At 67.3% G+C, this 55548-nt stretch carries 51 protein-coding genes and 7 pseudogenes (2 of these 58 running past the window's edge); 27 read left to right on the top strand and 31 right to left on the bottom strand.

Features of this window, described 5'->3' with window-relative positions:
* Nucleotides 1-1350: the 3' portion of a sodium:alanine symporter family protein gene (locus PARN5_RS0115070; protein ID WP_232419408.1), read on the top strand. 87 nt of this gene lie to the left of the window's left edge; the window shows 1350 of its 1437 coding nt (coding positions 88-1437); the start codon falls outside the window, past its left edge; it ends in the stop codon at nucleotides 1348-1350.
* Between the two features lie 195 nt (nucleotides 1351-1545).
* Here the strand turns inward: PARN5_RS0115070 and PARN5_RS24600 are convergent, their stop codons facing one another.
* The 7 genes from PARN5_RS24600 to PARN5_RS0115035 form a co-directional block, all read right to left on the bottom strand.
* Nucleotides 1546-1959 carry a hypothetical protein gene (locus PARN5_RS24600; protein WP_018000608.1) on the bottom strand — a complete coding sequence of 138 codons (414 nt, stop codon included), beginning with the start codon at nucleotides 1957-1959 and terminating at the stop codon, nucleotides 1546-1548.
* Between the two features lie 11 nt (nucleotides 1960-1970).
* The gene (locus PARN5_RS0115060; RefSeq protein ID WP_018000607.1) at nucleotides 1971-3254 is read right to left on the bottom strand and encodes a sulfite oxidase; all 1284 of its coding nucleotides are present in this window, start codon (nucleotides 3252-3254) and stop codon (nucleotides 1971-1973) included.
* A gap of 194 nt (nucleotides 3255-3448) precedes the next feature.
* Complete coding sequence (gene pta, locus PARN5_RS0115055; protein WP_018000606.1) at nucleotides 3449-4426, bottom strand: phosphate acetyltransferase; 978 nt, start codon at nucleotides 4424-4426, stop codon at nucleotides 3449-3451.
* A 3-nt stretch (nucleotides 4427-4429) separates the two neighbouring features.
* Nucleotides 4430-5446, bottom strand: a complete 1017-nt coding sequence (locus PARN5_RS0115050) for a putative sulfate exporter family transporter (RefSeq protein ID WP_017998120.1) — start codon at nucleotides 5444-5446, stop codon at nucleotides 4430-4432.
* Nucleotides 5447-5676: 230 nt separating this feature from the next.
* The gene (gene xsc, locus PARN5_RS0115045; protein ID WP_026155106.1) at nucleotides 5677-7458 is read right to left on the bottom strand and encodes a sulfoacetaldehyde acetyltransferase; all 1782 of its coding nucleotides are present in this window, start codon (nucleotides 7456-7458) and stop codon (nucleotides 5677-5679) included.
* 17 nt (nucleotides 7459-7475) lie between these two features.
* Nucleotides 7476-9128, bottom strand: a complete 1653-nt coding sequence (locus PARN5_RS0115040; RefSeq protein WP_018000605.1) for a GMC family oxidoreductase N-terminal domain-containing protein — start codon at nucleotides 9126-9128, stop codon at nucleotides 7476-7478.
* 73 nt (nucleotides 9129-9201) lie between these two features.
* Complete coding sequence (locus PARN5_RS0115035) at nucleotides 9202-10509, bottom strand: MFS transporter (RefSeq protein WP_018000604.1); 1308 nt, start codon at nucleotides 10507-10509, stop codon at nucleotides 9202-9204.
* Between the two features lie 222 nt (nucleotides 10510-10731).
* Between PARN5_RS0115035 and PARN5_RS0115030 the strand changes: the two genes are divergently transcribed.
* On the top strand, nucleotides 10732-11496 hold the full coding sequence (locus PARN5_RS0115030; protein ID WP_018000603.1) for an IclR family transcriptional regulator: 765 nt from the start codon (nucleotides 10732-10734) through the stop codon (nucleotides 11494-11496).
* Between the two features lie 6 nt (nucleotides 11497-11502).
* Here PARN5_RS0115030 and PARN5_RS22290 read toward each other — a convergent pair whose 3' ends face one another.
* Complete coding sequence (locus tag PARN5_RS22290) at nucleotides 11503-12531, bottom strand: LacI family DNA-binding transcriptional regulator (protein WP_036744971.1); 1029 nt, start codon at nucleotides 12529-12531, stop codon at nucleotides 11503-11505.
* Between the two features lie 205 nt (nucleotides 12532-12736).
* Between PARN5_RS22290 and PARN5_RS0115020 the strand changes: the two genes are divergently transcribed.
* The 3 genes from PARN5_RS0115020 (at nucleotide 12737) to PARN5_RS0115010 (ending at nucleotide 17139) form a co-directional block, all read left to right on the top strand.
* Nucleotides 12737-14146 (top strand): aldehyde dehydrogenase family protein, encoded by a 1410-nt coding sequence (locus PARN5_RS0115020; protein ID WP_018000601.1) that lies wholly within the window; start codon nucleotides 12737-12739, stop codon nucleotides 14144-14146.
* Nucleotides 14143-15669, top strand: coding sequence for an AMP-binding protein (locus PARN5_RS0115015; RefSeq protein ID WP_018000600.1), 1527 nt, complete (start codon nucleotides 14143-14145; stop codon nucleotides 15667-15669). Before PARN5_RS0115020 ends, PARN5_RS0115015 begins: the two co-directional genes overlap by 4 nt.
* A 156-nt stretch (nucleotides 15670-15825) precedes the next feature.
* Nucleotides 15826-17139: an MFS transporter gene (locus PARN5_RS0115010; protein WP_018000599.1), complete on the top strand. Its 1314-nt coding sequence runs from the start codon at nucleotides 15826-15828 to the stop codon at nucleotides 17137-17139.
* 40 nt (nucleotides 17140-17179) lie between these two features.
* Here the strand turns inward: PARN5_RS0115010 and PARN5_RS25215 are convergent, their stop codons facing one another.
* Entirely contained in the window at nucleotides 17180-17386 is a 207-nt protein-coding gene (locus tag PARN5_RS25215) for an oligopeptide/dipeptide ABC transporter ATP-binding protein (RefSeq protein ID WP_346420788.1), read from the bottom strand.
* Nucleotides 17387-17392: 6 nt separating this feature from the next.
* Nucleotides 17393-17695 (bottom strand): hypothetical protein, encoded by a 303-nt coding sequence (locus PARN5_RS24920; RefSeq protein ID WP_232419405.1) that lies wholly within the window; start codon nucleotides 17693-17695, stop codon nucleotides 17393-17395.
* Between the two features lie 44 nt (nucleotides 17696-17739).
* Between PARN5_RS24920 and PARN5_RS22935 the strand changes: the two genes are divergently transcribed.
* The gene (locus PARN5_RS22935) at nucleotides 17740-17937 is read left to right on the top strand and encodes a hypothetical protein (RefSeq protein WP_026155462.1); all 198 of its coding nucleotides are present in this window, start codon (nucleotides 17740-17742) and stop codon (nucleotides 17935-17937) included.
* 207 nt (nucleotides 17938-18144) lie between these two features.
* Here the strand turns inward: PARN5_RS22935 and PARN5_RS22275 are convergent, their stop codons facing one another.
* The 3 genes from PARN5_RS22275 to PARN5_RS0114980 form a co-directional block, all read right to left on the bottom strand.
* A complete protein-coding gene (locus tag PARN5_RS22275; protein ID WP_018000594.1) occupies nucleotides 18145-18399 on the bottom strand; it encodes a transposase in 255 nt (84 codons plus the stop codon).
* A gap of 88 nt (nucleotides 18400-18487) precedes the next feature.
* A complete protein-coding gene (locus PARN5_RS0114985; RefSeq protein ID WP_018000593.1) occupies nucleotides 18488-18817 on the bottom strand; it encodes a type II toxin-antitoxin system VapC family toxin in 330 nt (109 codons plus the stop codon).
* Nucleotides 18814-19008 (bottom strand): type II toxin-antitoxin system VapB family antitoxin, encoded by a 195-nt coding sequence (locus PARN5_RS0114980; RefSeq protein WP_026155461.1) that lies wholly within the window; start codon nucleotides 19006-19008, stop codon nucleotides 18814-18816. Before PARN5_RS0114980 ends, PARN5_RS0114985 begins: the two co-directional genes overlap by 4 nt.
* Nucleotides 19009-19215: 207 nt before the next feature.
* On the opposite strand from PARN5_RS0114980, the pseudogene PARN5_RS0114975 reads away from it, so the two are divergent.
* Nucleotides 19216-19511, top strand: a pseudogene (locus tag PARN5_RS0114975) (conjugal transfer protein TraG); the annotation flags it as partial.
* 361 nt (nucleotides 19512-19872) lie between these two features.
* Here PARN5_RS0114975 and PARN5_RS0114970 read toward each other — a convergent pair.
* Nucleotides 19873-21513, bottom strand: a complete 1641-nt coding sequence (locus PARN5_RS0114970) for a bifunctional 3-(3-hydroxy-phenyl)propionate/3-hydroxycinnamic acid hydroxylase (RefSeq protein ID WP_018000590.1) — start codon at nucleotides 21511-21513, stop codon at nucleotides 19873-19875.
* A gap of 275 nt (nucleotides 21514-21788) precedes the next feature.
* Here PARN5_RS0114970 and PARN5_RS0114965 point away from each other — a divergent pair, with 275 nt between their 5' ends.
* Nucleotides 21789-22427 (top strand): TetR/AcrR family transcriptional regulator, encoded by a 639-nt coding sequence (locus PARN5_RS0114965; RefSeq protein WP_018000589.1) that lies wholly within the window; start codon nucleotides 21789-21791, stop codon nucleotides 22425-22427.
* On the opposite strand, the gene PARN5_RS0114960 is transcribed toward PARN5_RS0114965, so the two are convergent.
* Nucleotides 22424-23182 (bottom strand): IclR family transcriptional regulator C-terminal domain-containing protein, encoded by a 759-nt coding sequence (locus PARN5_RS0114960; protein ID WP_018000588.1) that lies wholly within the window; start codon nucleotides 23180-23182, stop codon nucleotides 22424-22426. The genes PARN5_RS0114965 and PARN5_RS0114960 overlap by 4 nt on opposite strands.
* Nucleotides 23183-23290: 108 nt before the next feature.
* Between PARN5_RS0114960 and PARN5_RS0114955 the strand changes: the two genes are divergently transcribed.
* From PARN5_RS0114955 to pcaF, 3 genes are read left to right on the top strand one after another with little or no spacing between them, the layout of a single operon-like run.
* Nucleotides 23291-24040 (top strand): 3-oxoacid CoA-transferase subunit A, encoded by a 750-nt coding sequence (locus PARN5_RS0114955; protein ID WP_018000587.1) that lies wholly within the window; start codon nucleotides 23291-23293, stop codon nucleotides 24038-24040.
* Nucleotides 24037-24708: a 3-oxoacid CoA-transferase subunit B gene (locus PARN5_RS0114950; protein ID WP_018000586.1), complete on the top strand. Its 672-nt coding sequence runs from the start codon at nucleotides 24037-24039 to the stop codon at nucleotides 24706-24708. Before PARN5_RS0114955 ends, PARN5_RS0114950 begins: the two co-directional genes overlap by 4 nt.
* Nucleotide 24709: 1 nt before the next feature.
* Nucleotides 24710-25909, top strand: coding sequence for a 3-oxoadipyl-CoA thiolase (pcaF, locus tag PARN5_RS0114945; protein ID WP_018000585.1), 1200 nt, complete (start codon nucleotides 24710-24712; stop codon nucleotides 25907-25909).
* Between the two features lie 202 nt (nucleotides 25910-26111).
* On the opposite strand, the gene PARN5_RS0114940 is transcribed toward pcaF, so the two are convergent.
* From PARN5_RS0114940 to PARN5_RS0114925, 4 genes are all read right to left on the bottom strand, one after another.
* The gene (locus PARN5_RS0114940) at nucleotides 26112-27005 is read right to left on the bottom strand and encodes a formylglycine-generating enzyme family protein (protein ID WP_018000584.1); all 894 of its coding nucleotides are present in this window, start codon (nucleotides 27003-27005) and stop codon (nucleotides 26112-26114) included.
* Nucleotides 27006-27066: 61 nt separating this feature from the next.
* Entirely contained in the window at nucleotides 27067-28782 is a 1716-nt protein-coding gene (locus PARN5_RS22270; RefSeq protein WP_018000583.1) for an arylsulfatase, read from the bottom strand.
* A 239-nt stretch (nucleotides 28783-29021) separates the two neighbouring features.
* Entirely contained in the window at nucleotides 29022-30779 is a 1758-nt protein-coding gene (locus tag PARN5_RS0114930) for an FAD-dependent monooxygenase (protein ID WP_018000582.1), read from the bottom strand.
* A 56-nt stretch (nucleotides 30780-30835) separates the two neighbouring features.
* On the bottom strand, nucleotides 30836-31909 hold the full coding sequence (locus PARN5_RS0114925; protein ID WP_018000581.1) for a maleylacetate reductase: 1074 nt from the start codon (nucleotides 31907-31909) through the stop codon (nucleotides 30836-30838).
* Between the two features lie 92 nt (nucleotides 31910-32001).
* Between PARN5_RS0114925 and PARN5_RS0114920 the strand changes: the two genes are divergently transcribed.
* Nucleotides 32002-32952 carry a LysR family transcriptional regulator gene (locus tag PARN5_RS0114920; protein ID WP_018000580.1) on the top strand — a complete coding sequence of 317 codons (951 nt, stop codon included), beginning with the start codon at nucleotides 32002-32004 and terminating at the stop codon, nucleotides 32950-32952.
* 4 nt (nucleotides 32953-32956) lie between these two features.
* On the opposite strand, the gene PARN5_RS0114915 is transcribed toward PARN5_RS0114920, so the two are convergent.
* From PARN5_RS0114915 to PARN5_RS22260, 9 genes are all read right to left on the bottom strand, one after another.
* The gene (locus PARN5_RS0114915) at nucleotides 32957-33289 is read right to left on the bottom strand and encodes a hypothetical protein (RefSeq protein ID WP_018000579.1); all 333 of its coding nucleotides are present in this window, start codon (nucleotides 33287-33289) and stop codon (nucleotides 32957-32959) included.
* A gap of 7 nt (nucleotides 33290-33296) precedes the next feature.
* Nucleotides 33297-34130 carry an intradiol ring-cleavage dioxygenase gene (locus PARN5_RS0114910; RefSeq protein WP_018000578.1) on the bottom strand — a complete coding sequence of 278 codons (834 nt, stop codon included), beginning with the start codon at nucleotides 34128-34130 and terminating at the stop codon, nucleotides 33297-33299.
* 22 nt (nucleotides 34131-34152) lie between these two features.
* Nucleotides 34153-35211 carry a branched-chain amino acid ABC transporter permease gene (locus PARN5_RS0114905; protein ID WP_018000577.1) on the bottom strand — a complete coding sequence of 353 codons (1059 nt, stop codon included), beginning with the start codon at nucleotides 35209-35211 and terminating at the stop codon, nucleotides 34153-34155.
* A 10-nt stretch (nucleotides 35212-35221) separates the two neighbouring features.
* Nucleotides 35222-36085, bottom strand: coding sequence for a branched-chain amino acid ABC transporter permease (locus PARN5_RS0114900; RefSeq protein ID WP_018000576.1), 864 nt, complete (start codon nucleotides 36083-36085; stop codon nucleotides 35222-35224).
* The gene (locus tag PARN5_RS0114895; RefSeq protein ID WP_018000575.1) at nucleotides 36085-36798 is read right to left on the bottom strand and encodes an ABC transporter ATP-binding protein; all 714 of its coding nucleotides are present in this window, start codon (nucleotides 36796-36798) and stop codon (nucleotides 36085-36087) included. The genes PARN5_RS0114900 and PARN5_RS0114895 overlap by 1 nt, the downstream gene beginning before the upstream one ends.
* Nucleotides 36795-37517 (bottom strand): ABC transporter ATP-binding protein, encoded by a 723-nt coding sequence (locus tag PARN5_RS0114890; RefSeq protein WP_018000574.1) that lies wholly within the window; start codon nucleotides 37515-37517, stop codon nucleotides 36795-36797. Before PARN5_RS0114890 ends, PARN5_RS0114895 begins: the two co-directional genes overlap by 4 nt.
* On the bottom strand, nucleotides 37514-38779 hold the full coding sequence (locus PARN5_RS0114885) for an ABC transporter substrate-binding protein (RefSeq protein WP_018000573.1): 1266 nt from the start codon (nucleotides 38777-38779) through the stop codon (nucleotides 37514-37516). Before PARN5_RS0114885 ends, PARN5_RS0114890 begins: the two co-directional genes overlap by 4 nt.
* Before the next feature lie 162 nt (nucleotides 38780-38941).
* A complete protein-coding gene (locus PARN5_RS22930) occupies nucleotides 38942-40018 on the bottom strand; it encodes a GSU2403 family nucleotidyltransferase fold protein (RefSeq protein WP_081615007.1) in 1077 nt (358 codons plus the stop codon).
* 182 nt (nucleotides 40019-40200) lie between these two features.
* Complete coding sequence (locus PARN5_RS22260) at nucleotides 40201-40416, bottom strand: hypothetical protein (RefSeq protein ID WP_018000571.1); 216 nt, start codon at nucleotides 40414-40416, stop codon at nucleotides 40201-40203.
* Between the two features lie 264 nt (nucleotides 40417-40680).
* Here PARN5_RS22260 and PARN5_RS24915 point away from each other — a divergent pair.
* Nucleotides 40681-40953: pseudogene (locus PARN5_RS24915) on the top strand (DNA cytosine methyltransferase); the annotation flags it as partial.
* A gap of 331 nt (nucleotides 40954-41284) precedes the next feature.
* Here the strand turns inward: PARN5_RS24915 and PARN5_RS24910 are convergent.
* Nucleotides 41285-41477: pseudogene (locus tag PARN5_RS24910) on the bottom strand (transposase); the annotation flags it as partial.
* A 22-nt stretch (nucleotides 41478-41499) separates the two neighbouring features.
* On the opposite strand from PARN5_RS24910, the pseudogene PARN5_RS0114865 reads away from it, so the two are divergent.
* From PARN5_RS0114865 to PARN5_RS23585, 9 genes and pseudogenes are all read left to right on the top strand, one after another.
* Nucleotides 41500-41841: pseudogene (locus tag PARN5_RS0114865) on the top strand (aldo/keto reductase); the annotation flags it as partial.
* A gap of 158 nt (nucleotides 41842-41999) precedes the next feature.
* Nucleotides 42000-42232, top strand: a pseudogene (locus tag PARN5_RS23590) (IS3 family transposase); the annotation flags it as partial.
* 213 nt (nucleotides 42233-42445) lie between these two features.
* A complete protein-coding gene (locus tag PARN5_RS25210; RefSeq protein WP_018000568.1) occupies nucleotides 42446-43363 on the top strand; it encodes a helix-turn-helix domain-containing protein in 918 nt (305 codons plus the stop codon).
* 183 nt (nucleotides 43364-43546) lie between these two features.
* Nucleotides 43547-45655, top strand: a complete 2109-nt coding sequence (locus PARN5_RS0114855; protein WP_036744969.1) for a TonB-dependent siderophore receptor — start codon at nucleotides 43547-43549, stop codon at nucleotides 45653-45655.
* 107 nt (nucleotides 45656-45762) lie between these two features.
* Complete coding sequence (locus PARN5_RS0114850; RefSeq protein WP_026155459.1) at nucleotides 45763-46728, top strand: iron-siderophore ABC transporter substrate-binding protein; 966 nt, start codon at nucleotides 45763-45765, stop codon at nucleotides 46726-46728.
* Nucleotides 46725-47744: an iron ABC transporter permease gene (locus PARN5_RS0114845; RefSeq protein ID WP_018000565.1), complete on the top strand. Its 1020-nt coding sequence runs from the start codon at nucleotides 46725-46727 to the stop codon at nucleotides 47742-47744. Before PARN5_RS0114850 ends, PARN5_RS0114845 begins: the two co-directional genes overlap by 4 nt.
* Nucleotides 47745-47747: 3 nt before the next feature.
* Nucleotides 47748-48776, top strand: coding sequence for an iron chelate uptake ABC transporter family permease subunit (locus tag PARN5_RS0114840; RefSeq protein ID WP_018000564.1), 1029 nt, complete (start codon nucleotides 47748-47750; stop codon nucleotides 48774-48776).
* A complete protein-coding gene (locus PARN5_RS0114835; RefSeq protein WP_026155458.1) occupies nucleotides 48773-49594 on the top strand; it encodes an ABC transporter ATP-binding protein in 822 nt (273 codons plus the stop codon). The genes PARN5_RS0114840 and PARN5_RS0114835 overlap by 4 nt, the downstream gene beginning before the upstream one ends.
* Nucleotides 49595-49949: 355 nt before the next feature.
* Nucleotides 49950-50394 (top strand): annotated as a pseudogene (locus PARN5_RS23585) (integrase core domain-containing protein); the annotation flags it as partial.
* Nucleotides 50395-50498: 104 nt separating this feature from the next.
* Here PARN5_RS23585 and PARN5_RS24900 read toward each other — a convergent pair.
* A pseudogene (locus tag PARN5_RS24900) lies at nucleotides 50499-50759 on the bottom strand (ISL3 family transposase); the annotation flags it as partial.
* Nucleotides 50760-50979: 220 nt separating this feature from the next.
* On the opposite strand from PARN5_RS24900, the gene PARN5_RS0114825 reads away from it, so the two are divergent.
* Together PARN5_RS0114825 and PARN5_RS0114820 are read left to right on the top strand one after the other, a co-directional pair.
* Nucleotides 50980-52230 (top strand): phosphotransferase family protein, encoded by a 1251-nt coding sequence (locus tag PARN5_RS0114825; protein ID WP_018000561.1) that lies wholly within the window; start codon nucleotides 50980-50982, stop codon nucleotides 52228-52230.
* Nucleotides 52230-52748 carry a hypothetical protein gene (locus tag PARN5_RS0114820; RefSeq protein WP_018000560.1) on the top strand — a complete coding sequence of 173 codons (519 nt, stop codon included), beginning with the start codon at nucleotides 52230-52232 and terminating at the stop codon, nucleotides 52746-52748. The genes PARN5_RS0114825 and PARN5_RS0114820 overlap by 1 nt, the downstream gene beginning before the upstream one ends.
* A 6-nt stretch (nucleotides 52749-52754) precedes the next feature.
* On the opposite strand, the gene PARN5_RS0114815 is transcribed toward PARN5_RS0114820, so the two are convergent.
* The gene (locus PARN5_RS0114815; RefSeq protein WP_018000559.1) at nucleotides 52755-53381 is read right to left on the bottom strand and encodes a TetR/AcrR family transcriptional regulator; all 627 of its coding nucleotides are present in this window, start codon (nucleotides 53379-53381) and stop codon (nucleotides 52755-52757) included.
* Between the two features lie 168 nt (nucleotides 53382-53549).
* On the opposite strand from PARN5_RS0114815, the gene PARN5_RS0114810 reads away from it, so the two are divergent.
* The 3 genes from PARN5_RS0114810 to PARN5_RS0114800 all read left to right on the top strand — a co-directional run.
* Nucleotides 53550-54590 (top strand): TRAP transporter substrate-binding protein, encoded by a 1041-nt coding sequence (locus PARN5_RS0114810; protein WP_018000558.1) that lies wholly within the window; start codon nucleotides 53550-53552, stop codon nucleotides 54588-54590.
* Nucleotides 54591-54734: 144 nt separating this feature from the next.
* Nucleotides 54735-55205, top strand: a complete 471-nt coding sequence (locus PARN5_RS22255; protein WP_198289610.1) for a TRAP transporter small permease — start codon at nucleotides 54735-54737, stop codon at nucleotides 55203-55205.
* Nucleotides 55202-55548: the beginning of a TRAP transporter large permease gene (locus tag PARN5_RS0114800; protein WP_232419403.1), read on the top strand. The gene runs 973 nt beyond the window's last position; only the first 347 of its 1320 coding nucleotides appear in the window; its start codon is at nucleotides 55202-55204; the stop codon falls past the right edge of the window. The genes PARN5_RS22255 and PARN5_RS0114800 overlap by 4 nt, the downstream gene beginning before the upstream one ends.

The following is a 55548-nucleotide window of genomic DNA, read 5'->3' as shown; positions in this document are numbered from 1 at the left end:
CAGGGCATCCAGCTTGTCCGGCTGGGCGCGGCCCTGCGTCTCGGCCTGCTGAAACGCAAGGATGACGACGCCGAAGGCGACATCTCGCAATTCCAGGCGCTGACCACCGCCATGGCGGCGACCGTCGGCACCGGCAATATCGTCGGCGTGGCGACGGCCATCGCGGCCGGCGGTCCGGGGGCGCTGTTCTGGATGTGGGTCACGGCGATCCTCGGCATGGCGTCGAAATATGCCGAAGCCTTTCTCGGCGTGCGCTTCCGCACCACCGACGAGGTGGGCGAGAAGAACGGCGGCCCGCAATACTACCTGGAGCGCGGCATCCCGAACGGTTTCGGCAGGTTCCTTGCGCTGTGCTTCGCGATATTCGCCGTCTGCGCCTGCTTCGGCATCGGTAACATGACGCAGGGCAATTCGATCGCCTCGAATCTCGAGCGCAGCTTCATGATCCCGACCTGGATCACCGGGGTCGTCCTGGCCGTCCTGACGCTGGTCGTGCTGGTCGGGGGCATCAAGTCCATCGGCCGGGTGACGGCCGGGCTGGTGCCGGTGATGATCCTGTTCTACGTGCTGGGCGCGCTCTATATCCTGCTGGTCAACATCCAGGCGCTGCCCGCCGCCTTGGGCGAGATCTTTTCGCAGGCCTTTACCGGGACGGCGGCGACGGGCGGCTTCCTGGGCTCCACCATCATGATCGCGGTGCAGTTCGGCGTGGCGCGCGGCATCTTCTCGAACGAATCCGGCATGGGCTCGGCCGCGATCGCCGCCGCTTCGGCGCAGACCACGCATCCGGTGCGGCAGGGGCTGGTGTCGATGACCCAGACCTTCATCGACACGATCATCGTCGTGTCCTGCACCGGCCTGGTGATCATCACCACCGGCGTCTGGAACCAGGTCGATCCGCAGACCGGATTGCAGATCTCGCCCTCGATCATGACGGGACAGGCGTTCAGCCATGGCCTGCCGGGGCAGTGGGGGCACTGGATCGTGACCATCGGCCTGGTCCTGTTCGCCTATTCGACCATCCTGGGCTGGGCCTATTACGGCGAGCGCAACCTCGAGCGGCTGGTCGGCCATCGCGGCGTCATGCCCTTCCGCATCCTGTTTTCGCTGGTGGTGCTGCTGGGCTGCACGGTCCAGCTGGGCGTCGTCTGGAACTTTTCGGACGTGATGAACGGCTTGATGGCCATTCCGAACCTGATCGGGCTGCTGATCCTGTCGGGCCTGATCGCGCGCGAGACCCGCTTCTATCTGCGGCACGATCCCCGGCTGGAGGCCAACCGCCAGCAGATCGAGGACTTCATGAAGGGCCAGTCGAGCTGGGCGGAATGGAAGGCCAGCGAGCGATCGTAGCCATCGCTGACCGATCATCGGGACCCCGCCTGCGGGGCCCCGGTTCGGGGAAGGGGCGTCCCGGCCGGTGATTCCGGGGCAGGTCATCCTGCCCGGGGTGGTCCGCATCTCAGGGGCGATGCATGCAGGTCGAATTCCCGCGGACCTCGATCATGTCTGCGGCGATCACGCCGCATCCCCGGCACCCGTCTCCGCCTATCTCTCGGACGAGAAGTTGGTCTTGAGATAGGCCAGGATCAGCGCCTTTGTCTCCTCGTCCGGCTCGGCCATGCCCTGCGCCTCGACCATCCAGCGCCACAGCTCGTCCCAGCGGTGGTCGGTGACGCGCTGCTGCTTGATGATCTCGGTCGAATGGCAGGCGACGCATTGGTAATAGGTTTCCTCGGCGCCCTCGCCGTCGGGCAGGCCGCCGAATTCCTCGTTTCCCGCCCGCGCCTCGCCCGCATCTGCCCTGGCGCGGAGCGCCGTCATGGGATCGAGCGGATGCGAGCCGGCCGGCCGCCCCGCCAGCGCGCCCATGGGATCGAGCCTTGCCTCGGCCGCGACCAGGCCGGTCCCCAGCACCAGCACGGCCAGGGCGGCGGCGAATGTCTTGATGATCCTGAACATCGCGCCACCCCTCAGCCGACCGCGACCAGCGCGATGCGGTGCTGGATGTTGTTGGCATAGCCGCGCGGGTTCCAAACCGGCGACAGCGGCGGCTGGCCGATGCCGTCCTGATCGACCGCCCGCGCCCAGACCTCGTAATAGCCGTGCTGCGGCAGGGTCACGCTTGCCCGCCAGCGCTGCCAGGCGAAGCGGTTCGGCGCCGGCTCCAGCGCGGCCTCCTGCCAGGTCTGGCCGAAATCCAGCGAGACATGCACCGAGGCGAGATCGCCCTTGCCGCACCAGGCATGGCCGCGCACCTCGACCGCCTCGCCCGCCTTCACCTCGGTGCCGGTTTCCGGGAAGGTGACGATGGATTTCACCGGCATCTCGGTCAGCACCACCATGTCCTCCTCGGGCACCTCGGTGCCGGGCGCGACCGGATAGGCGGGAATGCGATAGGAATCGCCGGTCATCTTGGCGCCGTCATGTTCCCTGTCGCGGACCCGGATGCGGTTGAGGTATTTCTGCGAGGCCGAGGCCGGATAGCCCGGCACCACCAGCCGCAGCGGAAAGCCGTGCAGCGGCGACAGCGGTTCGCCGTTCATCGCCCAGGCGATGATCGCGTCCTCTTCCAGCGCCTTTTCGATCGGCACGCCGCGCGAGATCACCTCCTTCTCCTCGTCGCCGCTCAGATGCACGTCATTGCCGTAATGCCCGGTATAGACGGCGCTTTCCTTGACGCCCGCCGCCTTCAGCACCTCGGCCAGCCGCACGCCGGTCCATTCCGGGCAGCCGACCGCGCCGGTGGTCCACTGGTTGCCCGAGGTTCCGGGCTGGAAGAAGGCCCGGCCGTTGCCGCCGCATTCGATCACCAGCCGCCGGGTGACGGTCTCGAAGCGCGACTTCAGATCGTCGATGGTCAGCTCCAGCGGGGTCTCGACCTCGCCGTCCACGGTCAGCACCCAGCCCTCGGCGTCCTGGTCCAGCGCCGTCTGCGGCACGAGGCCGTTCATGCGGACGAACAGCCGCTCATAGGGGGTGACGTCGTCGTCCAGCAGATGCGCCGGAGTCTCGGCGTTCAGCGGCCGGTCGCCCAGCACCACCAGCCCCTGCTTGCCGGCCATCAGGTCCAGGCCGGTGTCCTGGGCCAGCGCGGCGGGCACGAAGCCCGCGGGCAGGTTGCGCCCGAACGGCACGGCCATGCCCAGCACCGTCCCCAGCGCGGACAGACCGGTCGTTTTCAGAAAACCGCGCCGCGCGCCGTCGATCGCATCCGCATCGCGGACGGCTTCGGTGTTTCCAGACTGTTCAGGCATGGTTTCTCCTCCTGTGGCTTGGCACGTCCCAGGGTGGCGGGCGTGGCCTGCTGCTTCTGGTTGCGGGACCGATCATCGATCGGTGGCCCTGGTTGAAACTTTACCCCGCAGGGGGCCGGAAATCATTCGCTCTCGTTGGATCGCATTCCCGAGAGCATCGGCCGCATCGCCGTGGCTTTGCGGGATCTGGGGGGTTAGGCGGGGGCTTTTGTCCTGGCGGCGGCCTGGATTGCGGTTATTGCGGTTGCGTTGACGATGTCCTCGACGGAGCATCCGCGGGAGAGGTCGTTGGCGGGGCGGGCGAGGCCCTGCAGGATCGGGCCGATCGCCGTCAGCCCGCCCAGGCGCTGCGCGATCTTGTAGCCGATGTTGCCCGCCGCCAGGTCCGGGAAGATGAAGACGTTCGGCCGCCCGGTCAGCCGGCTCTGCGGCGCCTTCCTGGCCCGGATCGCCTCGTCGAGCGCGGCGTCGAACTGCAGTTCGCCATCGACCTCGAGATCCGGCTCGGCGGCGCGGATCAGCGCCAGGGCCTCGCGCAGCCGCCCGAGGCTCGGATGCTCGGCCGAGCCCGCGGTCGAGAAGGACAGAAGCGCCACCCGCGGCTTCTCGGCCAGGAGCTGGCGGCAGCTCGCCGCGGCCGCGCGCGCGATGGCGGCAAGCTCGGCCGCGTCGGGCTGGATCACCAGCCCGCAATCGGAAAAGATCATCCCGCCCTGGACCGGCGCCTCGGGCCCGCAAGCGAGCATCAGGAAGAAGCTCGAGACGATCCCGGCATCCGGCGCCTTGCCGATGATCTGCAGCGCCGCCCGCACCGTGTCGGCGGTGGTGGCGACGGCGCCGCCGACCGTGCCGTCGGCCTGGCCCAGCCGCACCCGCATCGCCGCCTGGCGGATGGGGTCGCGCATGTCGTCGAGCGCGCGTTCCGCGGTCATGCCGCGCGCGGCGCGCAGCCGGTGCCAGTGATCGGCAAGTTCCGCCAGGTCCGGCGCCTCGGCCGGGTCCAGGGCGGTGACGCCGGGGATCGCGGGCCCGTTCATCAGCGTGACGCGGGCCAGGCCCTGTTCGGTGATGCGCCGCGCCGCCTCGGCCACGCGCGGATCCGCGCCCTCGGGCAGGATGATGTGGCGGGCGCGGGCGCGGGCTTCGGCATGGATGCGGTCGAGCGGTTTCATCGGCTATCCCAGAAGATGCAGGCCGGCGACCACGAAGACGCCGAGGAACACGGTTTCCGCCACGATCAGCGCGATGGCGCCGGTGCCGACCTCGAGCATGCGCTTGAGCGAGGTCTTGATGCCGACCGCCGCGATGGCGATCAGCAGCGCCCAGCGGGACAGCTGCCCGGCGAGGTCCGAGAGCGCCTGCGGGATCGCGCCGGCGCTGTTCAGCGCCGCCAGCGCCAGGAAGCCCAGCACGAAGCCCGGCAGCAGCGGCGGCGCCGTGCCGCCGTCGCTGTCGGCCAGCCCGCGCGCCCGGATGATCAGCGAGATCGCCAGCACCACCGGCGCCAGCATCGAGACCCGGATCAGCTTGACCAGGGTGGCGGTCTCGCCGGTCTCGGGGCCGACCGAGAAGCCGGCGCCGACCACCTGGGCCACGTCATGGATGGTGCCGCCCAGGAAGACGCCGCTGTCGCGCGCCGTGAAGCCGAAGAGCGCGGCCAGCATCGGGTAGAGCACCATGGCCAGGGTCGAGAGCACGGTGACCGAGAGCACGGTGAAGACCAGGTCGCGCTCGGATTTCTCGTGGCGCGGCAGCACGGCGGCGATGGCCATGGCCGCCGAGGCGCCGCAGATCGCGACCGAGCCGCCAGTGAGCAGCCCGAAGCGCCAGTCCCGGCCGCCGAGCCGGGCGAGCGCGAGGCCGCAGAGGATGGTCAGCACCACCCCGGCGGCCACCAGCCCGATGGCGCGCGGCCCGAGCGCCGCCAGCATGTCGACCGAGATCCGCGCGCCCAAAAGCGCCACCCCGAGCCGCAGCACGCTGCGCGCGGTCAGGGCGACGCCCGGCGCGGTGCGGGTGCCGTCCTCGGCCAGGAAGTTCAGCGCCAGGCCCAGAAGCAGCGCCAGCAGCATGGCCGGGGCACCGTAATGGTCCGACAGGAACTGCGCCGTCGCCGCCACCAGCGCCGAGACGGCGAAGCCCGGGAAGGCCTCCGAGATGAGGCTGCGCGAGGGGATCAGGGTGGTTGTCATCGTCGTCACCGGGATGCGGGGATGGGGCCGGCGCGAGGGGGGTCGCGCCGGGTCGTCGTCGGAAGGGGCGCGCGGCCTCGGGCGGGATCGGCGAGGCCGGGCCCCCGAGGGGGGCGCCGCCCCCCTCGCGCTTGCCTGGCCCCTCGATGGGGCCCGGCAAGCGCACCCCCCGGGGTATTTGCCCAACGGTGAAAGCCGGGGCCGGCCTTTCTGCGTCAGGCCTTCCCGCGTCAGGCCGCGCCCTGCTGCGGGCGCATGTCGGCCGGGTCGATGCCCGCCACCACCACCGGCTTCTTCATCGCGTCGCGGCGGAAGGGCTCGCCCAGCTCCTGGTTCAAGAGCACCTCGATGAAGGTGGTCTCGCGGTTCTGCATCTGCCGCTCGACCGCCTCGTGCAGGGCCGCCGTCAGCTCCTCCTGCGACTTCACCTGCACGCCGAGGAGCCCGCAGGCCCGGGCGATGCCGGCATAGGAGGTGTCGCGGTCGAGCTCGGTGCCGACGAAGTTGTTGGCGTACCACAGCGTCGTGTTGCGCTTTTCCGCGCCCCATTGGTAGTTGCGGAAGATCACCATGGTGATCGCCGGCCAGTCCGCGCGGCCGCAGGCGGTCATCTCGTTCATCGAGATGCCGAAGGCGCCGTCGCCGGCAAAGCCGATCACCGGCACGTCCGGATTGCCGATCTTGGCGCCCAGGATCGCCGGGAAGCCGTAGCCGCAGGGCCCGAACAGGCCCGGCGCCAGGTATTTGCGCCCGGCCTCGAAGCTCGGATAGGCATTGCCGATGGCGCAGTTGTTGCCGATGTCCGAGCTGACGATCGCCTCCTTCGGCACCGCCTGCATGATCGCCCGCCAGGCCTGGCGGGGCGACATCAGCCCGGCGTCGCGCGCCCGCGCCTCGGCGTTCCATTCCGTGCCGGGATCGTCATCCTCGTGGTCGAGGCTCGAAAGCTCCTGCGCCCAGCGGGATTTCGTCTGCGCGATCAGCGCCTTGCGCTCGGCCCGGCCGGCGTCGCCCGCCGTGGGGGCGAGCTGCGCCAGGACGGCGCGCGCCACCTTGGCCGCGTCGCCCTGGATGCCCACGGTGACCTTCTTGGTCAGCCCGATGCGGTCGGCGTTGATGTCGACCTGGATGATCTTCGCCTCCTTCGGCCAGTAGTCGATGCCGTAGCCCGGCAGGGTCGAGAACGGGTTGAGCCGCGTCCCCAGCGCCAGCACCACGTCGGCCTTGGCGATCAGCTCCATCGCCGCCTTCGAGCCGTTGTAGCCCAAGGGCCCCACCGCCAGCGGGTGGCTGCCCGGGAAGCTGTCATTGTGCTGGTAGTTCGAGGCCACCGGCGCATCCAGCCGCTCGGCGAGCTTCGCCAGGTCCGGGATCGCGCCCGACAAGACCACGCCGGCGCCCGACAGGATGACCGGGAACCGCGCCTCGCTGAGCAGCCGCGCCGCCTCGGCCACCGCCGCCTCGCCGCCCGCCGGCCGCTCGAAGCGGACCACCTGCGGCAGTTCGACGTCGATGACCTGGGTCCACATGTCGCGCGGGATGTTCATCTGCGCCGGCGCCGAGTTGCGCCAGGCCTGCATGATCACCCGGTTCAGGACCTCGGGGATGCGCGAGGGATCGCGCACTTCCTCTTGATAACACACGCAATCGGCGAAGAGCCGCATCTGCTCCATCTCCTGGAAGCCGCCCTGGCCGATGGTCCTGTTCGCCGCCTGCGGCGTGACCAGGAGAAGCGGCGTGTGGTTCCAGTAGGCGGTCTTGACCGGCGTCACGAAGCCGGTCACCCCGGGCCCGTTCTGCGCGATCGCCATCGACATCTTGCCCGTCGAGCGCGTGAACCCGTCCGCCATCAGCCCGGCATTCGTCTCATGCGCGCAGTCCCAGAAGGTGATCCCCGCCTTCGGGAACAGATCCGACACCGGCATCATCGCCGAACCGATGATCCCGAACGCATGCTCAATACCATGCAGTTGCAAAACCTTGATAAAGGCTTCCTCAGTGGTCATTCTCATGGCTGTTTCCTCGTCCTTCAGGCAGCTTTGTCGATACCGGCGCGGGGTCCCGCGCCGGCTTCGGCGCGACGGTCGTCAAGGACCATGCGCGCCAGCTTGGCGCCGATCATCATCGCGGGCGCATTGGTGTTGCCCGAGACGATCTCGGGCATGATCGAGCAATCGGCCACCCGCAGGCCGCGGATGCCGCGCACCCGCAGGCGCGGGTCCACCACGGCGCGCGCGTCCGCGCCCATGCGGCAGGTGCCGGTCGGATGGTAGATCGTGGTCGAGTTCATCCGCGCCCAGGCCAGCACCTCGTCATAGCCCTGCACGTCGGCGGTCGGCCGGAACTCCTCGGAGATGGCGGATTTCAGTGGCTCGGTGCGCGCGAACTTGCGGGCGATCTCGATGCCGGCGACCAGCGTGTCGCGGTCGGTCTGGGTGGCCAGGTAGTTCGGCTCGATGAGCGGCGCCTCCAGAGGATCGGCCGAGCGCAGCGTGATGGTGCCGCGGCTTTCCGGCCGCAGCTGGCAGACCGATTGCGTGAAGGCCGAGAAGGGATGCACCCCTTCGCCGGGGCTGTCGGCGGACCAGGGCTGGATGTGGAACTGGATGTCGGGCGTGGCGAGGCCGGGCCGGGTGCGCAGGAAGCCGAAGACCAGGCTGGCGGCCATGGTCATCGGGCCGGTGCGGAACAGCGCGTATTCCAGCCCGATCCTGGCCTTGTTCATCAGGCTGCGCACCTCGTCGTTCAGCGTCGCCTCGCGGCATTTGAACACCAGCCGGGCCTGCAGGTGGTCCTGCAGGTTGCGGCCGACCTCGGGCGCGTCATGGGCGACCGCGATGCCGTGGTCGCGCAGATGCGCTGCATCGCCCACGCCCGACAGCATCAGGATCTGCGGCGAGCCGATGGCGCCGGCGCAGAGGATCACCTCGCGCGCGGCGCGGATCACCTGATGGCTGCCGTCGGGGCGCCGGATCTCGACCCCGGTGGCGCGGCCGTCCTCGATCACCACGCGGCGCACCTGGGCCTTGGTGACCACGTCCAGGTTCTGCCGATGGCGGATCGGCTTCAGGAAGGCGGCGGCCGAAGAGCAGCGCCGGCCCTTGTTCACGGTCAGCTGGAAATGGCCGACGCCGTCCTGCACCGGGCCGTTGTAATCGGGGTTGTAGGGGATGCCGTTGGCCTTGGCGGCCTCGATCCACAATTCGCAGATGCGGCGGCGCAGGCGCGGGTCGGAAACCTGCAGGGGACCATGCCTGCCGCGTCCCTCGCCCTCGCCGCGCTGGAAGGTTTCCAACTCCTGAAACAGCGGGCCGACCTCGCGCCAGGACCAGCCATCGTTGCCCATCTGCGCCCAGCGGTCGTAATCCTCGCGCTGGCCGCGGACATAGAGCAGCCCGTTCAGCGACGAGGACCCGCCCAGCACCTTGCCGCGCGGCCAGTGCAGCGAACGGCCGTTCAGGCCCGGGTCGGGCGCGGTCTCGTAGCACCAGTCGAAGTCCGGGTTGTGCATGGTGCGGAAATAGCCGACCGGGATATGGATCCAGGGGCTCGAGTCGCGGTTGCCGGCTTCCAGCAGGGCGACGCGGATCGCGGGATCGGCGGAAAGATGGTTCGCGACCACGCAGCCGGCCGATCCGGCGCCGACGATGACGTAATCCGCGAGGTCTGATGCTTGGCTCATCTTGGCATCCTTTGCGGGCTCGCGCCCATGGTTCGGGAAGGAAGGCCGGGCGGGGCTGCCGCCCGGCAAGGCTCTAGCCGCGCTCGCGGCGGCCGATCAGCACGGCGCAGACGAAAGACACCAGCGCGGCGAAGACGACATAGGCGCAAAGCCAGAACGGGTCGTTGTCATTCGCGGCCATCAGTGCCGTCGCGATCATCGGCGTGATCCCCGAGGCGAAGATGCCCGAGAACTGATAGACGAAGGACACGCCGGTATAGCGCACGCTGGGGTCGAACAGGTCCGCGAACAGCGCCGCCTCGGGGCCGTAGCACATCGGATAGACGATGCCGAAGGGCAGGGCGATGCCCAGGATCACCAGCAGCGGATCGCCGGTGGACATCAGCGCGAAGGCCGGGAACACGCTCAGCGCCAGCAGAAGCGAGCCGATGGCATAGGTGCGCGGCCGCCCGATCCGGTCCGACAGCCGGCCGAAGAACGGGATGCAGACCACCATGACGATGGCGGCGCCGCAGACCGTCCACAGCGCGAAGGTCCGCTCCAGCCCGACGTATTTCGTCAGGTAGAGGATCGAGAACACCGCAAAGACGTTGAAGAACACACCGTCGATATAGCGCGCGCCCATGCCCAGCACGATATTGGCCGGATAGCGTTTCAGCATGTCCACGAAGGGCAGGCCCTGGTCCTTGGCCCGCGATTCCGCCTTGGCCTTCTTGAACTCGGGGCTTTCGCCGATATTGCTGCGGATCCAGGTGCCCAGCACGACCAGGACGATCGAGGCGACGAAGGCCGCGCGCCAGCCCCAGGCCATGAAGGCCTCGTCCGGCATCATGGTCAACAGCGCCATCACGCCCGAGGCCATGAACAGGCCCAGCGACAGGCCGATCTGCGGGATCGAGGCGTAGAAGCCGCGCTTGTTCTCGGGCGCGAATTCATAGGCCATCAGCACCGCTCCGCCCCATTCGCCGCCGATGCCGATGCCCTGCGCCACGCGCAGCAGCAAAAGCAGGATCGGCGCCAGGATGCCGATCTGGTCGTAGGTGGGCAACAGGCCGATCAGCACGGTCGCGCCGCCCATCAGCAACAGCGTGATGACCAGCATGGTCTTGCGGCCGATGCGGTCGCCGAAATGGCCGAAGATGACGCCGCCCAGCGGCCGGGCCACGAAGCCCACCGCGAAGGTGGCATAGGCCAGCAGCACCGAGATCGTCGGGTCGTCGGCCGGAAAATACAGCTTGTTGAAGACGATACCGGCGACGACGCCGTAAAGAAAGAAATCGTACCATTCGATGGTCGATCCCACGAGGCTTGCGAACACGACCTTCTTGACATCGTGCTCCCGGTCGCCAAACGCGTTGGCGCCAGCGGTCGTTACCGCCATGACATCCTCCCTGATGCTGCGACGTTGTTCGATTGTTCAGCTGTTTCCCGGCAAATCCTCCTTTTGCCGGTGCGCCGACGTTGCCTCAGGCCGCCAAGCCATGTCAAAGCATTTTTGGTAGTCATACTCTCATTTTTGCAATTCCACCCTATGCAGCCGGCGGTTGGAGCGGCGCCGGCAACCATGTAGAGTCGGGCCGAGAAACGACGGAAACAGCCGATCATGACGAGCCTTCAGGACAAGTCCGCCCTGCCGCCAAGCTTCCGAAATCTGCAGATTCTAGAGGTTCTTGCCAGCGAGGGGCGGCCCCTGACCGCGACCGAGATCAACGCCTCGCTGAACCTTCCGGTGCCGACCATCCACCGGCTGGTCGGCAATCTGGAAGCCGAGGGCTTCCTGATCCGCCATATCGACGGGCGCAGCTATCAGCCGGGGCCGAAACTGCGGCAGATGATGCAGGGCGTCATCCGCTTCTGGCACCAGGACCTGCCGCAGCGCGACGTGCTGATTCGGCTGAACCAGCGCCTGGGCGAGACCTGCAACCTGTCGATCCCGGACGGCGATGCGATGCTTTACATCGACCGGGTCGAGACGCATTGGCCGCTGCGCATCCAGCTTCACGTCGGCTCGCGCGTGCCGCTGCACGCCACGGCGGCGGGCAAGCTGGCCCTGTCGCAGATCAACGACGGCAAGCTGGAACGCTATCTGAAACGCACCGAACTTTATGCCTATACGGCGCAGACCATCACCGACCCGGACCGGCTGCGCGACGAACTGCGCCAGATCCGGCAGCAGGGATATTCGACCGATACCGGGGAGTTCGTGCCCGGCATGATCGCCATGGCCGTGCCGGTGCTGGACCGTTCCGGGCAGTTGATCGCCACGGTGTCCTTCCATGCCCCGGTGCAGCGGCTGACCTTGGCCGAAGGGCTGAAATACCTGCCCGACCTGCGCGCGGCAGCCGAGGAACTGGCCGGTCTGATGTGACGGGCATCAGCGCCGGGTCATTTCGGCCGCGATGCCGGTGCTGGCGCGCATGATCAGCTCCAGCTCGACGCGGCTGCGGATCATGAAATCGGCATCCGGGCGCCCGATTGCCGTGACGATGGCCTGTCCGGCCGCGATGCCGACCTGTTGCGCCGGGATCCGCACGGTGGTCAGCGCCGGTTCCATCTGCGCCGAGCCGGCGAAATCGCCGATGCCGATCACCGACAGGCTGGCGGGGATCGCGATCCCCAGCCGCGCCGCCGCATAGATCGCCCCCTGCGCGATCACGTCATTGGCGCAAAGCAGGGCGCTCGGCCGGTCCTCGCCGGCCAGCAGCTCCAGGCAGGCGGCCTTGGCCTGGGCGATGCTATAGGGCACCTCGACCTGCCAGCGGTCCTGCAATTCGATCCCGGCATCGCGGAATACCGCCGTCGCCGCCGTCTTGCGGTCCCGCGCCCGGTCGTTGTCGAAGGTGGCGGGAAAGACCATGCCGATGCGGCGATGCCCCAGCGCCACCAGATGCTCGGCCGCCAGCCGGCCCGCCTCGCGATTGTCGACGCCGATGCAGGGCAGCGCCGAATCCGCCAGGTAGTTCCACAGCGCCAGCAGCGGTACGCGCTGTTCCGCGATCAGCCGGAAGGTGCCGGGGCTGTGGTCCAGCCCGACCACCGCCAGCGCGTCGACGCGATGCTCCAGCAGCTTGCGGACCAGCCGGTATTCGCTGTCCAGGTCGTAACCGTGCGAGGCCAGCAGCAGGGTGAAGCCCTGCGCACTGACCGTGTCGTTGAAGGCCTGCACCACCTCGGCGAAGATGGTGTTGGCGACGGTCGGCACCACCAACCCGATGGTGGCGCTGCGCTTGCCGTGCATGGCCTGGGCGGCGCGGTTGCGGATATAGCCGGATTTCTCGACCGCCAGCTCGACCTTTTTGCGGGTCGCCGGATGCACCAGGTCGGGGTGATTCATCACCCGCGACACCGTGGCCGGTGAAACGCCTGCAAGCTTTGCGACGAAAACAATATCGGGCTTAATCATCGGATTTTCCATAAATATCCAAGCCAATGATTAGGGTTAATGAAAACATTTGCAAGACTGTTTTCATCGCCTAAGGTCGAGATCACGGCAAGAGGAGGCCGTGCCAGACCGACATTGCAGACAGGGTGAGACCCGGTTTCCCGGGCCGCTGATCCATTCACCTTCCCGGCGGGCAACCTGCCGGGAACCGGAGCAAGTGACAGGTATGAACATCTCGAACGATATTCTCTCGGTCGACGCGGCGATGGCGCGGGCGCGCGCCGCGCAGGCCGGATACGAGGCGCGGGGCAGCCAGGGCCGCTATGACCGCGCAGCCCTGGCCGCCGGCTGGGCCATCATGCAGCCCGAGCGCAACCGGCAACTGGCCGAGCTGGCGGTCCGCAGCACCGGGCTTGGCAATGTCGCCGACAAGATCGTCAAGAACCACCGCAAGACCCTGGGCCTCTTGCGCGACATCCGCGGCGTGGCCACCCATGGCATCCTGTCCGACGACCCCGAGACCGGCATCACCGAGATCGCACGGCCCATCGGGGTGATCGGCGCGGTGGTGCCTTCGACCAACCCGGCGGCGACGCCCGCGAACAACATCATCAACGCGCTGAAATGCGGCAATGCCATCCTGCTGTCGCCCTCGCCCAAGGGCGTGGCCTGCTGCGAGATGCTGCTGGGCTTCATCCATGCCGAATTCGACCGCATCGGCGAGGACCGCGACCTGGTGCAGATGCTGCCCGGCCAGGGCAGCAAGGCCAAGACCCAGCGCCTGCTGGAGAGCGCCGACCTGGTGGTGGTGACCGGCAGCCAGGACAACGTGCGCCGCGCCTATGAAAGCGGCTCCCCCGCCATCGGCGTCGGCGCCGGCAATGTCGCGGTGATCGTGGACGAGACCGCCGACCTGGCGGCGGCAGCCGGCAAGATCGCGGCCTCGAAGACCTTCGACAATGCCACCTCCTGCTCGTCGGAAAACGCGCTGATCGTGGTCGATGCGGTCTATGACGCCTTCCTGGCCGCGCTGGCGGCCGAGGGCGGCGCGGTGCTGCCGCCGTCCGAGGCGCCGGGAATCGTCGCCCGGCTCTGGCAGGACGGGCACATGAACCGCGAGATCATCGCCCAGGATGCCGAGGTGATGATCGACAAGCTGGGGCTGGCCGGCAAGGTGCCCCCCGGCACCCGGCTGATCGCGGTCGAGACCGCGGGCATCGGCCCCGACCATCCGCTGTCGGGCGAAAAGCTCAGCCGCATCGCCGCGCTGTATCGCGCCCGCGATTTCGGCCATGCGGCCGAGCTGGCGCGGCGCATCCTGCTGCATCAGGGCGCGGGCCATTCGGTCGGGCTGCATTCGCGCGACACCGGCCGCCCGCTCTGGCTGGGCCGCGAATTGCCGGTCTGCCGGGTCATCGTCAATCAGGCGCATTGCTTCGCCACCGGCGGCGCCTTCGACAACGGGCTGCCCTTCTCGCTGTCGATGGGCTGCGGCAGCTGGGGCGGCAATTCCATCGACGCCAACCTGAACTGGCGGCATTTCATGCAGCGCACCCGCGTCGTGCGCCCGATCCCGCCGCGCGAGCCGGCGCTGGACGAGATCTTCGGCGATTACTGGCAGGAGGTCGGGCAATGAGGCTGGATCCACACCATCCGCCGCAAGGCACCGTCCGCGACTGGCTCGACATCCGTGCCGCCGAGCGGGGCGATGCCACCAGCCACATCTTCCCCGGCGACGGCGGCGCGCTGACCTGGCGCGAGCTGCGGGACGAGGCCGCCCGCATCGCCGGGCACCTGGCCGGGCTGGGCCTGCCCTGCGGCGACAGCGTGGCGCTGATGATGCCCAACGGCCGCAATGCGGTGCTGGGCCTGTTCGGTGCGCTCTACGGCGGCTTTCGCGCCACGATGATCAACCTGGTCGCCGGGGCCGAGGCCGTCGGCTATGCGCTGTCGCATTCCGGCGCCCGGGCGCTGCTGCTGGATCCCGGCCAGCGCGGGTTGCTCGACAGCGCGCTGGCCGCCCATCCCGCCGAACCCATGGTCATCGAGGCCGGGGACGGCTTCCGCTGGCCCGCCGGCTGCGAACCGGCGGCGCCGCATCCGCATGGCGCCGGGCACGACGCGCTGCTGATGTATACCTCGGGCACCACCGGCCGGCCCAAGGGCGTGCTGCACAGCCATGCCAGCCTGCTGGCCGGCGGCTGGACCACCGCGCTGGCGCATGAGCTCTGCCCCGAGGACCGGGCGCTCTGCGTGCTGCCGATCTATCACATCAACGGGCTTTGCGTGACCATCCTGGCGCCGCTGCTGTCGGGCGGCTCGGTGGTGGTCTGCGAGCGCTTCTCGGCGAGCCAGTTCTGGACCAGCTGCGAGCGGCACGGGGCCAGCTGGTTCTCGGTCGTGCCGACCATCATCTCGCATCTGCTGCATGGCGAGGGCGCGCCGTCGCCCGACGCCCGGGCGCGGCTGCGCTTCGGCCGCTCGGCCTCGGCGGCGCTGGCGCCCGAGGTGCAGTCGGGCTTCGAGCGCCGCTTCGGCATTCCCATCGTCGAGACCATGGGCCTGACCGAGACCGCGGCGCAGATCCTGTCGAACCCGCTGCCGCCGGGTCCGCGCAAGATCGGCTCGCCCGGCCGGGCGGTGGGCAACCAGGTCGCGATCCTGTCGCCCGACCTGCGCCCGCTGCCGCCCGGAGCCGAGGGCGAGATCGCCGTGCGCGGGCCCAATGTCATGCGCGGCTATCTGGGCGACCCGGTCGCGAGTGCCGCCGCGCTGACCGCGGACGGCTGGCTGCGCACCGGCGACCTGGGCCGGATGGACGCGGAGGGTTACGTCTTCGTCACCGGCCGCCTGAAGGAGCTGATCATCAAGGGCGGCGAGAACATCGCCCCGCGCGAGATCGACGAGGCGCTCTACACCCATCCCGACGTGATCGAGGCCGCGGCCTTCGCCCGCAAATGCGCCCGCTACGGCGAGCGGGTCGAGGCGGCCGTCACCCTGCGCCCCGGCTCGGTGCTGCAGCCGCCCGAGCTGATCTCGATCTGCCAGCAGCGGCTGGGAGAGTTCAAGTCGCCCGAGGTGATCCACCTGATGGCCGAACTGCCCAAGGGCCCCTCGGGCAAGATCCAGCGCCTGAAGCTGGCGCAGCTGACGCAATAGCGCCCAAGGGGCAGGAAGGAGACTCATTTTCCAGGAATACGGCCCGGCGCCAGAAGCCCGAAGACCCGTCGGAGGAGGGCGGGGCTTCGACAGGGGACCGCGCCACGGGCCGCAAACGGACGTGCCAACACATCCAGCATAATCCAGGGAGGAGACATGCTAAGGCTTACCCGCTTCAGGACGACGGACCGGGTTCTGTTCGTCATCTGCCTGATGTATCTGGTCACCTATATCGACCGGGTCAACATCAGCACCGCCGCCCCCGCCATGCAGGCCGAACTGGGCCTGACGAATTTCGAGCTCGGGCTGGCGTTTTCCGCTTTCGCCTATCCCTATGCGCTGTTCCAGATCCTGGGCGGCCGGCTGGGCGACCGGCTGGGACCGCACAAGACGCTGATCATCTGCGGCACGGTCTGGTCGGCCGCGACGGTGATGATCGGCTTCGTCGAGGGCGCGGTCTCGCTGATCATCGCGCGCGTGCTGCTGGGCATGGGCGAGGGCTCGGCCTTCCCGACCGCCACGCGGGCGCTGTCGAACTGGATGTCGGCCGAGAAGCGCGGCTTCGCGCAGGGCATCACCCATGCCTTCGCCCGCTTCGGCAATGCGCTGACCCCGCCGCTGATCGCCTTTCTGGTCATCGCGCTGTCCTGGCGGCATGCCTTCATCATCGTCGGCCTGATCAGCTTCCTGTGGGTGGCGCTGTGGTGGTGGTATTTCCGCGACGATCCGCGCAGCCACAAGGGCATCACCCCCGAAGAGCTGGAGACCCTGCCCGACCAGAGGATCGTGGGCGAGCGCAAGACCCTGCCCTGGGGCCGGCTTCTGCGGCGCATGCTGCCGGTGACGATCACCGATTTCTGCTATGGCTGGACGCTGTGGCTGTTCCTGAACTGGATCCCGTCCTATTTCCTGCACCAGCACGAGCTGGACCTGAAGAAATCCGCCATCTTCGCGGCCGGTGTCTTCCTGGCCGGGGTGGTGGGCGACCTGGCGGGCGGCTGGCTCAGCGACGGCATCCTGCGCCGCACCGGCAATGTCGCCCTGGCGCGGATCAGCGTCATCGTCCTGGGCTTCCTCGGCGCCTTCGCCTGCATGTTGCCGGTGATGTTCTCGACCGACCTGGTGACGGTGGCGATCAGCCTCAGCGCGGCCTTCTTCTTTGCCGAGCTGATCGTGGCGCCGATCTGGGCCACGCCGATGGACATCGCGCCGCAATATTCCGGCACCGCCAGCGGCTTCATGAACTTCGGCTTCGGGCTGGCCGGGATGATCTCGCCCATCGTCTTCGGGCTGATCATCGACCTGACCGGGCGCTGGGACCTGCCCTTCGCGGCCTCGCTGGTGCTGCTGCTGGTGGGCGCGGCCTGCGCGCTGCTGATCCGCCCCGACCGCCCGTTCCGCGACGATCCCGCCGGTGACGACGAAGGTCTCGGCTGCGATCCGCAACTGGCCGGCGCGGTGTCGAAATGACGAAGGGGCCTGCCCCGCCGGGCAGGCCCCCGGCCGGCCGTCAGGCCAGATGGCAGGCCACCGCCTGCCCGGGGGCGAGCTGGCGCAGGGCCGGCATCCGCTGGCGGCAATCCTCGACCGCGATCGGGCAGCGCGAGGCGAAGCGGCAGCCCTTGGGCAGGTTCACCGGGCTGGGGGGGTCGCCCTGCAGCCGCGCCCCGCCGCCGCGCCTGCGATGCCCGGGCGCGAGCGAAGGCGCCGTGGCGATCAGCGCCTAGGTATAGGGATGGCGTGGCGCGGCGAAGATCTGCGCCGCCGGCGCCTTTTCCACAATCTGGCCCGGATACATCATCGCGATCTCGTCGCAGATGTGGCGCACGACGCCCAAGTCGTGGCTGATGAACAGATAGGTCGTATTCGCATCAGGACGAGCAAGCGGAATTGGACGGCCACGGTCCCGGTCACGCCCGCCATGGCCGCGCTGATCGATGCCACGCCGGCCGTCCGCATGTCGATCCTGGTCAGTGATTGCAGGCGGGCCATGATCGGCCGCCACGCCTCGGACAGCATGCGCCATTGGCGCAACAATGCGGGGCTTGCGCCCGAACCGTGGGATATGACTTGCGGCTTCAGGACAGGCGAAGCACAGCCGCCATCCGTCTTCTGAAGGCCGGGCTTACGCTGGCCGAGATCGCGGTGCACATGGGCAGGTCCGCGCGCTACGCGGCGGCGGTGATCGAGCATTATGCCAACGTTTCGCCCGATGAATCGGACGGCATCCTGGTCAGGCTCGCCCAGGCGAACGGGAGCACAACGTGAAAGAAACTGTAAACGCCGGAAGAAGGGGAAGCCCGATATAGCACAAGCCCTTGAAAAGACTTGGAGGCGGGTACCGCTACGGTAGACCCTCTGAAATCAAAAGGGAAATCTCACGTCTGCCCGCGAGCATTGGCCCACAAGATAGACCACAGCCGATCTTCTGTCACGCTCAGGCGCTGGGCTGGCCCGGCTCAATCATCCCACGCCTCACTTGCCGGTCCACGGCTTGAGCTTTCTGGATAAAAAATCGTTGGCGACGGCCAGTTCTCCGATCTTGGCATGCAGCGATCGGACCGTCTCCTCATCCACCTCCGCAGCAGGCTTTCTGCCACCGCGCTCGAAGATATCCGCAGCCCCGTCGAGCAAGGCCTTCTTCCACTGGTGGATCATCGTCGGATGCACGCCGTATTCAGCCGCCAGTTCCGAGACAGTGCGCTCGCCTTTCACTGCTTCCAGCGCCACGCGCGCCTTGAAGCGTCATCGTTCCTGCGTTTCCGCATTCCTGATCTCCTCGTCTTGGAGACCAGCACACGTCAGATCGTAGCTTCCGTCACTGTCCGATTTCCGGGGAGTAGCTCAATGGGCCTACACGGATGAGCAGGGTGGCGGCGATCAGATGAGCATCGACATAACCGATGCCGACGTTGAAGAGCCGCCGCGCCTCGATCAGCGCGATGACCTCGGCATGGCTGGCCATGGGCGCCTGCGGCAGGCCCTGCATCGCAGCGATGACGGTCTCCCGGTCCTTGAGACTGCCGAGCGCCAGTTCTCCGATGACGAAGGGATGCGCCAGCACCATCCCGGCACTCAGCAGATCGGCCAGTTCCGCATTACCCGTGCGCAGGTGGTCGATCCAGATCGAGGTATCGACGAGGATCACCGCACCGGCCGCCGGCGTGGGGCCACCGCTGCGCGTTTGTCGCTGCCGCCGAGCAGGGCGAGCCGCCGGGCGCTCTCGCGCTCGATCAGCGCCTTAAGCCCCTCGCGCACCAGGACGGCCTTCTCGCCGATGCCGGTGAGGTCATGGGCTTGCCGGAGCAACTCGTCGTCGAGATTCAGGGTGGTACGCATAGACATGCCTCCAAGGATGCATGCACCCAATATAGCATCATTCGGTGCCAATCACGATGTATCGCAGGAAACTTCCGCGCCGGATGCCGCAAGTATTTTTACGCTACCCTGCGACGGGTGCGATCAGTCCAGGAATAGCTGTTGCAACCTGTGTTGGCCCGGTTTTTCCCTCGTCGTATTGAGTATCAGCAGCGAGGTCGAAACCGCTTGTCCGGCACGAAGATCCTCTGGGGCCAGATCGCCTTGGTCTCCTGATCGTCCTCGCCTTCATCTGGGCGGCGACGCAATATGTGGCCTGGCGCCTCGGCTTCCAGCCCCAGCTCGGCCCGGCCTGGTTCGAGATCTGGGGCTGGCCGGTCTATTACCCGCCGGCGCTGTTCTGGTGGTGGTATGTTTATGACGCCTATGCGCCGCGCATCTTTGCCGAGGGCGGCATCATCGCCGCCTCGGGCGGGTTTATGGCCGTCGGCACCGCCATCATCCTCTCGGTGATGCGCGCCCGCTAGGCCGCCGATGTTGACATCCTGTTTTCCTCGCGTGCGTTACCCGACGCTGTTTCCAGGCAGCTTCGGGGGGGGGGCATCGCCGTGGCATCCTTTCGCAGCAATTCCATCGATGCGTTGGTCGAGCGCGTGTTGATCACCGGCGAAATGCTTGGGCCGGATGCGTTTGAAGCCGCCAGGAAATGCGATGAATGTCGATTCAGCCTAGCCCCCAATCAGTTCCAGCCGCCTCAGGATGAGACCGCCGTCGGGTCGTCCAGCCCAGCGCTGCCGCACGGACTGCGACGGTCCGCTTGCTGTCCTGCCTTCTTGCGGTGGCCGGCACACCGGCCCGAGCGATCCGCAAAGGGATGATACCCCCTTATTCTGCCGCCAGCGCCGGGCTGTCGGCCAGGTCCAGCGCCCGCATCACCGCATCGACGCGCTGCTGGAAGGCCTCGGCGCTGTTCGCCGTGGCCGCGACATAGAAATCCGGCCGGATCAGCACGTATTTCGCATCGATCTCGGTAAGCCAGTGCCTGTAGGTGCCTTCGGTGTCGATCACCTCGCAGCCGCCGCCGGGGGCGCAGAGCTGCACGCCGAACCCCTCCAGCAATTCGAGCCGCGCCCGCTGCCCGGGCGTCAGCGCCGCCAGCGGATCGGCCTCATAGCCGATCACCACCCAGCCCCGGCCCACGGCCTGGTCGAAGCGGTCGCACCGGCCCTTGTGTTCGACCACGCCCTGCACCGACAACTCGCCGGCATGGGCGCTGGCCGCGCACCAGGCGCCGGGGCCGAGATGGCAGATGTCGGTCGGCACCGGCCGCTGGCCGCGGGCCTGAAGCTCGGCGATCATGCGGGCGTCGCGCGCGGCGGCCTCGGCCTCGTCGGCGATGCAGATGATGCTGCCCAGCTCCTGGCTGAAGTCGATGTAATGGCAGGCGTGGTCCTTGCGCTCGCTGGTATAGCTGTCCAGCAGGCCGAGGCCCGCCTTGCCTTCAAGGATCAGGTTCAGCCGCCAGGCCATGGCCACCGCGTCGCGGATGCCGGCGCACATGCCCTCGCCGGCAAAGGGCGGCATCAGATGCGCGGCGTCGCCGCCGATCAGGCAGCGGCCCTTGTGCCATTGCTTCGCCCAGCGGGCCTGGAAGCGATAGACGGCAGCGCGCTCCAGCGCGGCATTCTCGGGTGTCAGGCCCCAGGGTTGCAGCAGTTCCCACGCCCTTTCCGGGGTCTGCATCTCGGCCACCGATTCGCCGGGCAGGACCATGAACTCCCAGCGGCGGCGGTCGGGCTGGCCGGGCTGCGGCGCGGGCCCGCCGGGGACGATGGTGGTCGGGCGCCTGGGGTCGCAAAGCTGCCACTGCGCCGGCTCATCCGGGCGCGAGGCGCGGTAGTCGAATTTCGGCAGCATGTCGAGGATCAGCCAGTCGAAGAAATAGCCCTTGTCCTCGTTCTCGATGCCAAGCGCATGGCGCACGAAGCTGTTGGCGCCGTCGGTGCCGGCGGCGAATTTCGCCCGGATTGTCCGGCGCGCGCCGTCCGGGCCGACCTCCTCGGGGTTCTGTTGCAGCGCCAGGGTGACGCCCTCGGCATCCTGGTCCAGCGCGACGGCGTTCCAGCCGCGCATCATGGTGATTTCCGGCATGCCGCCCGCCAGCTTCAACAGGCGCTTTTCCAGCAGCGGCTGGTTGAACCAGTAGCGCACGCGCCAGCCGCTGGCCGACTGGCTTTGCCAGTCCACGATCTGGAGATTCTCGCCCTTGGCGTTGCGCCAGTAATAAAGCTCGTCGTGATGGTTGATCGAGGGGTCGGTCTCGGCGTCGATGCCCAGCGTGGCCAGGATGCGCGCGATCTCGTGGTCGAAGGTCACGGCGCGCGGCAGGTCGTAATGCGTGCTCCAACGCTCGATCAGCGTCACGCGCTTGCCACGCTGGCCCAGCAGGATCGCCAGCAGCGTGCCGACGGGGCCGGCGCCGACGATGGCGACATCGGTGTCGGCGGCTTGGGTCGATGGGGTCATCGTTGTTCCTCCCTGAAACGATTGCCGGGGTTCCGGCCCGATCGCCCGCGCTCCCATGCGGGCGGATCGCTCGGCGGCGAATTTGTTCTAAAAATGAATGATCGTCAACTTTGATTGTAATTCACGCCAGCCAGGAACTTACAAGACATTGGCGGGACGCCAAAAACTCCCGCACGACCCGCGGCTTCTTGCCGCGTCGGACGGGCCAACCCGCCCGTTGGCTTGAGAACCGATTCGTTTCCGAATATGGTTCGGGTCCGAATACGGAGCAGCACATGGCCGAGACAGGGATCCAGGGCGAAGGCCGCGTGGCGCGGCGCCAGCGGCGCAACCGGGCGGCGCTGATCAAGGCCGCGCGCGAGATCATGACCGAAAAGGGCGCCGAGGCCGCCACCATGCTGGAGATCGCCGAGCGCGCCGATGTCGGCGCCGGAACGATCTACAACTATTTCCGGTCCAAGGACGAATTGGCCATAGCCGTGCTCGAGGGACTGATGCACGACCTGGGGGTCAGCATCCAGGCCGTCACCGACCGGTTCGAGGATCCGGCGCAGGTCTATGCCTTCGGCATCCGCACCGTGCTGGACGCCGCGACCGGCGATCCGCGCTGGCGGCAGATGCTGCACCGCTCCGAGGTGATCGCGGATGCGCTGTTCCGCATGATGGGCCCCTTCGCCATCCGCGACCTGCGCCAGGCCTCGGCGGCCGGCCGGTTCGAGGCCGAGGCGGCCGAACTGACCTGGCGGCTGACCTGCCACGCGCTGATCGGCGCCAGCCTGGCGATCACCGAAGACCAGCTTCCGCCTGCCGAAAGCGAGCGGATCGTGGCGCGCCTGCTCTGCATGGCCGGCCTGGACCTGGCCAGCGCCGCCGAACTGGCCGCCCGGCCGCGCCCGCCGCTGCCCGGCCGCTAGCGCAGCACCCGGCGCAGCCCCTCCTGCACCCGGCGCAGCGCCGGCAGGTAGAGCGCGACCAGTTCCTCGGCCGAGGATTGCACCGCTGCCACCCCGGTATTCAGCGCCGCCACCACCCGGCCATGCGCATTCCAAAGCGGCACGGCAAGCGAGCGCAGGCCCAGCTCGACCTCCTGGTCGATCACCGCATGGCCCTCGGCGCGGACCTGCCGGATGCGCGCCATGATTTCGTCCGGCGCGGTCAGGCTGTGGCGGGTGCGCGGCGTCAGGTCCGAGCGCTCGACGATGGCGCGCGCCTCGGGCTCGGGCAGGGCGGCCAGCAGCACCCGGCCCATCGAGGTGCAATGCGCCGGCAGCCGCGAGCCCGGCATCAGCCCGATGGACATCACCCGCCGCTGCGCCGCCCGTGCCAGATAGACGATCTCGGTCCCGTCGAGGATCGAGACCGAGGTCGATTGCCCGATCTGTTCCGAAAGCTGGTCCAGCCAGGGCTGCACCAGCTGCGCCAGCGGCATCGCCGCCAGCGCCCCCATGCCCAGCCGCAGGATGCGCGGCGTCAGGGTGAAGAACTTGCCGTCGTAATCGGCATAGCCCAGCTCGTGCAGGGTCAGCAGGCAGCGCCGCGCCGTCGCCCGGTCCAGCCCCGTCGCCTCAGCCACCTCGGCGATGGAAAGCCGCGGGCGCTCGGCCCGGAACGCCTCGATCACGCCAAGCCCCTTCGCCAGCGAGGCGATGAAATCGGTCTTGTTCACCATGCGCACATGATTTTACGCAGTTTGAACAAATGTCAACATCCGCACGAAACTTCTGGCATCACGGCGGCCATGCGCGCAAGAAATCCCCGGAACCCGCAGGAGGAGTTCATGGACAAACGCATTCCCAGTCTGGCCGAGGCGGTCGCCGGCATTCCGGACGGCGCGACGGTGATGATCGGCGGCTTCGGCGGCTCGGGCGCGCCGATCGAGCTGATCCACGCGCTGATCGACCGCTATCTGGCCACCGGCAGTCCCGGCAACCTGACCGTCATCAACAACAATGCCGGCAACGGCCATGTCGGCATCGCGGCGATGATCGAGCAGGGCATGGTCCGCAAGATGGTCTGTTCCTTCCCGCGCTCGGCCGATCCGCGGGTCTTTACCGAGAAATACCTGGCCCGAGAGATCGAGCTGGAACTGGTGCCGCAGGGCACGCTGGCCGAGCGCATCCGCGCCGGCGGCGCCGGCATCCCGGCCTTCTATACGCCCACCAGCTACGGCACCGACCTGGCCCGCGGCAAGCCGGTCGCCGAGTTCGAGGGCCGGCCCTATGTGCAGGAACGCTGGCTCATGGCCGATTTCGCGCTGATCAAGGCCGAACTGGGCGACCATTACGGCAACCTGACCTATCGCATGGCGGCGCGGAATTTCTCGCCGCTGATGGCGATGGCGGCGGCGCGCACCATCGCGCAGGTGACGCAAGCGGTCGCGCCGGGCGGTATCGACCCCGAGCATGTGGTGACGCCGGGCATCTTCGTCGCCGGCATCGTCGAGGTCGCCAACCCGGCGCAGGAAGAGGCGCTGAACCGCGCCGATGCGGCCTATCCCCCCGCCCGTCCCCAGGAGGTGCAGGCATGACCCCGAAGCTTTCCAACGCCCAGATCGCCTGGCGCGCGGCGCAGGACATCGCCGACGGCGCCTATGTGAACCTGGGCATCGGCTTTCCCGAGATGGTGGCCAAGTTCCAGCCCCCCGGCCGCCAGGCGGTGTTCCATACCGAGAACGGCGTCCTGGGCTTTGGCGAGGCTCCGCCCGCGGGCGAGGAGGACTGGGACCTAATCAACGCCGGTAAGAAGGCGATCACGCTGAAACCCGGCGCGGCCTTTTTCCACCATGCCGACAGCTTCGCCATGGTGCGCGGCGGGCATCTGGACGTGGCGATCCTCGGCGCCTATCAGGTGGCGCAGAACGGCGACCTGGCGAACTGGTCCACCGGGCCCAAGGGCGTGCCGGCGGTCGGCGGCGCGATGGACTTGGTGCATGGCGCCAAGCGCGTCGCGGTCATCACCGACCATGTCACCAAGGACGGCAAGCCGAAGCTGCTGGAAGCCTGCACCCTGCCACTGACCGGCGTGGGCTGCGTGACCCGGGTCTATACCTCGCTCGCCGTGGTGGACGTGCAGGACGGCCGCTTCGTGCTGCGCGAGAAGCTGGCCACGCTTTCCCTTGACGATCTGCAAGCCGTGACCGGCGCGCGGCTGCATCTGGACGGTGCGGTCGGCGATCTGGTCGTGCCGGAGCTGTGACATGACCGAAGTCTTCATCTGCGACTATATCCGCACCCCCATCGGCCGCTTCGGCGGCGCGCTGGCCCCGGTGCGGGCCGACGACCTGGGCGCCGTTCCCTTGCGCGTGCTGATGGCGCGCCATGCGGGGCTCGACTGGCAGGCGGTCGACGACGTGATCTATGGCTGCGCCAACCAAGCCGGCGAGGACAATCGCAACGTCGCCCGCATGGCCGTGCTGCTGGCCGGGCTGCCGCTGGAGGTGCCGGGCACGACGATCAACCGGCTTTGCGGCTCGGGCATGGATGCGGTGCTGGTCGCGGCGCGCCAGATCGCGGCGGGCGAGGCCGAGCTGATGATTGCCGGCGGCGTCGAGTCGATGTCGCGGGCGCCCTTCGTGCTGCCCAAGGCCGAGACCGCCTTCAGCCGCCATGCCGAGATCCACGACACCACCATTGGCTGGCGCTTCGTCAACCCGGCGATGCATGCCGCCTATGGCACCGACTCGATGCCGCAGACCGGCGAGAACGTCGCCGACGATTACGGCGTCTCGCGCGAGGCGCAGGACGCGATGGCGCTGGCCTCGCAAGCCAAGGCCGCGGCGGCCATCGCCAATGGCCGGCTGGCGCGCGAGATCACGCCGGTCGCGGTGCCGCAGCGCAAGGGCGAGCCGCTCTCGGTCGATACCGACGAGCATCCCCGCGCCACCACGGCCGAGGCGCTGGCCAAGCTGCGGCCGCTGTTCCCGAACGGCTCGGTCACGGCCGGCAATGCCTCGGGGGTGAACGACGGGGCGGCGGCGCTGATCCTGGCCTCGGAGGCGGCGGCGAAGAAGCACGGGCTGACCCCCATCGCCCGCGTGCTGGGCGGGGCGACGGCGGGGGTGCCGCCGCGCATCATGGGCATCGGCCCGGCGCCGGCGTCGCAGAAGCTGATGGACCGGCTAGGCCTGACCGCGGCGGATTTCGACGTGATCGAGCTCAATGAGGCCTTTGCCGCGCAAGGCATCGCCACGCTGCGCCAGCTGGGCATCGCCGAAGACGATCCGCGCGTGAATCCGAACGGCGGCGCCATCGCGCTGGGGCATCCCTTGGGCATGTCCGGCGCCCGGATCACCGGCACGGCGGCGCTGGAATTGGCGCTGACGGGCGGGCGGCGGTCGCTTTCGACCATGTGCATCGGCGTCGGCCAGGGCATCGCCATCGCGCTGGAGCGGGTCTAGCCCGCTGGCGGCGGCGGGAGCTGACCGCGCCCGCCGCGCGGCTACAAGGCTGCTGAAAAACTCCGCCCGACCGGAGAGCCCGGGCCGGGGGACCGGGACAACCGCCTGAAACCGACCGGAAGCCCCCATTTTCAGGCGAGCTTTGCCGAATCCGGAACGATTTCCGCCTCGGCGGCCGTTCGGAACCCTTTCCGGCAGCCCGCTATAGCCGCCGGATGCAGCGAAAGCCCAGATGGCCGGTGGTCATGTCGGTCTGCTGCGGGTGGCGGGCGGCGGGACGGTAGCGCTGGCAATAGTTCGGCGCGCAGAGATAGGAGCCGCCCTTGATGACCTTGGTCTCGGTGCTGCCGGCCGCCGCCGCCGGCTTGCGGCAGCAGCTGCGCGCCGGCTCGGCCCGGGGCGCGGCGTATTCGTCCACCGTCCATTCCCAGACATTGCCGATCATGTCGAACAGCCCGTAGCCATTGGCCGGGAAACTACCGACCGGAGAGGTGCGGGCGAAACCGTCCTCGAGGTCGTTGACGAAGGGAAAGGCGCCCTGCCAGGTATTCGCCATGTGCCGGCCGTCCGGCGTCAGGCTGTCGCCCCAGGCAAATTCCGCGCCCGCGAGCCCGCCGCGCGCGGCGAATTCCCATTCCGCCTCGGTCGGCAGCGCCTTGCCGGCCCATTCGGCATAGGCCAGCGCATCGGCCAGCGCGACATGCACCACCGGGTGATCCTCGATCCCGGCAAGGTCGCTGCCCGGGCCAGCCGGGTGCTTCCAGCAGGCGCCGGGCACCAGCCGCCACCAGCTGGCCGGGCCCTTCAGCACCATGCCGGGCAGCGGCGGGGTAAAGACCGCCGAACAGGGCTCGACCATGCGGCCGGGGATCGAGGGATGCGGCTGCGGCCGCTCGGCCTGGGTGACATGGCCGGTCGCGGCGACGAAGCGGGCGAATGCGGCATTGGTGACCGGATGGCGGTCGATGAGAAAGGCCCCGACCTCGGCCGGGCGGACGGGGCGTTCCTCGGGATAGAAGCGGTCCGAGCCCATTAGGAAGCGGCCGCCCGGGACGGGCAGCATGTCGCCGAGGTCGGGATGGCGGGCAAGGGTCATGGCCGGTCCTTTCCGTAAGGTCCGGGGGGCGGCGATGCCCCCCGGGCCGGATTGCATGGCCTCAGTTGGCGCCGGCCAGATGCGGGCGCGGGAACAGGTATTCGGCCTCGTTGGAATAGACCATCTGCGGTGCCAGCCCCTCGTTCCAGTAGATGCCGAAGCGTTCCTGGCAATTCTGCCAGTCGGCCTTCAGTTCCGCCAGCCTTTCGGGCTGATCCGCCGCCAGGTCGCGATTCTCGGCCGGGTCGGCCTTGATGTCGAACAGCTCGAAATCGCCGGTGCCCCAGGGCTTGTTGCTATGCACCATCTTCCAGCTGTCCTTCCAGACCGAGACGCGGCCGAAAAGCTCGGTGCAGACCGGCTCGTCCTGCGGGCGGGCGGTCTCGGCCCGGCCCTCCAGCCAGGGCCGCAACGAATGGCCGGTCATCGGCGCCAGCGCAGTGCCGTCGCGTTGCGCGGGCGGCGTGGCGCCGGCCAGGTCCAAGAGCGTGGGCGCAATGTCGGTGACATGCACGAACTGGTCCAGCCGTTCGCCATTCTTCCAGCCGGGATAGGAGATGAAGGCGGGCGAGCGGGTGCCGCCCTCGTAGGTATAGCCCTTGACCATGCGGAACGGCGTCTGGCTGACCGAGGCCCAGCTGGGACCATAACCGAAATACGAGCCTTGCTTGCCGAGGTTCTCCAACGAATTGTCGAAGGCCCGGTCGATCCATTCCTTGTTCCGGCCGCCCATGATGTTCTCGGGCAGCTGGCCCTCGGCGCCGTTGTCCGAGAAGAAGATGAAGATGGTGTCCTCGTATTCGCCCTTCTGCTTCAGGTGATCGACAAGGCGGCCGACATTCTGGTCGACCTCGTGGATCATGGCGGCATAGACCTCCATCTTGCGGGCCTCGGTGGCGCGCTGCGCCTCGTCGAACTCGTTCCAATGCGGCCACAGGTCGGGGGCGGTATTCGGCTGCACGTCGGGGCCGATCAGGCCCAGCTCGCGCATCCGCGCCAGCCGCGCGTCGCGGATCGCGTCATAGCCGGCGTCGTATTTGCCCCTGAACAGCGCGATGGATTCGTCCGGGGCCTGCAAGGGCCAATGCGGTGCGGTATAGGCCAGATAGCCGAAGAAGGGCGCGTCGTCTGCGGCCGAATCGATCTGCTCGATCAGCTGCGTGGTGAAGTAATCCGTCGAATAGGTGAAATCCTCGCCCAGCTCGATCGGCTGGTCGTCGGCGGTATAGTTCGCCTTGGGCAGCGCCTCGATCATGCCGGTCTGGTCGAAATGATGCGCGCCGCCGTTCATCATGGCGAAGGATCGCTCGAAGCCGCGGGCGTTCGGGCGCTGGCCCTCCTTGCCGCCCAGGTGCCATTTGCCCGAGATATAGGTGTGATAGCCGCTGTCGCGCAGCACCTCGGGAAAGCTTATAACCCGCTCATTCAGATAGCCCTCGTAGCCGGGATGGCCGCGCTGCTCGTCCAGGATCTCCTCGGCCATGCTGCCCAGGCCGGCGACATGGTTGTCGGTGCCCGACATCAGCATGGACCGTGTCGGCGAGCAGGTCGGCGCGACGTGGAAATTGGTCAGCTGCACGCCGTCCTGGACCAGCGCATCCAGGTTCGGCGTCGGGATCTCGCCGCCGAAGGCGCCCAGATCCGAATAGCCCATGTCATCGACAACGATCAGCACGATGTTGGGGCGAGCGCCCTGCGCCAGCGCCGGATGGGCGATGGCCAGCGTCGCCACGCTCAGCGCAAGGCGCGGCAAGGTGGCCAGTCTTTTCGACGTCATCAAATTCTCCTCCTCCTGTTCTCGAAGGAACGACCCGGCAGGGCAGTGCCGCTGGTGCCGGCCTGTCGTTCCGGGCCTCCTCGCCCATCGCAGCCTTAGCAAAGGTGGGTCGGACACAGCATGACATGATCGGCGGGTAATATGTTGCGATGTTATATCAAGCGCGATGCGCTGCCGGGAGGCCGCGAGGCGATGCGCCGCCGGGCGCGCCCTTGCGGAACGCGCCCGGCGGTCGGGGCTCAGCGCGCCAGCACCTGGCGCAGCACGCGCGACAGTTCGGCCTCGGGCTGGGGAACAAGGCCGGTCGCGCGCCAGCAGACATGGTGGTCGGGACGCACCAGCAGGCAGCCGTTATCCTTGATCTCCGAGGCGCGGGCCCAGTCGCCGCTGTGATCGACATGGGCCTGGCGCGGGCCGATGACATGGGCGACCAGGTCGATGCCCAGGTCGCGCGCCACCTTGCCGGCCGCCTCGGCCCAGGCTTCACCGCCAAGGCCGGTCAGCAGGGTGAATCGGCCATGGCCGCACAGGTCCAGCGTCGAGACCTCGGCCCCGTCGTCGTGGCGGTAAAGCCAGGCATGCGGCAGGCGGGCGCCCGGCCAGGTGGTCGGCTGGTAATGCAGTTCGGGGTCGAGCTGGAAGTCCGGCTCGAGCTGGTCGTCGGTCACTACGGCATCCGAGCGGTAGCGCTGGTTCATCTCGACGCCATGCGCGTCGAATTCGTATTTCTTGAAGGCGATGGCCTTGCGGATCGCCTCGCGCTGCAACTCGGCCGCGGGCGTGCCGTCGGTGCGGGCCTGCAGGTTCTTCTGCATCTGCACCGGGTCCACCCCCTCGGCCATGCCGAGCGCGGCGAAGATCGGGCCGGTCTCGGTGATGGACTGGTTGGCGCGGGTGACGATCTGCCGGGCCACCGGCGCGCGTTCGGCGTCATAGCTGTCCAGCAGCCGCTCGCCCGCCTGGCCCTTCAGCACCAGGGCAAGTTTCCAGGCCAGGTTGAACGCATCCTGGATCGAGGTGTTCGAGCCCAGCCCGTTCGACGGCGGATGCCGGTGGATGGCGTCGCCCATGCAGAACACCCGCCCGTTCGAGGTCCGGGTGGCGTAGAAATTGTTCACCGTCCAGGTATTGGCGGACAGAAGCTCGATCTTCAACTCGGGGTCGCCGACCAACTGCCGGGCGACGCCGGTGGCGAATTCCTCGGTCACCTCGGGCTCGGGGCCGTTGATGTCATAGCCCCAGACGATCAGCCATTCGTTCCAGGGCCGCACCATGCGCACCAGCCCCATGCCGATGCCACCGACATCGGCGCCGGGCTGCATCACCCAGTACAGCACCGAGGGCCGGTGCGCGACGTATTTCGACAGGTCGGCCCGGAACAGGATGTTCATCGAGCCGCCCACGCCCATCCTGCCCTCGAAGGGCAGGCCGGCATGTTCGGCGACCAGCGACTTGCCGCCATCGGCGCCGATCAGGTATTTCGAGCGGATGGTGATCTCCTGCCCGGTCAGCCGGTCGCGGCAGGTGGTGGTGACGCCGGTCTCGTCCTGCTCGTGGCGCAGGTATTCGGTGGACAGCCGCCCCTGCGTGCCGCGCGAGCAGGCGGTCTTGAACAGCAAGGGCTCCATATAGGTCTGCGGCAGGTCGTTCATCCGGGTGGGCGAGGACATCAGGTGCTCGGCCTTGGACAGCGGATGGTTGCCCCAGGCCTTCAGCCGGCCGATTTCCTCTCCGGCCAGGCTTTCGCAGAAGATGTTCTCGCCCATCAGCTCCTGATGGGTGGCGAACATATAGGCCTCGTCCTCGACCTCGCGGCCAAGGTCGCGCAGCACCTCCATGGTGCGCTGGTTGGTGATATGGGCGCGGGGCGTGTTGGCCAGCCAGCGATAGCGGTTCACCGCCATGTTGGCGATGCCGTAGCTGGACAGCAGCGCGGCGGTGGCCGAGCCGGCCGGGCCGGTGCCGATGATCAGCACATCGGTGGTTATATCCGTCATTCGGGGTCTCTCCTCCCAGAGGGTTTCGTCGAAAGGGTTGCCGGTGCGGGCGTGGCTCAGCGGCCCGGCGCCTCGCCCGCCCAGGCGGCGGCCAGCAGCCGGCGCAGGGCGTCGCGCTCGACCGGGCGCGGGTTCCAGTAGGGGTTGCGGGTGGCGATCTCGGCGGCGCGGTCCAGGTCCGCCTCCTTCAGGCCCAGGTCGCGCAGCGCCAGCGGCGCCCCGCTTTCGCGGGCGAAGCGGTGCAGCGCCCGGCCCGGATCGGCATCGCCAAAGAGCTCGGCCACCGGCGCCAGCAGTTCGGGCACCGCCTGCGCGTTATAGGCGATGGCATGGGGCAGGATTACCGCGTGGGTTTCGGCATGGGGCAGGTCGAAGCTGCCGCCCAGCGTGTGGCAAAGCTTGTGGTGCAGCGCCATGCCGACCTGGCCCAGCACCGAGCCGCAAAGCCAGGCGCCATACAGCGTCTCGCCCCGCGCGGCCAGATCGCCGGGCGTGGCGATGACGCGGGGCAGGGCGTCGCGAAAGGCGCGAAGCCCCTCGACCGCCATCAGCGAGGTCAGGGGCGAGCGGTCGCGGGCGTAAAGCCCCTCGGCGGCATGGGCCATGGCATTGAGCGCGCTGGTCACGGTCATCGCCACCGGCAGGGTGGCGACCAGCTCGGCATCGTAGAGGATGACCTCGGGCTGCACCCGGCGGTCGGTGATCGTGGTCTTCAGCCCGTTTTCGGTCTGGCCCAGGATCGGCGTCGCCTCGCTGCCGGCATAGGTGGTGGGCACGACGATCTGCGGCAGGCCGGTGCGCAGCGCGATGGCCTTGCCGAGGCCGGTGGTCGAGCCGCCGCCCACCGCGACCAGCACGTCGGCGCCGATGCTGCGGGCATGGTCGGTCGCCTGTTCCGAAACCTCGACCGGCGTGTGCATGACCGCCCCGGTGAACCGGCCCGCCACGCGGTCGCCGCAAAGCGCGGCGAATTCCTCGGCCATATCGGCCTGCTGCGGCGTGGTCAGGATCAGCGCGCGGCGGGCGCCGAGCGCGTCGATCTCGTCGGCGATGCTGTTGCGCAGGCCGCTGCCGAACCGCACCCGGACGGCCGGGCATTGCGCGGTGAATTCCTCGCGGAAAAAGGACACTGGTTTTCCTCCCTGATCCTGGTCTTAGGCAAGCTACACCGGCCAAAGACAGATATTGATCGGATGAACGAAACATAATATGATAATAAGTTATGAAAATAGACAGCGAACATCTGGAAATCCTGGCGGTGATCGTCGAGAAGGGCGGGCTGACCGAGGGGGCCGAGGCGCTTGGCAAGTCGCAGCCCTCGGTCTCGCGCAGCATGGCGCTGCTGGAAAAGCGCATCGGCATGCCGCTGTTCCAGCCCGGCCGCCGCCCGCTGCGCCCGACCGAGCTGGGGCTGAGCCTGGCGCGGTTCGGCGCCCGCATCCGCGCCGCGAATCAGGAGGCCAGCCTGCTGGTCCAGCGCTTCCGCAAGGGCCATGCCGGGCGGCTGCGGGTCGGCGGCTCGCCGATCTTTATGGACGGGGTGGTCTCGACCATGATCGCGGATTTCCAGATGCGCCACCCCGAGGTTCAGATCGACCAGTCCTATGGCTATGTCGATACGCTGGAGGCGTCCTTGCGCAACGGCACCCTGGACATGGCGATCCTGCCCCTGCATCCCAGCCAGGTGCCGCCGGGGCTGAGCTTCACCCCGGTCCTGCCCAGCCGCAACGTGGTCGCGGCCCGCGCCGGCCATCCGCTGACCCGGCGCAAGGCCATCGCCCAGGCCGATCTGGCGCCCTATACCTGGATTGCGCCGCCGGCCAACAGCCCGCTTTACCGCGACCTGGAACGGGCGCTGAAATCCATCGGGCAGGAGGATTTCAACGTCAGCTTCTCGGGCGGCACGCTGGCCTCGATCCAGTCGGTGATGGCGGGGTCGGACGCGCTGACCGTGCTGCCCTATTCGGTGGTGTTCCTGTCGCGCCGCAGCGTGCCGATGGAGGCGCTGCCGCTGCGCATCGACCACCCCGAGCGGCAATTGGGCCTGCTTTTGCCCGAGGGCCGGCCCGGCCCGCCGGCCATGCGCCAGCTCATCGCCTTCCTGACCGAGGAATTCGCCCGGCTGACCGCGCGGATGGAACACGACCAGCAGGTGACGCGCCGGCGCGGCTGAGGGGCTATTTCAGCGCCAGATAGGTTTCGGGGTCCAGCATGCCCACCCGCACCGCGACATTAAGGCCGCTGGCCTGTTCCAGCATCTGCCGCATGGTCCCGGCGACGGCGCGGATCCGCTCCGGCGTGCGGCCGCTGCGCGGCAGGATCAGCAGCTCGGCATTCACCTGCGGCTGGTCGGGCAGGCCCAGCACCGGCAGTGCGGCGATCTGGCAGGCGCTGGCCTCGACCGCCAGCCCGTCGCAAAGCAGGTCGCGCAGCCGGGGCAGCGCATCCTCGATGGCCTCGCGGCAGGCGCCAAGGCGGGTTTCGTCGACATAGATCTTGACGTTGGGCATGATCGGCTCAGGCAGGGACAAGGATGAAGTCGAAGGGCGAGCGCCAGAGGGTCTCGCCGTCTATGCGCTCATAGGGCGCGACCAGGCTGTTCTTGACCCCGAAGACCGCGTCCGAGGCCAGATAGGCATCGCCGCCGACGAAGGTATGGGTGACGACGCGCTGATAGCCCGGCGCGGTAACGAGGTAATGCATATGCGCCGGCCGGTAGGGATGGCGGCCCAGCTTGCCCAGCATCTGCCCGACCGGCCCGTCATCGGGGATCGGATAGCTGACCGGCTTGATGCCGACGAAGCTGTAGCGCCCGTCCGGCCCGGTGACGAAGCGGCCGCGATTGTTCCATTTCGGCTGGATGCCCGGCTGCTGCACGTCATAGTAGCCGTCGGCATTGTCGGACCAGACATCGACGGTCGCGCCCTCGACGGGATTGCCGTCCAGGTCCAGCACCCGGCCTTCGAACAGGCAGCTTTCGCCCTTGCCGTCCAGGCTGATGCATGCGCCCATCTCGCGGATCGGCGCGCCCTCGACATGGAAGGGGCCGAAGACGGTGTTTTCGGTCGCGCCCTCGGGGCGGCGGTTGTTGATCGCATCGACCAGCATGGAAAAGCCCAGCACGTCCGAAAGCAGGATGAACTCCTGCCGCTCGCCCGAGCAGATCTGGCCGGTGCGGGTCAGGAAGTCGATGCCGATCTCCCATTCCTCCTGGGTCAGGGCGATTTCCTTGGCGAAGGCATGCAGGTGCTTGACCAGGCAGGCCATCACCTCGGCCAGCCGGGCGTCGGTCGTCTCGCCCATGCGGGCGTTGACGGTCTCGACCGAGCCTGCTTCGGTGAAATAGGACATGGTTTCCTTCCTTTCGTGAATCTCAGGGCCGGATGGCCGGTGCGGGGGCGGGGGCCGGTGCGGGGGCAGGGGCGCGGTGGCCCAGCGGCAGCAATTCCAGCCCGGTGCGGCCGGACAGGCTGCCCCAAAGGCCGCGCCGCGCGAACAGCATCACCGCGATGCCGAACAGGCCCAGCACGATCAGATAGGCGCTGCCGTAATCCGACAGCAGCCGCTCCAGCGCATAGAACACCACCACGCCGACGATGGGGCCGGGCAGGGTGCCGATGCCGCCGATCACCACCACGAACAGCACGAAGGCGGTCCAGTCCAGCAGCGAGAAGGCCGCGTCCGGGGTGATGCGGGTGATCTGGATGAACAGCAGCCCGCCGCAAAGGCCGGTGCCGAAGGCGGCCAGCAGAAAGACCAGCGCCTTGAGCCGCACCGGATCGACGCCCACCGCGCGCGCCGCCATGGCATTGTCGCGGATCGCCTGCAGGCCCAGTCCCATGCGCGAGCGCAGGAAGGCCCAGGACACGCCCAGCGTCGCCAGAACCAGCCCCAGCGCCAGCCAGTAAAGCACGATGTCGCTGGCTGCTGCGCTGGAGACGCCCAGCCATTCCTTGACCGGCCCGACGCCCAGCATGTCGCGGGTGGTGCCCTTGGGCAGCGAGGTGCCGGTGCCGCCGCCGAGCGCCTTCCACTGGCCCAGGCCCAGCCGGGCGATCTCGGCCGCGACCCAGGTGCCGATGGCGAAATAGGCGCCGTTCAGGCGAAAGACGAAACAGGCCACCGGCACGGCCAGCGCCATGGCGACCAGCCCGCCCAGCAGCACGCCGGCCAGCGGGTCCAGCCCGAACAGGATGACGGCGGCGAACATGGTATAGGCGCCGATGCCGACGAAGGCCTGCTGCCCGACCGAGACCAGCCCGGCAAAGCCCGCCAGCATGTTCCAGTTCAGCGCCAGCACCAGCAGGCAGAGGATGCCGAACAGGTCCTGCACCACGGCGCGCGGGCCGATCAGCGGCACCAGCGCCAGGGCGGCTGCGCAAAGGATGGCGAGGGCCAGGGGGCGATATGCGGGAAAGGTGGTTTTCATCATGGCGCCCTTTTCAGTCGATGGCCCGGGGGAACAGCCCGCGCGGGCGGACCATCAGGATCAGCACGAAGGCGATATGCCCGGCCAGGATCTGCCATTCCGGGTTGATCGCCGCGCCCATGGTCTGGGCAAGGCCGATCACCACGCCTCCGGCCAAGGTGCCCCAGAGGCTGCCCAGCCCGCCGATGATCACCGCCTCGAAGGCATAGAGCAACCGCGCCGGCCCGATCGAGGGGTCGAAATTCGCCCGCGTGCCCAGGTAGAGCGCGGCGATGGCGGCGACGACCAGGGCGATGCCGGTGGCCATGGCGAAGATGCGCTGCGGCCGGATGCCCATCAGCTGCGCCGTCACCGCATCGTCCGAGGTGGCGCGGAAGGCGCGTCCCAGCGCGGTGCGATAGAACAGCAGGTTCAGCGCCAGGATGACCGCGACCGCCGTGGCCAGCGTCATCACCGGCATGACGCCCATATGCACCGGCCCGATCACGACCGAGGCGGATTCGACCGGCCCCGCCGCCAGCTTGCGGCTGTCGGCGGTGAAGGCGGCAAGCAGCCCGTTCTGGATCACCACCGACAGCCCGAAGGTGACCAGCAGCGGCGGCAGGATGTCCTCGCCCAGCACCCGGTTCAGCAGCCGGGTCTGCAAGAGCCATCCCAGCGCGAACATCAGCGGCATGGCGATCAGCGCCGCGACAAAGGGGTTCATGCCCGTCACCGTGCCCAGGCCGAGGATCAGATAGGCGCCCAGCACGATCAGGTCGCCATGTGCCAGGTTCACCAGCCGCATGATGCCGAAGACCAGGCTGAGCCCGGCGGCGAAAAGCGCATAGAGGCCGCCCAGCAGCAGGCCCTGCACGATCGTATCCAGCGAAAACATCAGTGGGTCGCTCCGAAATAGGCGTCGTGGATGGCGTCGCGCGACAGCTCGCCCGGCCGGCCGGACAGGGTGATGCGGCCCTCCATCATGCAATGCACGTGATCGGCCACCTTCAGCGCCTGGCCCACGTCCTGCTCGATCACCACGATCGAGGCGCCGCTGGCGCGGATCTCGGGGAAGGCGGCATAGATCTCGCGGATTACCACCGGGGCGAGGCCGAGGCTGAGCTCATCGCAAAGCAGCACGCGCGGGTTGGACATCAGCGCCCGGCCGATGGCCACCATCTGCTGCTGGCCGCCCGACAGCGCCGTGCCGGGATGGTCGCGCCGCTCGCGCAGGATGGGAAACAGGCGATAGACGCTTTCGAGGTTCCAGTGCCCCTGGGTGCGGCGCGCATGGGCGCCGATCAGCAGGTTCTCCTCGACGCTGAGCGAGGGGAAGAGCCGCCGCCCCTCGGGCACCATGGCGATGCCGGCCATCAGGATGTCGGGCGCCGGGGTTCCGGTGATGTCGCGCCCGTCCAGCCGGACGCGGCCGGCGCTGACGCGGGCGATGCCGGTGATCGCCCGCATCAGGGTGGTCTTGCCGGCGCCGTTGGCGCCGATGATGGCCAAGACCTCGCCCTGCTGCAGCGTCACGTCGACGCCGAACAGCGCCTGGAAATCGCCGTAATGCGCGGTCAGGCCGGAAACCGACAGGATGGGTCCGCTCATACCTCGGCCCCCAGGTAGATCTCGCGCACCTCGGCCGAGTTCATCACCGTCCTGACGTCGCCGACCATCAGCAGCCGGCCGAAATTCAGCACGATCAGCCGGCCGACCACGCTGTTCAGCGCATGCAGCACATGCTCGATCCAGACGATGGCGGTGCCCTCGGCATGGATGGCGCGGATGGTGGCGACCAGCTCGACGCATTCGGCATCGGTCAGCCCGCCGGCGATCTCGTCAAGCAGCAGCACCCGCGGCCGCGTGGCCATGGCGCGGGCCAGCTCCAGCCGCTTGCGGCTGAGCAGCGGCAACCCGCCCGCGGGATTGTCGGCGGCACCGGCCAGCCCGGTGCGGCGCAGGATGTCCATGCAGAACTCCGGCGCCTCGGCCGCCGCCAGCCCGCCGCCGAAGCGCGCCGCGACCAGCAGGTTTTCATAGACCGACAGATGGCCGAAGGGCTGCGGGATCTGGAACGAGCGGCCGATGCCCGCCGCACAGCGCGCCATGACCGAATCGGCGCTGACATCGCGCCCGTCCAGCAGGATCTGCCCGGCATCCGGCCGCAGATTGCCGGTGATCAGGTTGAACAGCGTCGATTTCCCGGCGCCGTTCGGGCCGATGATGCCAAGCGCCTCGCCCGGTTGCAGATCGAAGCTGACATCGTCGGTGACTTTCAGCGCGCCGAAGCTTTTCGACACGGATTGCAGCGAAAGCAGCGCCATCATGCCAGCGTCCGGATGCTGTCGCCCAGCGGGATCTCGGGCGCCAGCGCGTTCTCGACGATCACCAGGTCGAAGCTGCCGTCCTCCTTGCGGCGCCATTGCCCGCCGACCAGCGGCGTCTTGGCGACGTTCCTGCGGGCGAATTCGGGCACGTTCTCCTGCCCCCAGGCGACGCGGCCGACCACGGTCTGCAGGTCGGTGACGGCGATGGATTCGGCCAGCGCATCGCCGTCGGTCGGGTCGTCGGTGCGGCGGATGGCGTCGGCGGCGACCTCGAACAGCGCATGGACGAAGCCGGCGGGCTGGGTCCATTGCCGCTTGGCCGCGGCCTCGAAATCGGCGGCCAGTTCGCCCGCGCTCTGCCCGGTCAGGGACGAGCGGAACGGGTGCCGCGGCGACCACCAGACTTCGGCGGTCAGGTTGTCGCCCAACTCGCCAAGCGCGGCGACGCTTTCGGGAAACAGCAGCGCCTTGGCGACCGAGACCAGCTTGGGCCGGTAGCCCTGCTGCCGGGCCTGGGTCCAGAAGGTGGTGAAATCCGGCGGGATCGGGATGCCGACCAGGATCTCGGCCTGCGCCTGCTTGAAGGCATTGATCTGGGCGCTGAAATCGTCGGTCAGGTTCTGGTAGCGGCCCGGATCGGTCAGCCGATAGCCGGCCTCGGCCAGCGCCGGCGGCATGCCCACCTCCGAGGCCCAGGCATTGCCGTCGCTGTCGTTGGGCCAGAGCGCGCCGACAGATCTGTTGGTCTGCACCGCATCCCACATGTTCATGAAGACCCGGACATTATCCTCGAGCCCCCAGAAGAAGTGATAGACATAGTCGAATTCCTGCCAGCTTTCCGGGTCGGCCGGATTGCCCTGCTGGCCGATGAACCAGGGCTGCCAGGGCGCGACGCTGGAGATCACCGGGATCTCCTCGGATTCCGCCACGCTGCAGACCGGGTTGGTGGTCTCGGGGGTCGAGGCGACCAGGATCAGGTTCACCTCGTCGCGGCTGATCAGTTCGCGCGCCACCTCGGCGGCGCGGTTGGGGTTGGACTGGCTGTCCTTGACGATGACCTCGGCCTCGATGCCGAGTCCCGGCGCGCTGGCCAGGAACTGCCGGACCATGAAGTCGTCCGCGGCCGAAAAGGCCGAGAGCGGGCCGGTCTGCGGGCTGACATAGCCGATCCTGATCGCCTTGCCTTGCGCCAGCGCCGGCCGCGCCAGTCCCAGCCCCGCCAGTGCCGCGCCCGAGGCGATGAAGGTCCGTCTGTTGAGCATTGCCTGCCCTCCCATGATCCGCCGCATTCCGTTGCGGGTCCGGCCCTCCTCTGGCCGATCCGCTGCGGCAAGCGCGCCCCGTCGCCGGGCGGCTTTTCCTGACACCGATCACTCTATCGCGGGGCGGGCAGGCATATCATCGCATGGTCGCGAAGAAATATGTCACATTGTTATATTTCTGGGGATGTGCCGCAGGGGCTTCCGAAAGAAGCCGGGCCGAAGGCGTCGCATGCTTGCCCGGTTGGTCGACGGCGAGGACGACCTGGGGATCATCGGCGATTTCGCAACTTGCGAGATCGAGGCGGGGTGCATGGCCGCGCAGGCGGCCTTTGCAGCGCTGCCGGGGCGGAAGCACACTGACCAAGAAAAGCGATAGCGTGCGCACGGCGCGAGACAGACTACCTTATAGACGATACATTTTTTGTCTATAAGCAAAGCTCGGCTCAACTCAGCTGGAGCTTCATCCGCTCTTGCATCGCCTTGATCACCGATTTTTTGCAGCATGGCAACCCCTTCAAGGAGCTTGCCTCTCCAGCTCGGCCCCTGTTCCATCGCCTCGGTCCAGACCGCCTCCAGCTCATAAGGGCGATCCTCCAGCAACACCTCGAGGAGGGCCTCTGCCTGACGGATGTCCTTCCGGGCCTCCGCCAGGCTCTCGGCCGTCTCGATCCTCATCCGGGAAACGATCAGCTTGTGGACCGCGTAGCGCTCCGGTGCCGGCACATTGATCGGTACGCCCAGCCCGTAAAGGGCGACCGCGTTGATCTCGCCGTAGATCAGGAAGTCGAGGTAGCGCAAAAGCTGGGCATCGCCCTTCATCGTTTTCAACTGGGCGATGCTTCCGCGCTCCGGCCCACGCAGCGGGCACAGAAGGTCGACGGCGAATTCCGCCTGGCTTCCCACCCGGATGGCGTATCGCAGGGTCCGCCTCCCATTCATGGGCAACGGTATCGCCCTGAACCGATCATCTGCCGTCTGGAGGGTGGTAAGGAGATCTTGCTCGATGGCATCGTCCACCGCCAGCGAAATCGAGTGGAATTGCGCTATGTCGAGGTCCCCGGTCTGGCCCGCCGCGTTATCGAAACGCACCCCCAGCATCGGCGGATAGGTCTGAAATGCAGCCGAGCCCACGACCACGGCCCGCAGCCGGAAGGCCCCGGCCTCTGCCAACGTCGACATGATTTTTCCAGAGAGCGGATCCGGGCCGGGCAGCCGGGCCGCACGCAGGGATCGGATCATGGCGACGCGCTCGCCGCGCACGGCTTTCAGGTCATGATGCTAATGCAATCGAGCCTGAACCTCGGCGCTGTCCGGCCCCAAGTAGCGGTCTTTCTTCCTGATGCCATTCACCATGGGCATCTTCAGATACCAGAACTCCCGGCCTCCAATCGTCTGCCGGTAAGGCGCACCGCCGGCTTCTATCAACTCCGCGTAAGACCCGACCAGCTGCGGTCGACCATGTGTGCCTTGATGCAGATTTTCTGGTCATCGACAAAGTCGTTGTGGAACCCGTGCCAGGTTTCGATGGCGATGCGCGCATCCCTGAGCATGTCTTTCAGTTTATCGATGCCGTCATCAGTCAGGCAGTGAGGGTAATGCTCCTGCGCCGAGTTGTTTCCGAAGAGCGGAACACCCATGTTTGGGCAGGGAAGGACGAGCGGAATGCTCGGCTTTTGAGTTCCAAATTCTTGTCAACACTGGTCAATGTTCATCGAGGCCCCCCTGAAAAGCGGTGCCGACAGAGCGCCGTCGTGTCGCTACTCCGCTGCAAGGCCGGCATTCGGCGCATTCAGGCTGTCAACGTAGGACTTGAACGCCGCTGTCGATGTGAAGCACCGGACCGACCTGCGCAGCTTCGACGCCCGCCCCTCCCGTGGTGCCTTTGACACTGCCCTCGCCGGATATCCCTGCCAGCCGTTCAGCGCGGCCGAAAGCGCGGCGGCGCCGAAGATCCCCGGCACCTCTGGCCTGACGTCGCCCGCGTCATCGGTGAATGCCGTCCGGAATGGATCTTCCTCGAAAACGTCGCCGGGCACGTCACCCTCGGGCTTGAAACCGTCCTGCGAGAGCTTTGGGGATCGGGCTACACGCCTGCGGCGGACCTGTTTTCAGCGGCAGAGGTCGGCGCGCCGCACGAGCGGCTGCGCGTCTTCATCCTGGCCCAACCGTTGAGCCTGCATCCCGGCACCGGCAGCTACAACCCGGCCGGGAACAGCGACTTCACGCGGAAGGCGGAAGCGCTGGGCATTGCAAAGGCCCTGCCAAACCACCGGCCGACTCCGGCGGCACAGAACTGGAAGGGATCAAGCGAGGCCAGCATTACCCGAACCGTCGGCAAGTCCCGGATGGACCTGCTGCACTACCGGGCGGAACAGGGCTTCACCCGCCCGGCCCAGCCGATCTCGCCGGATGGGCCGCGGTCCTGGCCACACGCCCCGATCTCGCGCCCGCTCTGGGTTTCGATGATTGCCTCGCATGGCCGCCGGGCTGCGCCAGTTTCTGAAATATCCGGGCGAAATGCCCATCCGGGACCAGTGAGCAAACCGGTTGTACAGGATCTTGTAGGGACCGTAGCCCGGGGCGCATCCTGCCATCGCAGCCCATACCGCTTGACGTGGATGATCCCGCTCAACACCTCGCAGTCGTCGGATCGCGCGCGACCTCGCGCCTTGGGAAAGAACAGCTGAAGCCGCCGCATCTGTTGCCCGCTCAGCAGTACCGCGAACGACGGCCGCCGGGCGAGCTTCGATTTCCCGCCGGTCGATCTGGCACGCGGCGATGCCGCCATCGCCGTGATGCGCGAGATCGCATCGGCCAAGACCTACACGGTGGCGCAGGTGGCGCTGGCCTGGCTGCTGCATCAGCCGGTGGTGACCAGCGTGATCGTAGGGGCCAAGCGGATCGACCAGTTGCAGGACAATATCCGCTCGACCGAGGTGGCGCTGACTGCCGAGGATCTGGCCGCGCTCGACGGCGTGACGAGGCTGCCCGCCGAATACCCGGGCTGGATGCTGGAACGCCAGTCGCAATATCGCGCGACCTTCGCCTCGCAGAAGGGCTGACATCCCTGAGTCGTCCCGCCCGCACCTGTGAGCGGGGCGATGACGCCGGTGCGGGGCGCTGACCCTGGCTCGCTGTGCTGTCTGGCCGTCAGCCGTGTGCGGCTGCTGGTCGAAACAACCTTGATCTTCTGGATGGCGACTCCATACATCGCTCTGGCAAGCTCAAGGAACTCGCCGTGCCGGCGGCCGCCGATCTGAGCTGGCCGATGGACTTCATGGCGGACCGGTTGGCGGATGGGCGCCAAATGTGCCGGACGATTTCAACCGCGAGGGGCTGGGCATCGAGGTTGACTTCTCGCTGCCCGCCGAACGGGTCGTGTGTTCGCTGAACCAGATCATCGAATGGCGTGGAAAGCCTCTGGCAATCAGAGTCGATAACGGCCCCGAATACGACGTCCGTCTGGTCAACCTTCGAGATGCGGCCAACCCGTCCCCTTCCACCCGTGCTGCCCGCAGATGCTCGGTCGCCGGTGCCGCCGGCATCACGGGCAGCGCCGGTTCTCGGCGCTGGACGCATCGTCTCGGGCCGACTAGACTGGCCGGCGCCAGGTCCGGTCCGGCCCAGCCTCACCCCTTGCCATATCCAGAGAAAGCCGGCCGCGCGATGAGCTATCGTCATTCCATGACCTGCTACACCCAAGGCATCCAGGCGACGACGCCTGTGCAGTGGCGTGGCCTGGAAGGGCTTGTCAGCGTCCATTGGCAGGCCGATGGCCAGCCCGGCGCCAGCGGCTACTACCTGTCGCCCGATCCCCGGATCGTCTTTTTCCTCAACGATGTCTCGGCACAGATCCGGATCTCGAACCGGGACGGGGGTATCGGGCAGCACTGCCGGCCGATGGCTCGGGCGATCTATGTGCCGGCCGGCATGCCGATGTGGACCGGCTTCACCGCGCGCCACAGCTTCGCGCATCTGGATTTGCATGTGCATCAGGACCGGCTGCTGCGCTTCCTGACCCCTTCGCTGGGCCGGTCCGAGGCTTTGGCCGCCATGCGCCGCCCGGCCGAGATCCAGGACGTGGCCGCGCTGGACGGACTGGCCTGCCTTCTGGTCGATGAAATCGACCGTCCCAGCAGGCACGGCGTCTATGCCGAGAATCTGGTCGGCAGCATTTTCAGCTACCTGCTGGACATCGCCGCCGAGGAAGAGGAAGCGCCTCCGGGCCTGACGGCGGCGCAAATGGATCTGCTGCAGGCGCGGCTGGCACAAAGCCCTGACCGCAAGCTGAGCGTGGCCGAGATGGCCGAGAGTCTGGGACTGTCGGAAGGCTGGTTCGCCCATGTCTTCAAGCGCACCACCGGCACGACGCCGCTGCAATGGCAGTTGGACGAGCGTATCGCTCGGGCGCGGGCGCTTTTGCTGGACTCGGAACTGCGCCTGTCCGACATCGCCGCGCAGTTGGGCTTTTCCGATCAGGCGCACCTGACCCGCGTCTTTCGCCGGAGCTGCGGTCTGCCGCCGGCCGCCTGGCGACGCATCCAGCGTAAGCAGGCGGGCCTTGAGCCGATGTTGCGGAAATAGCACAGGGACGATCAATCACCGCGCCGGCCAGCAGTTTTGGACAAAGACCAAGGTATTCTTCAAGACGGAGGTCGCGAAAGCGGTTACCGGCGCAGCTTGCGGTAAACGACCAAGCCAGCCTTTCGCGATTGGAAGCCAGCCAGTTCAGCATTGCCAGCAGTAATTGTATTACAGGAGTGCCTCATGGCTGTGCAACGAACCGGCTCCGGCCGAACCAAACCCCTGTACCGTCACGCCGCGCGGTCCCTGCTCTGGTCGGGAACCGCGATTTTGCTTGCCGGCCCCGCCCTTGCCCAGGATGCCGGCGAGGAAAGCGCCGCCACGATCCGGCTGAACCCCGTTACCATCACCGCGGGCGCCCAAGCCGACGACGACGCCGGTTCGATCGTCGCCGAGGAACTCTGGGTCGGCGGCAAGGTCGCGACCAGTATCCTCGACACGCCGGCCTCGGTCTCGGTCATCACCTCGAAGGAGATCGAGGACCGCGACGCCCAGACGGTCGAGGAGGTGCTGTCCTATTCCGCCGGCATCGTCACCGACTATTACGGCAGCGACGACCGCAACGACTATTATCTGGTGCGCGGCTATCAGGCGACGACGTATCGCGACGGGCTGACGCTGGGTTCGATGCGCGGCGTGCGCGAAGAGCCCTTCGCCTATGAGCGGGTCGAGGTGCTGCGCGGCGCGAACTCGACGCTGTTCGGCATGGCCGACCCCGGCGGCTCGGTCAATTTCGTCACCAAGACGCCGCGTTTCGAGCGCTTCGGCTCGGCCGGGCTGACCTTCGGCTCGTTCGACCACAAGGCGGTCACGGTCGATTTCGGCGACACGCTGAACGCCGAGGGCACGTTGGCTTATCGCTTCACCGCCAAGGTGCAGAAGAGTGACCTGGAATACAACTATTCCCGCGACGACGAGACCTTCGTGATGGCCGGCCTGGCCTGGGAGATCACGCCCGACACCCGGCTTGACGTGGTGCTGGACTATCTCAAGCGCGACGGCACCCCGAACAGCGGCGGCTATCCGCTGGACCACGAATACGACCGCGGCGATTTCTTTGGCGAGCCGGATTACAACGACCACGACGTCGATCGCAAGAGCATCACGGCGCTGCTGTCGCATGACTTCGGCAACGGCCTGAGCCTGCAGGCGAACCTGCGCTACAGCGATCTCGAGGATGACTTCGGCTATGTCTATCTCTACGACTATGCCGGCCGCACCGGAACCACGCTGGCGCGCTATTACTATGGCCAGGATTCCAGCGGTCACGAGTTGATCGGCAACGCGATCCTGAAATACGACACCAGCTTCGGGCGATTCGACAGCAGCACGCTGGCCGGGCTGGAGTTCCGCAACGCCTCGACCGACGAGACCAGCTATTACGGTGTTGCCTCGCCCATCGACATCGCCAACCCGGTCTATACCGGGATCCCCTCGCCACTGAACGTCTACAGCACCACCAAGAGGGATTATCGGGCCAAATCGGCCTTTGTGACGCAGAACCTGTCCTTCGACGACCGCATCGTCGCCACCGTCGGCATGCGTCACGACTGGCTGGATCTGTCCAGCAACGACGACAGCGACGATTTCTCGGAAACCTCGTGGCGCGGGGCGCTGACCTACAAGGTCACGCCGGAAATCTCGGCCTATGTCAGCTATGTGGAATCGGTCGCGCCGCCCTCGATCGGTGTCGAGCCGAAACGCGGCGAGCAATACGAGATCGGCGTGAAATACCAGCCCGCGGGCACCAATGCGCTGGTCTCGGCCGCGATCTATGACCTGACGCAGCAGAACATCACCGTGGCCGAGGTGCAGGACGATGGCAACATCATCCGCCGGACGATCGGGGAAACCCGTGTGCGCGGCTTCGACATCGAGGGCAAGGCGGAAATCGCCGAGAACCTCAGCCTGCTGGGCTCGTATTCCTATCTGGATTCGGAAGTCGTGAACGATCCGACCTCCAAGGGCAAGCAGTTCGCCGTGGTCCCGAACCACCTGGCCTCGGCCTGGGTGAATTACACGGTGCCGGGCGCCGGTGCGCGCGGCGACATGACCTTCGGGTTGGGCGCGCGCTATGTCGGGTCGTATTACTTCAACCTGGCCAATACCGGCGGCAAGAGTAAGGCGACCACGCTGCTGGACCTGGCCTTCAGCTATGCGGTGCAGCCCGGGACCGACCTGACCCTGCATGTCAGCAACCTGCTCGATGAACAGCATGTTGTCGGCACCGGCACCGCTGACTACTACAACCCCGGCCGCGAGATCAGCGCCACGCTGACCCGCCGCTGGTAAACCATGCGAGCCCGGCCCCGCGCGCGATCCGCGCGGGGCCGGGCCTCTCGAGACAGAGGAGCAAAAGCTTGCCCTTCCTGCGCGCCCTTTCCGGCCCCGTCCGCGCGGTGCTGGCCACCCTTGCCCTTGTCGCCGCCACGGATGGCGCGGCCTGGGCCGAGGACAGTTTTCCCGTGAGCGTCGAACACGCCTTCGGCACGACCGTAATTCCAGCCAGGCCGGTGCGCGTCGCCACGGTGTCATGGGCCAATCAAGAGGTTCCGCTGGCTTTGGGCGTCGTGCCCGTCGGCTTTGCCCGGGCGGATTTCGGCGACGATGACGGCGACGGCATCCTGCCCTGGATCGACGAAAGGCTCAGGGAACTGGGCGCCGCTCCCCCGGTTCTGTTCGACGAGGGCGACGGCATCGACTTCGAGGCGGTGGCGGCGGTGCAGCCCGATGTGATCCTTGCCGCCTATTCCGGTCTGACGCAGGCCGACTACGATACGCTGAGCCAGATCGCCCCGGTGGTCGCCTATCCCGGCACAGCATGGGGCACCAACTGGCGCGACATGATCCGGCTGAACAGCAAGGGCCTGGGCCTCTCGGCCGAGGGCGAGGCGCTGATCGCCCGGATCGAGGCCCAGATCGCCCAGGCCGTCGCCCGCCACCCCGGCCTTGCCGGCAAGTCGGCGATGTTCGTGACCCATCTCGACGCGACCAACCTCAGCACGATCAATTTCTACACCACGCAGGACACGCGGGTTCAGTTCTTCGCCGACCTCGGGCTGACGGCGCCGAAAAGCGTGACCGACGCCTCGCAGGGTGGCGGTTTCGCCGGCCAGGTCAGCGCCGAGCGCGTCGACGATTTCGACGACGTGGACATCATCGTGACCTATGGCGGGCAGGCCCTGCTGGACGCGGTCAAGGCCGATCCGCTGCTGTCGCACATGCCGGCAGTGCGACGCGACGCGCTGGTGCTTCTGGGCAGTGACCCGCTGGGCACGGCGGCCAACCCGACGCCGCTGTCGATCCCCTGGGTGCTGGACGATTACGTCGCCCTGCTGGCCGGAGCGGGCACGAAGGCGGAATGATCGCCGCCGCCGACATGCGCAGCCGCGCGGGCGGCAAGCCGCTGGCCCTGGCGCTTTGCGCGCTGCTGGTGCTGGGGCTTTGCCTGGCCTCGGTCGCGGTCGGCACGCGGGCCGTGGGCTGGGCCGACATCGCGGCGGGGCTTCTTGGCCGCAGCGACGGCATCGCCCAGGCGGCGGTCGCCGCGCGTATCCCGCGCACCGTGCTGGGGCTGCTCGCCGGCGCCGCGCTGGGGCTTGCGGGCGCGCTGCTGCAAGGCGTCACCCGCAACCCGCTGGCCGATCCGGGGATCCTGGGCATCAATATGGGCGCGGCGCTGGCGGTGGTGATCGGCGTGGCCTGGTTCTCGATCAGCGCGGCCAGCAGCTATATCTGGACCGCGATCCTGGGCGCCGGGCTGGCGGCGGTCTTCGTCTATGCCATCGCCTCGCTGGGGCGCGGCGGCGCGACTCCCCTGAAGCTGGCCCTGGCCGGGGCGGCAACCTCGGTGGCGTTCTCGTCGCTGGTGATCGCCATCGTCCTGCCGCGAAACGACATCGCCGGCGGCATCCAGGCCTGGCAGATCGGCGGCATCGGCGGCGCTACCTTCGCGCGCATCCTGCCGGTGCTGCCCTTCCTTGCGCCGGGGCTGGCGATCGCGCTGCTATGGGGGCGGCGGCTGAACGCGCTGGCGCTGGGGGACGAACTGGCGGCCGGTTTGGGCGAGAACGTCACCCGCACCCGCGCCGTCGCCGGCCTTGCCGCGGTGCTGCTTTGCGGCGCGACCACGGCGGTTTGCGGGCCGATCGGCTTCGTCGGGCTGGTCGTGCCGCATTTCTGCCGCGCGCTGGTCGGCACGGATCACCGCTGGCTCCTGCCCTTCTCGGCGCTGGCCGGGGCGGCGCTGCTTCTGGCGTCGGACGTGGTCGGCCGCATCGTCTCGCGTCCCGGAGAGCTGGACGTGGGCGTCGTCACCGCTTTCCTGGGCGCGCCCTTCTTCATCTGGATCGTGCGCCGCCAGAAACTGCGCGAGCTTTAGGCCATGACGACGCAAGACCGCATCCAAGCCGCCCGCCGGCTGCGCCAGTCGCGCCGCCGGCGGGTCATCGCGGCGCTGGTGCTGCTGATCGCGGCGCTGTTCGCACTGTCGCTGGTCTGGGGGCAAAGCCTGACCCCACCCCTGGACGTGCTGCGAGTGCTGGCCGGGCAGGAGGTGGCGGGCGCGAGCTTCACGGTCGGCAAGCTGCGGCTGCCGCGCGCGCTGATGGCGACGCTCGCCGGGGCGGCCTTCGGCATGGGCGGGGTGTCCTTCCAGATCATGCTGCGCAATGCGCTGGCCAGCCCCGACATCATCGGCATCAGCACCGGCGCCAGCGCCGCCGCCGTGCTGGCGATCATCGTGCTGGGGCTCGGCGGACCCGTCGTCTCGGCCCTGGCGGTAGCGGCGGGGCTGGCGGTGGCGCTGGCGATCTATGGCCTGTCCTGGCGCGGCGGCGTTGCCGGCACCCGGCTGATCCTGATCGGCATCGGGGTCGCCGCGATGCTGAACAGCATGATCGCCTATGCCCTGTCGCGGGCGCCGGCCTGGGACTTGCAGCTGGCGCTGCGCTGGCTTTCGGGCAGCGTGAACGGTGCCCAGACCGCGCAGACCGTGCCGCTGGCCCTGGCACTGGCGCTGGGAGGCGGCCTGCTGCTGGCGCGCGCCCGCGACCTCGAGGCGCTGCGCATGGGCGAGGACATGGCCGCCGCGCTTGGCGTGCGCGTCGGGCCGACCCGCGCCCTCGTCATCATCTGCGCTACCGGCATGATCGCGGTCGCGACCGCCGTTACCGGGCCCATCGCCTTCGTGGCCTTCCTGTCCGGCCCCATCGCCGCGCGGGTCGTCGGCGTGGGCGGGTCGCTGCTGCTGCCCTCGGCCCTGGTCGGGGCGGCGCTGGTGCTGATCGGCGACTATTGCGGCCAGTTCCTGCTGCCCGGGCGCTATCCGGTCGGCGTCGTCACCGGGGCGCTCGGCGCGCCCTACCTGATCCATCTCATCATCCGGATGAACCGCAGCGGAGGCGCATTGTGACCAGTCGACACGTCTTGCAGGCCCAGGCACTGAGCGCCGGCTATGGCGAGGGCACGGTCTTGCGCGATCTCAGCCTGACCATCGCGCCGGGACAGATCACCGCCATCGTCGGCGCGAATGCCTGCGGCAAGTCCACGCTGCTGCGCAGCCTGTCGCGCCTGCTGGTGCCGCGCGCCGGTAGGGTGGTGCTGGACGGCCGTGACATCCACCGCATCGCGCCCCGCGCGCTGGCCCGCCAGCTCGGTCTTTTGCCGCAATCGCCCATCGCGCCCGAGGGCATCACCGTGGCCGAACTGGTGGCGCGCGGCCGCCATCCGCATCACGGGCTGCTGTCGCGCTGGGGGGTCGGGGACGACGCCGCCGTCGCCAATGCGCTGGACGCGACCCAGACCGCAGACCTGGCCGAGCGCCCGGTGGACGAGCTGTCGGGCGGCCAGCGCCAGCGCGTCTGGATCGCCATGGCCCTGGCGCAAGAGACCGAGCTCTTGCTGCTCGACGAGCCGACGACCTTCCTCGACATCAGCCACCAGGTCGAGGTGCTGGACCTGCTCGTCGATCTGAACCGGACGCGCGGCACCACGGTCGCCATGGTGCTGCACGACCTGAACCTGGCCGCGCGCTATGCCGATGCGCTGATTGCGGTCAAGGACGGCGGTGTTTTCCGCCAAGGCCCGCCCGCCGAGGTGCTGACGGCCGAGATGGTGCGCGCGGTCTTCGGGCTCGAGAGCCGGATCATGGCCGACCCGATCTCGGGCCGACCGATGATGCTACCCATCGGCCGGCATCACTCGCCGGGCGCGGGGCGGCCGGCCGATTGAGACGCCGCATCCTGCTTGCCGGATATCCCGAACGTCGGCCGGAAAGGCGATCACCGTCCGGTCCAGCGCGACCTACGTGCTGATCGCTGAAGGGTTTGGCAGTCCCACGTCGCCGGCACTGCCTGCACCCCCATAGCAACGGGGTTGGGGGTGCCTTCTGTCAGAATGTCCGAAGCAGCCCACCCGGGGCCGAGTTCCCCCAACCAGGTTGCGAGGATTTCCACACACCTGGCGGACCATCAAGGAGTATCGGCGACAGACGCACACATCTGGCGCTTGAGGGTTTTCAGCCGATTGATTTGCCCCTCAGAGGTGGCTGCGGAAATCTGAACAGCCGGGATAAGTGGATTTTCCGGGCTTCATCTACCTTGCGGCCGTGCTGGACTGGTTCACGCGGCGCGTCCTGGCATGGCGGGTGTCGATCACATTGGAGCCGACTTCTGTATAGAGGCTGTGGAGGAAGCGCTGGCGCGACACGGCACGCCGAGATCTTCAACACGGACCAGGGCAGCCAGTTCACCTCGACAGACTTCATCAAGGTGCTGGCCGCGCGCGAAATCAAGATCAGCATGGACGGCAAGGGGGCCTGGCGTGACAACGTCTTCGTCGAGCGCCTGTGGCGAACCATCAAATACGAGGAGGTCTACCTGCGGGCCTACGCCAGCGTGTCCGAGGCCCGCGCCGGGATCGGCCGCTATCTGAACTTCTACAACAGCCGTCGCCCGCATTCATCGCTTGACGGGAAACGCTCCGATCAGGCCTACTTCAACTTGCCAATGCCCGGAGCGGCAGCAGCCTAACCGAGGCGGAAGCGATCATGCTGTCTTCCGTCTCGGCGAGCCAGCCGGCCAAGACATCCTCGCGGCGGTGGCGCACCATGTCCGTGAGGCAGTCGGTGAGCGCCCCGGGCGACCGCCAAGGCTGGCATCGCTGCTTCGATCCGCGCAACCTGAACCGCATCGGCTCTGGAGGTGATCCCGACCAATGGTCATGAGCCGGGCAATCCCGCGCGCAGGTGGTGACTTGCCTGTGCCGTTTGACACAGGCTGCTCGGCGCGGCGCTGGCGTGTCGCCCATTCTCCGACGACCCGAAGACCGCTACGGAAACCCTCGGCCCTGAGACGGCGCCAAAGTTCGGCCCATTCCGGCAGCCGCCGTTCCATTCCGTTCCAACCGTGGCAGCCAAGGCGCACGACCGCGACCTGCTGCCGCGTGCAGCATACTGATCTCTAGCATATAATTAATATACTTTACTAGTGCTATTAAATCTGCAAAAACTAGAAATCATTCCCGAAATCGCGGGGTTTTGGGTAGGGACGCATTATCTGGGAGGGTATATGGCACACGGAGATGCTTTTAATCGCAGTGCGGCAAGGCCTGCGCCGTTGATCTCGGCCCCCGGCGGCAACATTGCCGAGGTCACCGCCGCGGTGGACAGGTTCGCCTTGGGCGACCGGCCGACAGAGGAATTCATCGCGGAAATGCGCCGCCGCTTTCCAGTCGAACCGGAGGTCGACGCGCTCTTCACTCGCAAGATGCGGCGTCGGGCAGGGCCGGCCTATCAGCGCATCACGGTCGATGAGCTCAACACATGCATGGTCAACATGCTCACTGATCTGGGCATTGAGGAGTTTACCATCTCCGGACAGCGCTGGTTCACGGGTGGCGTCTCCAAGATCCAACTCGGCTTCACCCTGGAGTGGCGGGATGACCATGGACAGGTCCGGAAGGAGGACATGGTCGTCCGGATGGATCCGAGCGAGGGGTCCAACACCACCAGTCGACTGCGCGAATTCGAACTGCTTCAGGCCTTCAACGGCTTGGTCCCGGTGCCGCGCGTGTTCTGGCTGGACCGCGACGCCCGCTGGTTCCCCGAACCGGCGCTCGTCTACGCCTATGTGCGAGGCGTCACCAAGCCCAGCCTGACCGACAGCGGCAGGGTCAGCGGAATGGGCACCAATTTCGGACCGGCGCTTCGTGAAACGCTGGCCGAGCAGTTCATGCAACAGCTGGCGTCGATCCACACATTCGATCTGGGCTCACGCACGTTCGAAAGCATGGCGGTTCCGCGCACCGGGACGACCCAGAGCGCAGAGTGGCAGCTCAACCGCGCCCTGCGGATTTGGGAGGAGGACAGGTGCGAGGATTTCGCGCTGATGGACGTTGCCGCCGGCTGGCTGAAACGCAACCTGCCGCCGCTGGACTATGTCAGCGTCGTCCACGGCGACTACAGAAGCGGCAATTTCCTTTTCAACGAAGAGAATGGAAAAATTTCCGCTTGGCTCGACTGGGAACGTGCGCATCTTGGCGACCGCCATCGTGATCTCGCCTGGACGACCCACCGCAGCTTTGGCCACTATACGGAAGATGGGAGGGACTACCTGATCTGCGGATTGGTGCCGGAGGACGAGTTCTACGACCGCTACACAGCGGCATCCGGCCTGAGCGTCGACCCTGATCGTCTGGATTTCTACCGTATTCTCAACTGTTTCCAGATCATCGCCTCGGTCACCGCGACGGCCACCCGGGTCGCAAAGCTCGGCAAATCGCACCAAGATGTCCTGTTGACCCGCGTCAAGGGCATGGAACCGGTCACCGCGCGGGAATTGCAGCGGTTGCTTCTGGAGAAAATCTGATGGATCAGACAGACATCGGCCTTGGCGCGGTGGTCAAGGCGCTGAACGATTTCGTGGCGCCGGCGTTGGACCCCAATGATCACCTCGCGCGCGAGCAACTGAGGCTTTCCGCGGAATATATCGCGTTCCTGCGCAAGCGCCTCGACTATCTGCACGGGCGCGAACGTTTCGACCTCAGGCATCAGATCGGCCTGGCGGAGGCACTCTTGGCGCATGATCTGTCGCCGATCGCCTCATCGGTCGAACTTCGTCGCCTTACCGAGCTCTGCCGCCCGGTTCTGGGCGACGCGGACGCGCTGACCTCATCGGTCAGAGCTGCTGCGCTGGAACTGGGGCATGCGGTCTCGGCAGTCCTCTCTGGCAGCGATGTTCTGCCGCCCGAAACGGCGCGGAGCATTCACCTCGCAGTGCTGGAACTCAGCGACCGCCGGATCGAGTTCGAGCGGCACTGGTATGCCCCGATCGGGTTCGAGCCGACACCGCTGGATGAGGAACGGCTGCCCGACTTCCTGAAATAGCACACGTCACGCCATTTCTCGAATCAGGAGCCAAGCGTCGGTAAAGTAACGCTCTACGGTAATCGGGTCGCGGAAGGCGGGATCGAACACCATTGTCCGGATTCTGGGGTTGGAGATCACCAGCGAAATCGCGGTCGCCGCGACCGTCGATGCCTTGTAGTTACGGAAAAGGCCTTGCCTCTGCAACGCGGTGATCTTTCCTTCGAGGGTGTTGGTAAGCTGTTGGTAGAAGGAAAAGATGTGGTGGGGAATCTGTGGCAGGCGCGCGGATTCCCCCAGATAGGCGCGCAGAAGCGCGGCCTGTTTCATGTCGGACCCACGCTCCCACAGCTTGCGGATAAGCTGCTCCAGATCCTCCCAAGGGTGATCGTCGCGGATTTCCACCGCTTCCAGTTGCGGTCCGTAAGTATCCATATCTCTTAAACAAACCGCGATGAGAAGCTCATCCTTGCTGGAAAAGCGCGCAACGATGCTGCGGCGCGTGACGCCGCAATCTTCGGCCAACTGCTGGATGGTTGTTTGCTGAAAACCACGAGCAACGAAGGAAGCTTCCGCTGCGTTGAGGATACGTTCCGTCAGTTCGGCGGTTTCCGAAAGGGTGGGTCGACCGGCGCGGCGTTTCACTTCCGTCATTGGGTTCTCGGCTCTTTCTCTTCCATCGTTGCGCTCTGGGTTCTGCCTAATTACGTGGCGGATGGCAAACGTTAGCCAACGTACAGAATGCGAGCATACAGAATCTGATTGACACAAGCCATCAATGGCACACTAATGTAGTATTATTGGGTTTTGGGAGGATCGCCAATGAAATTCGGACAAGTTGCGAGGCGGCTGTCGGCCGCGGCGCTGATGTGCGGCGTCGCCGCTTTGAGCGCGCAGGCAAGGGAGGTCACCTTTCGTTTCCATTCCTTCGTCCACGCGACGTCGTATCAGCAGGTGAAGTTCTTCGAACCGTGGTGCAAGCGGATCGAGGAACAGTCCGGTGGCCGGATGGGGTGCCAGATCTTCCCGTCGATGCAGCTGGGCGGGGCGCCCAGCGACTTGTTCAACCAGGCCCGCGACGGCATCGTCGACATCGCCTATGGCAACCCCGGCTACAGCCCCGGCAGCTATCTGTCCGCCGAGGTTTTCGAACTGCCCTTCATGATGCGCGACCTGCACGATGCGGCACGCGGCATGCATGACTATTTCACCGCGAACCCCGGCCCGGAACTCGCGGGTCTCCACCTGATCGCGGTTGCGCCGGCCGACTTTCCGGTGATCCAGACCGCCTCGAAACCCATCCGCAAGATGGAGGATCTTCAGGGCGTCAAGCTGCGGTCGGCGGGTCGGTATGGGGCGAAGGTGCTGGAAGCTCTTGGCGCGCTGCCGGTCCAGATGGCCGCTGGCGAGATCACGGATTCGTTGAGCCGTGGCGTCATCGACGGGGCCTATCTGCCCTGGAGCGCGGTCTCGCTGCTCAACCTCGGATCGCTGATGCACCACTACACCGACTTCGCCGAGGGCCAAGACCGGATGTATACCTCATTGCAGCTGGTGATGATGGGGCAGGGTACCTATGACCGTCTTCCGGATGACCTGAAGAAGATCATCGACGAAAACAGCACCCCCGAAACCTCGGCCGAGTTCGCCGATGCCTTTGCCAGCACCGCGAACACCGAGCTTGAGGCGTTGCGCAAAGCCTCCGCCGACATCTACCTGCTTCCCGAAGACGAATACGAGCGCTGGCGCGCCGCGGTTGCCCATATCACCGAGGATTGGATCAAGGACGCCAATGCCAAGGGGATGGACGGGCAGAAGATGCTCGACATGGCGCGCGCCGCCATTGCCGCCCGGCAACAATAGGGCACGGGGGCTGCTGGCCGGCATGGCCGCAGCCCAATGATAGGAAAAGAGATGACAAACCGGTTTTTCGCTGAGGCTGCGCGTGCACCGCAGTTCACGGACGCTTTCGGACGTCTGCTTACATCCTTGTCACGGATCCTCGCCTTGGGCGGGGTTCTGACTCTCTGCGGCCTCGCCTTGATGCTGACGTTCACCATCGTCGTTCGAAAGCTGTTTTCCTGGCAGGTCAACGGCGACAATGAAATCGTGCGCATGTTCGCGGCATTCAGCATCACCGCTTTGTTCCCGTGGTGTCAGCTGACCGGGTCGAACATCGTGGTGGACCTGCTGACCAGCGGACTTCCGGCGCGCAAGAACCGGATCCTGGATCAGATCGGGTCGCTGCTGCTTGGCGCCGTCCTTCTGGTCCTGACTTGGCGGACGGGACTCCTGGTGCTGGAAAGTCGGGCCAGCGGGGCGTTTTCCCCGCTGCTGGCATGGCCCGTCTGGATGTTTCAGGCACTGATGCTGCCGGGGCTGTTGCTGACGGCGATCAACGGCTTTTACCTCGGGCTTTCACCCCGCGCGATGACACTGCGAACGGAGTTTTTCCTGCTGAGCGAGGAGGTGGAATGATGTCCGGCGTCGAACTCGGGATCTTTCTGATTGCGCTGACCCTGCTGCTGATCTTCCTGCGCGTCCCCATTGGTATCGCGATGTTTCTGGGTGGCGCCGTCGGCTTCGTCACGGTGGTCGGCGTCGCGCCGTGGCTCAACTGGTTGAAAGGCGCGGTTTATGCGCGTCTGGCCAGCTTCGACCTGATCGTCATTCCGCTTTTCATCCTGATGGGACAGTTCGCGACGCATGGTGGCCTGTCAAAGTTGCTTTTCCGATTCGTGAATGCGTTCATCGGGCACTTCCGCGGCGGGATCGCTCTCGCCACGATTGGCGCCTGTGCGGGTTTCGGCGCGATCTGCGG

The organism is Paracoccus sp. N5 (assembly GCF_000371965.1).
Lineage (GTDB): Bacteria > Pseudomonadota > Alphaproteobacteria > Rhodobacterales > Rhodobacteraceae > Paracoccus.
This window is presented reverse-complemented; position numbering and strand designations above follow the sequence as displayed.

Bases quoted from the DNA above. Each gene is read 5' to 3' on its own strand.
- PARN5_RS0114815 (WP_018000559.1), bottom strand. From the start codon at position 53,381: ATGACGGAAGTGAAACGCCGCGCCGGTCGACCCACCCTTTCGGAAACC.
- PARN5_RS0114905 (WP_018000577.1), bottom strand. From the start codon at position 35,211: ATGATGAAAACCACCTTTCCCGCATATCGCCCCCTGGCCCTCGCCATC.
- PARN5_RS0114970 (WP_018000590.1), bottom strand. From the start codon at position 21,513: ATGACCCCATCGACCCAAGCCGCCGACACCGATGTCGCCATCGTCGGC.
- PARN5_RS0114885 (WP_018000573.1), bottom strand. From the start codon at position 38,779: ATGCTCAACAGACGGACCTTCATCGCCTCGGGCGCGGCACTGGCGGGG.
- PARN5_RS0114955 (WP_018000587.1), top strand. From the start codon at position 23,291: ATGGACAAACGCATTCCCAGTCTGGCCGAGGCGGTCGCCGGCATTCCG.
- xsc (WP_026155106.1), bottom strand. From the start codon at position 7,458: ATGAGAATGACCACTGAGGAAGCCTTTATCAAGGTTTTGCAACTGCAT.
- PARN5_RS0115010 (WP_018000599.1), top strand. From the start codon at position 15,826: ATGCTAAGGCTTACCCGCTTCAGGACGACGGACCGGGTTCTGTTCGTC.
- PARN5_RS25210 (WP_018000568.1), top strand. From the start codon at position 42,446: ATGAGCTATCGTCATTCCATGACCTGCTACACCCAAGGCATCCAGGCG.
- PARN5_RS0115035 (WP_018000604.1), bottom strand. From the start codon at position 10,509: ATGGCGGTAACGACCGCTGGCGCCAACGCGTTTGGCGACCGGGAGCAC.
- PARN5_RS0114840 (WP_018000564.1), top strand. From the start codon at position 47,748: ATGACGACGCAAGACCGCATCCAAGCCGCCCGCCGGCTGCGCCAGTCG.
- PARN5_RS0114910 (WP_018000578.1), bottom strand. From the start codon at position 34,130: ATGTCCTATTTCACCGAAGCAGGCTCGGTCGAGACCGTCAACGCCCGC.
- pcaF (WP_018000585.1), top strand. From the start codon at position 24,710: ATGACCGAAGTCTTCATCTGCGACTATATCCGCACCCCCATCGGCCGC.
- PARN5_RS0114895 (WP_018000575.1), bottom strand. From the start codon at position 36,798: ATGAGCGGACCCATCCTGTCGGTTTCCGGCCTGACCGCGCATTACGGC.
- PARN5_RS22260 (WP_018000571.1), bottom strand. From the start codon at position 40,416: ATGGGTGTTCCGCTCTTCGGAAACAACTCGGCGCAGGAGCATTACCCT.
- PARN5_RS24920 (WP_232419405.1), bottom strand. From the start codon at position 17,695: ATGGCGCATGCTGTCCGAGGCGTGGCGGCCGATCATGGCCCGCCTGCA.
- PARN5_RS0115030 (WP_018000603.1), top strand. From the start codon at position 10,732: ATGACGAGCCTTCAGGACAAGTCCGCCCTGCCGCCAAGCTTCCGAAAT.
- PARN5_RS22270 (WP_018000583.1), bottom strand. From the start codon at position 28,782: ATGACGTCGAAAAGACTGGCCACCTTGCCGCGCCTTGCGCTGAGCGTG.
- PARN5_RS24600 (WP_018000608.1), bottom strand. From the start codon at position 1,959: ATGTTCAGGATCATCAAGACATTCGCCGCCGCCCTGGCCGTGCTGGTG.
- PARN5_RS0114980 (WP_026155461.1), bottom strand. From the start codon at position 19,008: ATGCGTACCACCCTGAATCTCGACGACGAGTTGCTCCGGCAAGCCCAT.
- PARN5_RS22290 (WP_036744971.1), bottom strand. From the start codon at position 12,531: ATGATTAAGCCCGATATTGTTTTCGTCGCAAAGCTTGCAGGCGTTTCA.
- PARN5_RS0115020 (WP_018000601.1), top strand. From the start codon at position 12,737: ATGAACATCTCGAACGATATTCTCTCGGTCGACGCGGCGATGGCGCGG.
- PARN5_RS22930 (WP_081615007.1), bottom strand. From the start codon at position 40,018: ATGATCCGATCCCTGCGTGCGGCCCGGCTGCCCGGCCCGGATCCGCTC.
- PARN5_RS0114855 (WP_036744969.1), top strand. From the start codon at position 43,547: ATGGCTGTGCAACGAACCGGCTCCGGCCGAACCAAACCCCTGTACCGT.
- PARN5_RS0114845 (WP_018000565.1), top strand. From the start codon at position 46,725: ATGATCGCCGCCGCCGACATGCGCAGCCGCGCGGGCGGCAAGCCGCTG.
- PARN5_RS0115015 (WP_018000600.1), top strand. From the start codon at position 14,143: ATGAGGCTGGATCCACACCATCCGCCGCAAGGCACCGTCCGCGACTGG.
- PARN5_RS0114950 (WP_018000586.1), top strand. From the start codon at position 24,037: ATGACCCCGAAGCTTTCCAACGCCCAGATCGCCTGGCGCGCGGCGCAG.
- PARN5_RS0114960 (WP_018000588.1), bottom strand. From the start codon at position 23,182: ATGGTGAACAAGACCGATTTCATCGCCTCGCTGGCGAAGGGGCTTGGC.
- PARN5_RS0114890 (WP_018000574.1), bottom strand. From the start codon at position 37,517: ATGATGGCGCTGCTTTCGCTGCAATCCGTGTCGAAAAGCTTCGGCGCG.
- PARN5_RS0114920 (WP_018000580.1), top strand. From the start codon at position 32,002: ATGAAAATAGACAGCGAACATCTGGAAATCCTGGCGGTGATCGTCGAG.
- PARN5_RS0115060 (WP_018000607.1), bottom strand. From the start codon at position 3,254: ATGCCTGAACAGTCTGGAAACACCGAAGCCGTCCGCGATGCGGATGCG.
- PARN5_RS0114820 (WP_018000560.1), top strand. From the start codon at position 52,230: ATGGATCAGACAGACATCGGCCTTGGCGCGGTGGTCAAGGCGCTGAAC.
- PARN5_RS0115040 (WP_018000605.1), bottom strand. From the start codon at position 9,128: ATGAGCCAAGCATCAGACCTCGCGGATTACGTCATCGTCGGCGCCGGA.
- pta (WP_018000606.1), bottom strand. From the start codon at position 4,426: ATGAAACCGCTCGACCGCATCCATGCCGAAGCCCGCGCCCGCGCCCGC.
- PARN5_RS0114915 (WP_018000579.1), bottom strand. From the start codon at position 33,289: ATGCCCAACGTCAAGATCTATGTCGACGAAACCCGCCTTGGCGCCTGC.
- PARN5_RS0115050 (WP_017998120.1), bottom strand. From the start codon at position 5,446: ATGACAACCACCCTGATCCCCTCGCGCAGCCTCATCTCGGAGGCCTTC.
- PARN5_RS0114810 (WP_018000558.1), top strand. From the start codon at position 53,550: ATGAAATTCGGACAAGTTGCGAGGCGGCTGTCGGCCGCGGCGCTGATG.
- PARN5_RS0114965 (WP_018000589.1), top strand. From the start codon at position 21,789: ATGGCCGAGACAGGGATCCAGGGCGAAGGCCGCGTGGCGCGGCGCCAG.
- PARN5_RS0114930 (WP_018000582.1), bottom strand. From the start codon at position 30,779: ATGACGGATATAACCACCGATGTGCTGATCATCGGCACCGGCCCGGCC.
- PARN5_RS0114900 (WP_018000576.1), bottom strand. From the start codon at position 36,085: ATGTTTTCGCTGGATACGATCGTGCAGGGCCTGCTGCTGGGCGGCCTC.
- PARN5_RS0114940 (WP_018000584.1), bottom strand. From the start codon at position 27,005: ATGACCCTTGCCCGCCATCCCGACCTCGGCGACATGCTGCCCGTCCCG.